55 protein-coding genes (2 of these 55 cut by a window edge) are annotated in these 56,941 nt (G+C 61.1%); 29 read left to right on the top strand and 26 right to left on the bottom strand.

Features of this window, described 5'->3' with window-relative positions:
- On the bottom strand, nt 1-1,475 hold the 5' portion of the coding sequence (locus AC3EA7_RS06475; protein WP_488613219.1) for a heavy metal translocating P-type ATPase. It extends 1,276 nt beyond the left edge of the window; only the first 1,475 of its 2,751 coding nucleotides appear in the window; it begins with the start codon at nt 1,473-1,475; its stop codon lies off the left edge, out of view.
- A gap of 774 nt (nt 1,476-2,249) precedes the next feature.
- On the opposite strand from AC3EA7_RS06475, the gene AC3EA7_RS06470 reads away from it, so the two are divergent.
- Nucleotides 2,250-3,416: an acyl-CoA dehydrogenase family protein gene (locus tag AC3EA7_RS06470; protein ID WP_488613218.1), complete on the top strand. Its 1,167-nt coding sequence runs from the start codon at nt 2,250-2,252 to the stop codon at nt 3,414-3,416.
- Nucleotides 3,417-3,521: 105 nt separating this feature from the next.
- On the opposite strand, the gene AC3EA7_RS06465 is transcribed toward AC3EA7_RS06470, so the two are convergent.
- Both AC3EA7_RS06465 and AC3EA7_RS06460 read right to left on the bottom strand, forming a co-directional pair.
- On the bottom strand, nt 3,522-3,875 hold the full coding sequence (locus AC3EA7_RS06465; protein WP_488613217.1) for a hypothetical protein: 354 nt from the start codon (nt 3,873-3,875) through the stop codon (nt 3,522-3,524).
- On the bottom strand, nt 3,872-4,204 hold the full coding sequence (locus tag AC3EA7_RS06460) for an AAA family ATPase (RefSeq protein WP_488613216.1): 333 nt from the start codon (nt 4,202-4,204) through the stop codon (nt 3,872-3,874). The genes AC3EA7_RS06465 and AC3EA7_RS06460 overlap by 4 nt, the downstream gene beginning before the upstream one ends.
- Before the next feature lie 97 nt (nt 4,205-4,301).
- Between AC3EA7_RS06460 and AC3EA7_RS06455 the strand changes: the two genes are divergently transcribed.
- From AC3EA7_RS06455 to AC3EA7_RS06445, 3 genes are read left to right on the top strand one after another with little or no spacing between them, the layout of a single operon-like run.
- Nucleotides 4,302-4,526, top strand: coding sequence for a hypothetical protein (locus AC3EA7_RS06455; protein ID WP_488613215.1), 225 nt, complete (start codon nt 4,302-4,304; stop codon nt 4,524-4,526).
- Nucleotides 4,527-4,584: 58 nt separating this feature from the next.
- Nucleotides 4,585-4,887, top strand: a complete 303-nt coding sequence (locus AC3EA7_RS06450) for a type II toxin-antitoxin system Phd/YefM family antitoxin (RefSeq protein ID WP_488613214.1) — start codon at nt 4,585-4,587, stop codon at nt 4,885-4,887.
- A gap of 3 nt (nt 4,888-4,890) precedes the next feature.
- Nucleotides 4,891-5,292 carry a putative toxin-antitoxin system toxin component, PIN family gene (locus tag AC3EA7_RS06445; RefSeq protein WP_488613213.1) on the top strand — a complete coding sequence of 134 codons (402 nt, stop codon included), beginning with the start codon at nt 4,891-4,893 and terminating at the stop codon, nt 5,290-5,292.
- A 21-nt stretch (nt 5,293-5,313) separates the two neighbouring features.
- On the opposite strand, the gene mntA is transcribed toward AC3EA7_RS06445, so the two are convergent.
- Entirely contained in the window at nt 5,314-5,802 is a 489-nt protein-coding gene (gene mntA, locus AC3EA7_RS06440; protein WP_488613212.1) for a type VII toxin-antitoxin system MntA family adenylyltransferase antitoxin, read from the bottom strand.
- Between the two features lie 389 nt (nt 5,803-6,191).
- A complete protein-coding gene (locus AC3EA7_RS06435; protein ID WP_488613211.1) occupies nt 6,192-7,862 on the bottom strand; it encodes a trypsin-like serine protease in 1,671 nt (556 codons plus the stop codon).
- A gap of 421 nt (nt 7,863-8,283) precedes the next feature.
- Between AC3EA7_RS06435 and mraZ the strand changes: the two genes are divergently transcribed.
- Nucleotides 8,284-8,715, top strand: a complete 432-nt coding sequence (mraZ, locus tag AC3EA7_RS06430) for a division/cell wall cluster transcriptional repressor MraZ (protein WP_488613210.1) — start codon at nt 8,284-8,286, stop codon at nt 8,713-8,715.
- A gap of 404 nt (nt 8,716-9,119) precedes the next feature.
- Here the strand turns inward: mraZ and AC3EA7_RS06425 are convergent, their stop codons facing one another.
- Both AC3EA7_RS06425 and AC3EA7_RS06420 read right to left on the bottom strand, forming a co-directional pair.
- Complete coding sequence (locus AC3EA7_RS06425; RefSeq protein WP_488613209.1) at nt 9,120-9,887, bottom strand: hypothetical protein; 768 nt, start codon at nt 9,885-9,887, stop codon at nt 9,120-9,122.
- Nucleotides 9,888-10,108: 221 nt separating this feature from the next.
- Entirely contained in the window at nt 10,109-12,043 is a 1,935-nt protein-coding gene (locus AC3EA7_RS06420) for a S9 family peptidase (RefSeq protein WP_488613208.1), read from the bottom strand.
- A gap of 51 nt (nt 12,044-12,094) precedes the next feature.
- On the opposite strand from AC3EA7_RS06420, the gene AC3EA7_RS06415 reads away from it, so the two are divergent.
- Both AC3EA7_RS06415 and AC3EA7_RS06410 read left to right on the top strand, forming a co-directional pair.
- Complete coding sequence (locus tag AC3EA7_RS06415; protein ID WP_488613207.1) at nt 12,095-12,331, top strand: hypothetical protein; 237 nt, start codon at nt 12,095-12,097, stop codon at nt 12,329-12,331.
- Nucleotides 12,331-12,669: a type II toxin-antitoxin system PemK/MazF family toxin gene (locus AC3EA7_RS06410; RefSeq protein WP_488613206.1), complete on the top strand. Its 339-nt coding sequence runs from the start codon at nt 12,331-12,333 to the stop codon at nt 12,667-12,669. Before AC3EA7_RS06415 ends, AC3EA7_RS06410 begins: the two co-directional genes overlap by 1 nt.
- 23 nt (nt 12,670-12,692) lie before the next feature.
- On the opposite strand, the gene AC3EA7_RS06405 is transcribed toward AC3EA7_RS06410, so the two are convergent.
- A complete protein-coding gene (locus tag AC3EA7_RS06405; RefSeq protein WP_488613205.1) occupies nt 12,693-13,940 on the bottom strand; it encodes a lactate racemase domain-containing protein in 1,248 nt (415 codons plus the stop codon).
- Between the two features lie 192 nt (nt 13,941-14,132).
- Between AC3EA7_RS06405 and AC3EA7_RS06400 the strand changes: the two genes are divergently transcribed.
- Together AC3EA7_RS06400 and AC3EA7_RS06395 are read left to right on the top strand one after the other, a co-directional pair.
- Complete coding sequence (locus AC3EA7_RS06400; RefSeq protein WP_488613204.1) at nt 14,133-15,644, top strand: sensor histidine kinase; 1,512 nt, start codon at nt 14,133-14,135, stop codon at nt 15,642-15,644.
- An 88-nt stretch (nt 15,645-15,732) separates the two neighbouring features.
- Nucleotides 15,733-16,218: an SLC13 family permease gene (locus AC3EA7_RS06395; RefSeq protein ID WP_488613203.1), complete on the top strand. Its 486-nt coding sequence runs from the start codon at nt 15,733-15,735 to the stop codon at nt 16,216-16,218.
- Here the strand turns inward: AC3EA7_RS06395 and AC3EA7_RS06390 are convergent.
- A complete protein-coding gene (locus tag AC3EA7_RS06390; protein WP_488613202.1) occupies nt 16,154-17,674 on the bottom strand; it encodes a recombinase family protein in 1,521 nt (506 codons plus the stop codon). The genes AC3EA7_RS06395 and AC3EA7_RS06390 overlap by 65 nt on opposite strands.
- Before the next feature lie 212 nt (nt 17,675-17,886).
- Here AC3EA7_RS06390 and AC3EA7_RS06385 point away from each other — a divergent pair, with 212 nt between their 5' ends.
- From AC3EA7_RS06385 to AC3EA7_RS06340, 10 genes are all read left to right on the top strand, one after another.
- A complete protein-coding gene (locus AC3EA7_RS06385; protein WP_488613201.1) occupies nt 17,887-18,144 on the top strand; it encodes a helix-turn-helix domain-containing protein in 258 nt (85 codons plus the stop codon).
- Nucleotides 18,145-18,158: 14 nt separating this feature from the next.
- Nucleotides 18,159-19,418, top strand: a complete 1,260-nt coding sequence (locus AC3EA7_RS06380) for an SLC13 family permease (RefSeq protein ID WP_488613200.1) — start codon at nt 18,159-18,161, stop codon at nt 19,416-19,418.
- A gap of 25 nt (nt 19,419-19,443) precedes the next feature.
- Nucleotides 19,444-20,529, top strand: coding sequence for an AOC03_06830 family ribosome hibernation factor (locus AC3EA7_RS06375; protein WP_488613199.1), 1,086 nt, complete (start codon nt 19,444-19,446; stop codon nt 20,527-20,529).
- Between the two features lie 3 nt (nt 20,530-20,532).
- Nucleotides 20,533-21,528 (top strand): hypothetical protein, encoded by a 996-nt coding sequence (locus AC3EA7_RS06370; protein ID WP_488613198.1) that lies wholly within the window; start codon nt 20,533-20,535, stop codon nt 21,526-21,528.
- Between the two features lie 98 nt (nt 21,529-21,626).
- Nucleotides 21,627-22,040 carry an SAM-dependent methyltransferase gene (locus AC3EA7_RS06365; RefSeq protein ID WP_488613197.1) on the top strand — a complete coding sequence of 138 codons (414 nt, stop codon included), beginning with the start codon at nt 21,627-21,629 and terminating at the stop codon, nt 22,038-22,040.
- On the top strand, nt 22,037-23,341 hold the full coding sequence (locus AC3EA7_RS06360) for a ParA family protein (RefSeq protein ID WP_488613196.1): 1,305 nt from the start codon (nt 22,037-22,039) through the stop codon (nt 23,339-23,341). The genes AC3EA7_RS06365 and AC3EA7_RS06360 overlap by 4 nt, the downstream gene beginning before the upstream one ends.
- A complete protein-coding gene (locus tag AC3EA7_RS06355; protein WP_488613195.1) occupies nt 23,338-24,774 on the top strand; it encodes a hypothetical protein in 1,437 nt (478 codons plus the stop codon). The genes AC3EA7_RS06360 and AC3EA7_RS06355 overlap by 4 nt, the downstream gene beginning before the upstream one ends.
- A 298-nt stretch (nt 24,775-25,072) precedes the next feature.
- On the top strand, nt 25,073-25,303 hold the full coding sequence (locus AC3EA7_RS06350; protein ID WP_488613194.1) for a hypothetical protein: 231 nt from the start codon (nt 25,073-25,075) through the stop codon (nt 25,301-25,303).
- Nucleotides 25,297-25,557: a type II toxin-antitoxin system PemK/MazF family toxin gene (locus AC3EA7_RS06345; protein WP_488613193.1), complete on the top strand. Its 261-nt coding sequence runs from the start codon at nt 25,297-25,299 to the stop codon at nt 25,555-25,557. Before AC3EA7_RS06350 ends, AC3EA7_RS06345 begins: the two co-directional genes overlap by 7 nt.
- 486 nt (nt 25,558-26,043) lie before the next feature.
- A complete protein-coding gene (locus tag AC3EA7_RS06340; RefSeq protein WP_488613192.1) occupies nt 26,044-26,241 on the top strand; it encodes a DNA-binding protein in 198 nt (65 codons plus the stop codon).
- A 449-nt stretch (nt 26,242-26,690) separates the two neighbouring features.
- Here the strand turns inward: AC3EA7_RS06340 and AC3EA7_RS06335 are convergent, their stop codons facing one another.
- The 3 genes from AC3EA7_RS06335 to AC3EA7_RS06325 all read right to left on the bottom strand — a co-directional run bounded on the left by AC3EA7_RS06335 (nt 26,691) and on the right by AC3EA7_RS06325 (nt 31,567).
- Entirely contained in the window at nt 26,691-29,099 is a 2,409-nt protein-coding gene (locus AC3EA7_RS06335) for a beta-galactosidase (RefSeq protein ID WP_488613191.1), read from the bottom strand.
- A 176-nt stretch (nt 29,100-29,275) separates the two neighbouring features.
- The gene (pknB, locus tag AC3EA7_RS06330) at nt 29,276-31,054 is read right to left on the bottom strand and encodes a Stk1 family PASTA domain-containing Ser/Thr kinase (RefSeq protein ID WP_488613190.1); all 1,779 of its coding nucleotides are present in this window, start codon (nt 31,052-31,054) and stop codon (nt 29,276-29,278) included.
- A gap of 6 nt (nt 31,055-31,060) precedes the next feature.
- A complete protein-coding gene (locus AC3EA7_RS06325; protein ID WP_488613189.1) occupies nt 31,061-31,567 on the bottom strand; it encodes a ribonuclease H-like domain-containing protein in 507 nt (168 codons plus the stop codon).
- Nucleotides 31,568-32,280: 713 nt separating this feature from the next.
- On the opposite strand from AC3EA7_RS06325, the gene AC3EA7_RS06320 reads away from it, so the two are divergent.
- Nucleotides 32,281-33,327, top strand: coding sequence for a nucleoside hydrolase (locus AC3EA7_RS06320; protein WP_488613188.1), 1,047 nt, complete (start codon nt 32,281-32,283; stop codon nt 33,325-33,327).
- Between the two features lie 186 nt (nt 33,328-33,513).
- Nucleotides 33,514-36,309 carry a hypothetical protein gene (locus AC3EA7_RS06315; protein ID WP_488613228.1) on the top strand — a complete coding sequence of 932 codons (2,796 nt, stop codon included), beginning with the start codon at nt 33,514-33,516 and terminating at the stop codon, nt 36,307-36,309.
- A gap of 69 nt (nt 36,310-36,378) precedes the next feature.
- Here the strand turns inward: AC3EA7_RS06315 and AC3EA7_RS06310 are convergent, their stop codons facing one another.
- From AC3EA7_RS06310 to AC3EA7_RS06290, 5 genes are all read right to left on the bottom strand, one after another.
- On the bottom strand, nt 36,379-36,588 hold the full coding sequence (locus tag AC3EA7_RS06310; RefSeq protein WP_488613187.1) for a hypothetical protein: 210 nt from the start codon (nt 36,586-36,588) through the stop codon (nt 36,379-36,381).
- Entirely contained in the window at nt 36,572-37,291 is a 720-nt protein-coding gene (locus tag AC3EA7_RS06305; protein WP_488613186.1) for an ABC transporter ATP-binding protein, read from the bottom strand. The genes AC3EA7_RS06310 and AC3EA7_RS06305 overlap by 17 nt, the downstream gene beginning before the upstream one ends.
- Nucleotides 37,292-37,656: 365 nt before the next feature.
- Nucleotides 37,657-38,265, bottom strand: coding sequence for a Yip1 family protein (locus AC3EA7_RS06300; protein WP_488613185.1), 609 nt, complete (start codon nt 38,263-38,265; stop codon nt 37,657-37,659).
- Nucleotides 38,266-38,532: 267 nt separating this feature from the next.
- Nucleotides 38,533-40,038: a DnaJ domain-containing protein gene (locus tag AC3EA7_RS06295; RefSeq protein WP_488613184.1), complete on the bottom strand. Its 1,506-nt coding sequence runs from the start codon at nt 40,036-40,038 to the stop codon at nt 38,533-38,535.
- Between the two features lie 2 nt (nt 40,039-40,040).
- On the bottom strand, nt 40,041-40,841 hold the full coding sequence (locus AC3EA7_RS06290) for a double zinc ribbon and FHA domain-containing protein (RefSeq protein WP_488613183.1): 801 nt from the start codon (nt 40,839-40,841) through the stop codon (nt 40,041-40,043).
- 172 nt (nt 40,842-41,013) lie between these two features.
- On the opposite strand from AC3EA7_RS06290, the gene AC3EA7_RS06285 reads away from it, so the two are divergent.
- Nucleotides 41,014-41,502: a hypothetical protein gene (locus AC3EA7_RS06285; protein WP_488613182.1), complete on the top strand. Its 489-nt coding sequence runs from the start codon at nt 41,014-41,016 to the stop codon at nt 41,500-41,502.
- Nucleotides 41,503-41,712: 210 nt separating this feature from the next.
- On the opposite strand, the gene AC3EA7_RS06280 is transcribed toward AC3EA7_RS06285, so the two are convergent.
- Nucleotides 41,713-42,261 carry an NUDIX domain-containing protein gene (locus AC3EA7_RS06280; RefSeq protein ID WP_488613181.1) on the bottom strand — a complete coding sequence of 183 codons (549 nt, stop codon included), beginning with the start codon at nt 42,259-42,261 and terminating at the stop codon, nt 41,713-41,715.
- Nucleotides 42,262-42,345: 84 nt separating this feature from the next.
- On the opposite strand from AC3EA7_RS06280, the gene AC3EA7_RS06275 reads away from it, so the two are divergent.
- Nucleotides 42,346-43,098, top strand: coding sequence for a gamma-glutamyl-gamma-aminobutyrate hydrolase family protein (locus tag AC3EA7_RS06275; protein ID WP_488613180.1), 753 nt, complete (start codon nt 42,346-42,348; stop codon nt 43,096-43,098).
- Here AC3EA7_RS06275 and AC3EA7_RS06270 read toward each other — a convergent pair.
- Nucleotides 43,076-43,954, bottom strand: a complete 879-nt coding sequence (locus AC3EA7_RS06270; RefSeq protein WP_488613179.1) for a GNAT family N-acetyltransferase — start codon at nt 43,952-43,954, stop codon at nt 43,076-43,078. The genes AC3EA7_RS06275 and AC3EA7_RS06270 overlap by 23 nt on opposite strands.
- Before the next feature lie 18 nt (nt 43,955-43,972).
- The gene (locus AC3EA7_RS06265; RefSeq protein ID WP_488613178.1) at nt 43,973-45,613 is read right to left on the bottom strand and encodes an amidohydrolase; all 1,641 of its coding nucleotides are present in this window, start codon (nt 45,611-45,613) and stop codon (nt 43,973-43,975) included.
- A 111-nt stretch (nt 45,614-45,724) separates the two neighbouring features.
- Here AC3EA7_RS06265 and ruvB point away from each other — a divergent pair, with 111 nt between their 5' ends.
- Nucleotides 45,725-46,768 (top strand): Holliday junction branch migration DNA helicase RuvB, encoded by a 1,044-nt coding sequence (gene ruvB / locus AC3EA7_RS06260; protein ID WP_488613177.1) that lies wholly within the window; start codon nt 45,725-45,727, stop codon nt 46,766-46,768.
- Here ruvB and msrB read toward each other — a convergent pair whose 3' ends face one another.
- Entirely contained in the window at nt 46,769-47,236 is a 468-nt protein-coding gene (gene msrB, locus AC3EA7_RS06255) for a peptide-methionine (R)-S-oxide reductase MsrB (protein WP_488613176.1), read from the bottom strand. It lies immediately after the preceding gene.
- Between the two features lie 47 nt (nt 47,237-47,283).
- Between msrB and AC3EA7_RS06250 the strand changes: the two genes are divergently transcribed.
- From AC3EA7_RS06250 to AC3EA7_RS06240, 3 genes are all read left to right on the top strand, one after another.
- Complete coding sequence (locus AC3EA7_RS06250) at nt 47,284-48,135, top strand: class I SAM-dependent methyltransferase (RefSeq protein WP_488613175.1); 852 nt, start codon at nt 47,284-47,286, stop codon at nt 48,133-48,135.
- Between the two features lie 539 nt (nt 48,136-48,674).
- Complete coding sequence (locus tag AC3EA7_RS06245; RefSeq protein ID WP_488613174.1) at nt 48,675-49,346, top strand: class I SAM-dependent methyltransferase; 672 nt, start codon at nt 48,675-48,677, stop codon at nt 49,344-49,346.
- Nucleotide 49,347: 1 nt separating this feature from the next.
- Nucleotides 49,348-50,025 (top strand): TVP38/TMEM64 family protein, encoded by a 678-nt coding sequence (locus tag AC3EA7_RS06240; protein WP_488613173.1) that lies wholly within the window; start codon nt 49,348-49,350, stop codon nt 50,023-50,025.
- Here AC3EA7_RS06240 and AC3EA7_RS06235 read toward each other — a convergent pair.
- Entirely contained in the window at nt 49,933-51,006 is a 1,074-nt protein-coding gene (locus AC3EA7_RS06235) for a hypothetical protein (protein ID WP_488613172.1), read from the bottom strand. The genes AC3EA7_RS06240 and AC3EA7_RS06235 overlap by 93 nt on opposite strands.
- A gap of 75 nt (nt 51,007-51,081) precedes the next feature.
- Here AC3EA7_RS06235 and AC3EA7_RS06230 point away from each other — a divergent pair, with 75 nt between their 5' ends.
- Nucleotides 51,082-52,068, top strand: coding sequence for an ABC transporter ATP-binding protein (locus tag AC3EA7_RS06230; RefSeq protein WP_488613171.1), 987 nt, complete (start codon nt 51,082-51,084; stop codon nt 52,066-52,068).
- Nucleotides 52,069-52,078: 10 nt separating this feature from the next.
- On the top strand, nt 52,079-52,984 hold the full coding sequence (locus AC3EA7_RS06225; RefSeq protein WP_488613170.1) for an ABC transporter permease: 906 nt from the start codon (nt 52,079-52,081) through the stop codon (nt 52,982-52,984).
- Between the two features lie 4 nt (nt 52,985-52,988).
- On the opposite strand, the gene AC3EA7_RS06220 is transcribed toward AC3EA7_RS06225, so the two are convergent.
- The 4 genes from AC3EA7_RS06220 to AC3EA7_RS06205 form a co-directional block, all read right to left on the bottom strand.
- Entirely contained in the window at nt 52,989-53,966 is a 978-nt protein-coding gene (locus AC3EA7_RS06220) for a lysylphosphatidylglycerol synthase transmembrane domain-containing protein (protein WP_488613227.1), read from the bottom strand.
- Nucleotides 53,967-54,035: 69 nt separating this feature from the next.
- Entirely contained in the window at nt 54,036-55,019 is a 984-nt protein-coding gene (locus AC3EA7_RS06215; protein WP_488613169.1) for an alpha-ketoacid dehydrogenase subunit beta, read from the bottom strand.
- 85 nt (nt 55,020-55,104) lie between these two features.
- Nucleotides 55,105-56,106 (bottom strand): thiamine pyrophosphate-dependent dehydrogenase E1 component subunit alpha, encoded by a 1,002-nt coding sequence (locus AC3EA7_RS06210; protein ID WP_488613168.1) that lies wholly within the window; start codon nt 56,104-56,106, stop codon nt 55,105-55,107.
- A gap of 28 nt (nt 56,107-56,134) precedes the next feature.
- Nucleotides 56,135-56,941: the end of a GAF domain-containing sensor histidine kinase gene (locus tag AC3EA7_RS06205; RefSeq protein ID WP_488613167.1), read on the bottom strand. The gene runs 828 nt beyond the window's last position; 807 of the gene's 1,635 nt are visible here — the last part of the coding sequence; its start codon lies off the right edge, out of view; the stop codon is at nt 56,135-56,137.

Genomic DNA, 56,941 nt, shown 5'->3' with positions numbered 1-56,941 from the left:
CCGACCATAATGGCAGTCGGGGTTGCCAGCCCAAGCGCGCAGGGGCAGGCAATAACCAGCACCGCCACGGCAAAGATCATCGCCTGGGTAAAGCCCGTTCCACCGATGAAGAACCAACCGAGAAATGTCACGAGCGCAATGACGAGCACAATCGGCACGAACACCGCGGCCACGTGATCGACGAGGCGCTGAACCGGTGCGCGGCTGCCCTGCGCCTGCTGCACCAGCGCAATGATCTGCGCCAGCGCCGTCTCCCTGCCGACCCGCGTTGCGCGCATCTGGAAACTGCCACTGCGGTTCAGCGTCGCGCCAATGACAGTATCTCCCTCGTGTTTTTCCACCGGCATGCTTTCGCCGGTGATCATGCTTTCGTCGATAGCCGAGGCGCCGGCGATAATGACGCCATCGACCGGTATCTTCTCGCCGGGGCGCACAATGACGATCTCTCCGCGCCGCACGTCGGCAGCGGGAATGTCCGTCTCGCGTCCGCCGCGCACCACCCGCGCCGTCTTTGGTTGCAACCCGATCAACGCCCGGATCGCTGCGCCCGTCTGGCTCTTTGCCCGCGCCTCCAGGTATTTTCCGACCAGAATGAGCGTAATGATGACCGCTGCTGTCTCGAAATAGACATGCCCCGCCATGCCGGTGATCATCAGCGCGACGCTGTAGAAGTACGCCGCCGACGACCCGACTGCAATAAGCGTGTCCATGGTTGCTGTGCGGTGGTTCTTCAGCGCCTTCCAGGCGTGGATGTAGAAATCGCGCCCGGCATAGAATTGCACCGGCGTTGCCAGGATCAGGAACAGCCAGTTGAGCAGATCATCACGCGCTGCGATATGGTTCATCATCTCGTGGAGCGGACCGCTCATCGAGCGCGCCATCTCCACGCCTGCGCCGATCAGCCAGGGTGTCACCAGCCCGAAGTCGCGCCCCATCGAGAGCAGGAAGAGCGGCGCAGTCAGCACAGCGGCAACGATCAGCGTGCGGCGACGGTTTGCCAGTTCGTGCGCACGCGCCGCCGCCTCACTGTCCTCGCCGGCGCCCGTTGCACCGCGCTGGTCGATCACGCCATACCCGGCGTTTTCAATCGCGGCAACCAGATCGTTCCAGGTGACATCCGTCGGAGTGAACGTCACCGTGGTGTGTTCGCTTGCCAGGTTGACGGTCGCATTGATGACACCGGGAACGTTGCGCAGCGCCTTCTCGACCCGCGCCGAGCATGAGGCACAGGTCATCCCGGTAATTGGAATATCAACGCAATCGGTGATCACACCGTACCCGGCTTCTTCAATCGCCGTAACCAGGCGATCCGGCGCCGCCAGCGTCGGGTCGAACTGCACCTCCGCCTGTTCGCTTGCCAGGTTGACGGTCGCATCGGTCACTCCTGGCGTCTTCTTGAGCGCCTTTGCGACGCGCGCCGAACAGGAGGCGCAGGTCATGCCGGTGACGGCGAGATGTATCTGCTGTTCGGGCATCCACGTCCCCCATCTTGCAACGATAAGCGTCAAGTCTTACATTATACTGCACAGATCAGGTTTCGACCAACTTGACCTTCCAGCCGCAGAGGACCGTTGCGAGTTGATCGCAGAGTTGCGTTTGCATCGGTCTGAACGGTTATTATGGCATCAGCCAGCAAGGGCAGGTCTGAGACCTGCCCTTACGCGCCTGCTCGTCTGGTCGCGGTGTCATCGTGCTCCGGAGTGGCGGCGCCCTTTGTACGATCCGCCCAACGTTTCCGCGCCGGGTGGTGCGGCGGGCTGCCGCCAGACCATGCGTGCCTGCACCTGAGTTGGACACGAGTTACGCGGTGGCGCGTTTTCTGGCTCCGCCGAAGCCTGCGGCAGCGTGGCGCTCCTGATTTAGGTGGTGGGGGGGGGGCGGGGGGTGGGCCGCCCCCCCGCACCACAAAAGAAGACAAGTACCGCTCTGCCGAAGGCAAAAAGAACCATCACGCGGCTCGTCCGTAAGGTGACCGCGTAACTCGTGAGTTGGACAGCTATTCACAGTCGAGGGGACGATCCCGGCGGTTGCCCACATGGAGGTTCGGAGGAAGCCTCCGAGAAGAAGGATCGGTGGCGGAATGATATTGGCAAGCGCCAGTATATGGCGTTCCGCCGACCCAAGGGGTCTCGCATAGGGACGGGACGCCCGCGCTCCCGTGAGAAGCGGGAACGGGCGCCATCTGGCGGGAGAACCATGCCGCAACGTGTTATAATGGTCAAAAGGCGTAGTAGAAGGGAGAACAGACAATGGAGTACGACCTTCCCGAAGATCTTCGGCTCTTACGGCAAACTGTCCGTGACTTCGCCAACAAGGAGATCGCCCCGATTGCCCGCGAGATCGACGAAGAGGAGCGGGTTCCGTTCGAGATGCTGCGGAAAGCCGCCGATCTTGGCCTGCTCGGCGTCCCCTTTCCCGAAGAGCTTGGCGGTTCCGACGCCGGCATTACCGGCTACTGCGTGTTGCTGGAAGAGATCAACCGGAAGTGCGCCTCTACTGGCACCATCATCGGTGCGCACGTCCAACTTTGCTCGATGTCTATCCACCTCGCCGGGACGCCTGACCAGAAGGAACGCTACCTGCGTCCGCTGATCGAGGGACGCATGTGGGGCGCGTGGGCGCTAACCGAACCGAATGCGGGCAGCGACGCCGCCCACATCCGTACGACTGCCGTGCGTGATGGCAATGACTGGGTGCTCAACGGCGGCAAGATGTGGATTACCAATGGCTCTTTTGCCGATGTGATCGTGGTGTTTGCCACCACCGATCCGAGCGCCGGACCGCGCGGCATTACCGCCTTTATTGTCGAGAAGGACTTCCCTGGCTTCAAGGTAGGGAAAGTTGAGCCGAAGATGGGGTTGCGCGCATCACACACAGCGTCGATCTTCTTCGAGGATTGTCGCGTGCCGGCTGCGAATGTGCTCGGCGAAGTCGGGCGCGGGTATGCGCTGGCGCTGCAAACGCTCGACATTGGGCGGTGCGGGTTGGGAGCGGCGTGTCTGGGGGCGGCGAAGGAAGCCTACGAACTGTCGCTCAAATATGCTGTGGAGCGCCAGCAGTTCGGTCGCCCGATCGCCGATTTCCAGGCGATCCAGTTCAAACTGGCCGACATGGCGGTGAAAATCTACACCATGGAGCAGATCGTGTACGATTGCGCCAAGAAGGTCGATCGCGGCGAAACCGCGCGGCTGGAGTCGAGCATTGTCAAACTCTACTGCACCGATGCGCTGGCGTGGATTCTCGATGAAGCCATTCAGGTTCACGGCGGTATGGGCTTCTCGCGTGAACTGCCGCTCGAACGCATGTACCGCGATGCGCGTGTCTTCCGCATCTACGAGGGAACCAACGAGATTCAGCGGTATGTCATCGCCAGCGAATTGCTGAAGACCGTGAGGTACAAGGTGCGCCTGTACTGAGGGGGATTGGGGAGTAGGGAGTGGGGAGTGGCAGCGCCTCCCACCGGCGCCCGTTACCCCCTCCCCTGTCTGACGCGCACCGCGATCCAGACCGCCTGCGCCTCATCAGTCACCTCTACACAGCCCACGCCGGAATAGAGGCAGAAACGCGAGTTCATCGCCGACGCGCGCCAGATCGCGCACGTCGCGCTGGAGGTAGGTCTGCACATAAGAGCTGTAGAACAGGTCACGATCCATCGCTTCGTTGAGCGCAATGGCAGGCAGCGATCCACACCAGATCAGCCAGTACAGTTCTTTGAGCGTCAGTTGCTTCATACCCGCAGTACGATAGACGATCTCCTCCGGCGTCGGCGTGAAGGGGCGCGCATCCAGTCCCCCGCCAATCAACTCCCATCTGGAAAGCCCCAACAGGTTCAGCACTGCGACACGACCAGCCAGTGACTCGGAGATGCCTTTCAAAGGTGAAACTGCTGCAAACTGGTAAGCCAGAACATCCCCGGCTCACTGGCGCGATCCACGGTCATTTTGATGTATGGGAGCAGACCGGGGGCGTACTGGATTTCGTCGATCAGAAGAGGAGGCGAAAACCGCTGCATAAACAGCGCCGGATCGGTTCTGGCCAGTTCCAGAATGAGCGAATCGTCCAGTGTCACGTAAGTGCGTTGACTTTCCCGGAGATGTCGCAGGAGTGTTGTCTTGCCCACCTGACGGGCGCCTGTCACCAGCACAACGGGAAAGTGCCGGGCGGCGTCGAGGATCGGCGCTTCGAGCGTTCTGGGAACGTACATCCTGCACCTCCACGCATCGGCTGATCTGCATTGCGATTGCATGATAGCCGATCACCGTCAGGCTGGCAGAGGCGCCGGGTGCTAAACGATCGGCTGGGTGCTCTATCTGGAAGGCGCCACCGATCTGGCGATGCTGCGCGCTTTTGCAGAACGGATCGACCATCCAGCCCGTTCATTTCTGGAACGCCCCTTTGTATATTACGTCGCCAATCAACCGCGCAGAGCGCAAGAACATTTTTACGCTCTCAGGCGCTCGACGCCATTGGCGACGTGGCGCAGCTGGCGCGGCCCCGCGTCGATTCGTGATCAGACCGCAACTTGACACAGGTTTACAGACAATGTAGACTGATCGTAGTCCAATCAGACTACAGGAGGTTGACATGGAATTCGTAACCATCCGTGATCTGCGTCTGAAACCTGGCGAAGTGTGGGAAAAGCTTCGTCAGCAGGGTGAACTGGTTCTGACCTCCAATGGCCGACCAGTGGCGATTATCGCCGGAGTGGAAGAGTACGATGTCGAAGAGGTGCTGACTGCACTGCGCCGGGCGCGCGCTCAGACGTCCGTCTCCCGTATGCGCCGGTCAGCAGCGGCGCAGGGCGCCGACCAATTATCCGATGCTGAGATCAACGCTGAGATTGTTCAAAGCCGCCAGGAGCGCCGTTCATTCCAGGCAGGGCAGTAGTCGATGCTAATCGTGCTCGACACGAACATCCTGGTCTCGGCGCTCCTCTCACCGTTTGGTCCGCCGGCGCGCATTCTTGATATGGTGTTGCGCGGCGATTTCCGTGTGGCTTACGATGATCGTCTGCTGGCTGAATATCGTGCAGTGCTGGCTCGACCGAAATTCGGCTTTGCCGCTGATGATGTAACTGTGCTCTTGGAGTATCTGGAGATGAGCGGCGAGTCTGTTGCAGCAACGCCACTCCTCTGTCCCCTCCCTGACCCCGATGATCTGCCGTTTCTGGAGGTGGCGATTTATGCGCACGCAGTTCTTATCACTGGCAATATTGCGCATTATCCGCCGCATGCGCGCGGCAACGCGCAGGTAATGACGCCTGGTGAGTTCTTACGGACATGGTGCGATTGAACGAAATCGGATCGCGGACGCTCACGCAACGGGGTCAGACGCGCCAGGCGTTCGCTGAGTTCGTCCAAACGCCGCTCGATACCGCTGAACTCGACGCTCATCACCGACTCCATGCACAATGTTCCGGCGTTGCGCCCGCAGCACGGGCAGATAGTCGCCGTAACGGCTCATCACGTCCGCCTCATACTCGACGCGCTCAACCAGGGAACGCTGATAGAGCGCCCTCCCCGCGGCAATGACAGCGTATACCAGTTCGATCGACGCCTGGTTCAGGATGATGAGATCGACCGGTTCGTCATCGAGCGCCTCCGCGAAGCGCTGCGCCAGTTCGTCGCGCAGGTGCGGAAGAGACGCCTCCCGATCCAGCACTGCCGCCAGATCGATGTCGCTCATCGGACAAACCTCGCCGCCAGCATGCGATCCGAAGAGGTACACCAGCCGCACCTGTGGATGCGTGGCTGCAATCGCCGCAATGCGTTGCTGAAGCGTCTGGAGATCGATCTCGGACATCAGCGCCTCGCTGGAACGGAACAGGTTCTCTGTGATTGTACCATGACCATCAGGAAAACGCGCCCCGGTACGATCTCCAGGGCGCAGTCAGATGTGTCAGGCAACATCGCGCTATGCCTGTCGCTGGCGCTGCGTCGTCCCTGGCAGGCGCGCCCGCGCAGGCGTAATTGATTTTTGAGCAAATAATCCGGTATCGCCAAGTCCAGCCCACGCAGGCGGGCTTTGCAGCCGTAGCCCGCGGCTTATGAGTATCGCCCGGTCGAGCCCGCGCAGGTGGGCTTCGCTTCCCGGAGCCCGCGACTTCAGTCGCCGGGCTCCAAGGCTCCATTAGTCGCCGGGCGGGGAGGCTGAGCGAACGCAGCCCCGTCACCGGTTGCGTCGGGAAGAGTCTATCTCGCGATAAGCGGCAGATGCCGCCGCACGACTGTTGCGACGGTCTGGCTTCCGGTGGCGCCCAACACCGGCGTCGCGCTTCCGATCTGCGCATGATAGCTGGTGATGCGAAAGACGCTGCCAGGGTTGCTGGCGCGTACATCCATTCTCAGGACGGCGAACGCTCCCCCCCTCAACGCTGGAACCTGCCAGCGCAGTTCATCGCCGACAATCTCCGCGTCATCGCCAGGAGCCGCAATGTCTGCATCAGCGGGGAGTGCGGCGCGCACCTCTACGGCTGTGGCATCTGCTCCGGCGCCCTTCCCGAAATTGATGAGCAGAAAGATCTGCTGGAAGACGGAACCAGCTTCCGTGCGCGGGTTGGCAAATGTGCGCAGATGCAGGCGTGGCTCGTTGATCAACGTCGTGATCGGTGAATGCCCGGATGAAGCGACCGTTGTCGAACCGCTGGTCGCCGTAGCGCCATAAGGACCGGTGGTAACGCTGGTCGTTGCGGAAACGACGTATGAGCGCTCAATCACCTCGCCGGGCGGCAGGTTCGATGCAGTCCAGGTGATGATGTTCCCGGAGATGCTGCCGCCGTCGTTAATAGCAATCAGGCTGGTATTCGCAGGCAAGGTGGCGGTGATGGTCACACTGTCGAGCGCCTGCATACCGCTGTTGGCGACGCGCAGCGTATAGGTGAACGGCTCGCCGGGTGCGGCTGTTGAAACGTGGAACAGTTCAGGAAACGGTTCCTCTGCATCCGGCGGAAGCACGGCATACGGTCCTGTCTGGATGACATCGACGTGCGGTTCGTCATTGATAATCGCCACGATCCAGTCCGCAAAGGTTGCCGTGCGGGCATACACGCCAGGGAAATCGGGCCAGGCGCATCCCTGACCAAAACTGACGATACCAGCGTGGAGCAGACCGCCGAGACCATCCGAAACCATCAGCGGACCGCCGCTATCGCCCTGACAGGTGTCAACTCCGCCGCTCGGCAGAATGCCAGCACAGAGGTGCTCGATGCCCAGCGCACGGTCATAGCGGGCATTGCACACAGCGTCGTCCACAATCCGAACGACCGCCTTGTGGGCAATATCCGGCTGTTGAACGCCGGTCTGCGGCAACAAATTTCCCCAACCGGCGATCTGCGCTTCAACGCCAGAGGCGAAGCGTTCCGCATCGGCGGGTGTGGCAATCCGCAGGGTGGCGCCCACGTCCACCGAAGCGTTCAGGCGCAGCAGCGCGACGTCATTGACCAGTGCATAGCCTGAGATGTACAGGGGATGGACAATGACCTCCGCCACCGAATGCCGCTGGTCCGGCTGAACCTGGGTCAGATTCTGCTGACCCGCGAGCACCTCGATCGCCCCAGGCGGAGCGACATTGCCGTCGTCAACCAGGCAGTGCGCAGCCGTGAGCACCCACTGCGAACTGGACGCCGGCGCGCCATCGTCGATCAACGCACCGCCGCAGAACACAACAGCCTCGTCCTGAATGCTGGCCAGAAGCAACCCGACCAGCCACGGATAGTCGCCGGGGTCGACGGGAACGCCGCCGACCACGTTCGGCGGCACGACGGGCGTTGGTTCTGTCCGCTGCGCTCCTGCCCCCGCCAGGGTAGCGCCGATCAATGCCAGCAGAGCGCTGAGGAGAGCGAAGAAACGGAGATGTGTGTGCATTGATGCCTCCTGGTATGTTTAAGGATGCTATTGTTGTCAATATTGACAATATTCAAAACGAGTGCGGTTGTCAAGCCGGAACCAAAGCCTGCCTGTGCCGGCTCTACTGGATGGGTTGCTTGATGTTCCACAGGCGCCGCCTCACGACACGTCCTCGTATGCTGCGAATTCTGCGAAAATTCGCAGATTCTGCTTGATATGTGGGAACAAGTGGTATATAATCACCCTCAAGTGGGAGAAAGTGGGGTAAAGTGGGGGAACAATACACAAGTTCTCAATCCCGGATAGAAGAATAAAAACATATGTTCTAATTTTGTTCGATTGTTCACGTGTGCATCCAGGGTTGTTTCATTCGCTGATAGCGTAGTGCGTCCCAACCGGTGCATTGTTGCAATCGGACGGCTAGTTCAGGCGAATCATCGTGTTTCTGGGTGAATACGAACATACGATCGATGACAAGGGTCGCCTGGCGATACCGGCTCGTTTTCGTGATGCACTCAGCGAAGGGGTAGTCATCACGCGCGGTTTCGATAAGTGTCTGGTAGGGTTTCCGCGCAGCGTCTGGGAGGAACTGGCGCGACAGGTGAGCAGCCTGCCGATCGGCAGCGAGGAAACGCGGCAATTGCAGCGTATGCTCTTTTCGGGCGCCGCCGACATGACGCTCGACCGACAGGGGCGCATTCTCATTCCGCAGAACCTGCGTGAATTTGCCGAACTTGGCGATCAGGCGATTATTGCCGGGCTGAATCGCCACTTCGAGATCTGGTCGCCGCGTCGCTGGCAGAATGTGCTGAGCGCAATGGACGCCAACGCGAGTATGTTTGCGCAAAAACTGGCAGAGTTGAGGTTCTAGGGTTGAAGGCGAGAGGCGAGAGGTGAGAGGTGAGAGGCGAGAGGTGAGAGGCGAGAGGTGAGAGGTGAGAGGCGAGAGGTGAGAGGTGCGAGGCGAGAGACGAGAGGCGAGAGGTGCGAGGTGCGAGGCGAGAGACGAGAGGCGAGAGGTGCGAGGTGCGAGGTGCGAGGTGCGAGGCGAGAGGCGAGAGGCGAGAGGTGCGAGGCGAGAGGTGCGAGGTGCGAGGCGAGAGGCGAGAGACGAGAGGCGTGAGGGGTGAAGGTTGCAGGTGGGAAGGTTACGGTTGAGAAGAGGGAAGGTTAACCCCTAACCCTAACCCCCTGGTTCTCAGTTCTCAGTTCTCAGTTCTCGGTTCTTGGTTCTCAGTTCTCAGTTCTTGGTTCTCAGTTCTCAGTTCTCGATTCTCACCCCTCAATCCTCACCCTTGCCACGTCCATCCACTGCGCTCCCGGCACGGCGTGCAGCCCCCAGCCGAACCTGCCGCGCGGCGTGGCGATCAGCCACTGGTTATCGACCCAAGCAACGAAGCCGAGCGGTCCGCGCGGTGTATAGTCGGTTTCGTGGACGACCTGATCGTCAATCAAAAAACGCGCGCCGCTAGTGAGCCATTCGAGGGTGTAGGCGCGGAATGTGTCGTCCGGCGGCGGGATGAGCGCCTCGCTGACCGCAAGTGCGCGTTGGACGCGCTGCCAGAGGCGGTCGTACACGCCAGGCAGTCGATTTGCCAGCAGCACCAACGGCGCTGCCGGCGCCCATACCAGTGCGCGACGGGTCGTAGCATCGATCGTGGCGACTTTCCAGCCAAAACCGGGGACGCTGTGCGCGAGCGGCATATCGGCAGGCGGCGAGGCGTAGAAGAACCAGATTGCAGCGGGCAACACCGGCAACACCTTGCCGATCGGCGAAATCGGTGCATTCCAAAAGCCGAAGCCCGCCGTTCCCTGAACCGGCGTCCCTACCCGCGCCACAACGCTCATGCGTAGCGGCGCGCGCCAGGGAAAGCGCTCACGCGGCAGACCGGTGTAGTCGTCGATTTGTGCATTGGCGTAGCGCCGATTTGTCGCACCGGCCACGATCAAACGCAGACCATCCGGCGTCACGACCAGGCGCCCGCCGCCGGTCTGGGTGCGTCGCCAACAGGGCTGCGGTCTTGGACGAAATGTCTCATTCATACCCATTTCCTGAAACAACCACGCCCCCGGATCGCTCCAGGGGCGCAGCCGCGCCACGGTCACGGGGGCGCGTGCAGGGCATGCAACCTGGGCATGGACAACCAGCCTAGGCGCAGCCACGCCACGGTCGCGGGGGCGCGTGCAGGCCTGCACCTTCATTATTACCGACAGTCGTAACCATTCAGTAACCATTCCACACGGTTATGGGCTTGTATATGGTATTACAGGTTGTCGATGATTATCGGCTCGACCGGATCGGCGAGTTCAAATCCCAGGATGCGCGAGTAGAAGAAGAGTTCGGCTTCCAGCGCGCGAATGATCGTCTCCGCCTTGCGGAAACCGTGCTGCTCACCCTCGAATGCCAGATACGTCACCGGAATGCCCTTTGCGCGCAGCGCCGCCGCCATCCGTTCGGATTGATCCGGCGGCACGACTTTATCTTCCAACCCTTGCAGGAAGATCACCGGGCAGTTAAGCTGTTCGATATGGTGGATCGGCGAGCGTGCGTGGTAAATATCGACGCGCTCAGGGTACGGTCCTACCAGCCGGTCGAGGTAGCGCGACTCGAACTTGTGCGTGTCGCGCGCCAGCGCCTCCAGATCGCTGACGCCATAGTAACTGGCGCCGACTTTGAACACGGCACGGAAGGTGAGCGCTGCCAGGGTGGTATACCCGCCTGCGCTGCCGCCGGCGATGATCAGGCGATCCGGGTCTGCCAGCCCCTGCGCTGCCAGGTACATCGCCGCATTGCAGCAGTCATCGACATCGACAATGCCCCACCGGCCGTCGAGGCGCTGCCGGTAGGCGCGCCCGAAGCCGGTGCTGCCGCCATAGTTCACATCCATCACCGCAATGCCGCGACTCGTCCAGAACTGAATGCCGGGATCGAACGAGGCCGAGGTTGCGCCGGTCGGTCCGCCATGGCTCAGGACGAGCAACGGCGGCTTTTCGCCTTCCGGTGCGCGAAAGTCGCAATTGTGCGGCGGGTAGTAAAAGCCGAACGCCGTCACGCCGCCTTCGGTCGGAAACTCGATCACCTGCGGCGTCGAAATATAGCCGGGGTCGATCTGCGTCTCCATCGAACGGCGGACGGTCGTCAGCGCGCCATTCGCCAGATCGAGCATCACCAGTGCGGCCGGCGCGGCGGGTGATGCGCCAATGAAGACAACCCTGCCGTCGGCAGCGCGTGGACCGGTGAACCCGAAATCGCTGAACGGCAGGTCGAGCGGCGTTAACGTTCCGCGCTGCACGTCGAGCGTTGCCATCTTTTGCTCACCGCGCTCGATATATGTGCAGACCAGGCGATCTGCCGACTCGACGGCATAGGTGCGTGCGCCGAAGACCCAGAGTGGCAGACCGAACTCGGCTTCCATCGGGCAGATCGCTTCGACAGCGCCGTTGCGCCAGCGGTAGAGGTTCCACCAGCCGGTGCGCTCGGCGACGAAGTAGAGCGCACCGTCAGGTCCCCACGCTGGCTGAAATGCCGCGTCATCAGGACCGCCAGCGATCCGTTCCCCCGGTCCTGGCGATCCATCCTCACGCGCTGGCGCGACCCACAGTTCAGCGGCATCCCACGGCATGTTCGGATGGTTCCAGGAAAGCCACGCCAGCCATCGCCCATCCGGGCTGAGCCGCGGATTGGCGTAAAAATCCGCGCCTTCGACCAGCACCTGTTGTTCTGCGGTTCCGTCGAGCGGAATGGCGACAATCGTGTTGACCGCCTCACCGCCGCTGGAGTGGTCCTCACGAACGCCAATCAGCCGGTTGCGCTGGCGGTCAACCTCAAAGTCGGCGTAGCGCAGCGGCGCTTCGGGCGTGATCGGCTCCGGCGCTGCGCCGAGTTGCTGGCGGTAGAGGCGCTGATCGGCAAAGTTGCTGAAATAGACGATCCCCCGATCAACCGTGTATGGCGCTCCCCCGTATTCGTGGACGCGAGTGCGGACATTGAAGCCGGGCGGCGTCACATCGGCGATCGCGCTGTCGGCGGTGCGCCGCACCACGACTACGCGCCCTCCCTCGGCGGGACGACCTTCGAGCCAGTAGATGTCGTCGCCGTCGAGGACAACGGTGTTGAGCGAGACCCCCGATGTTGCGACCAGTGCAGCGGTGATCGGCGAGCGCCACGAGCCGTAGGGTGCGGTCTGCGGATTGGTCATCGCGTTTTCCTTTGTTGACATGCGGGTATAACTTCGGTTATACTCAGAACCATGAAAACAGCCATTTCTCTTCCCGATGCCCTCTTTCACGAGGCAGAACAATTTGCTCAGGCGCATGGTCTCTCGCGGAGCGAACTGTATGCGCGTGCGCTGGCGTTCTATCTCCAGGTTCACCGGCGGCAAAGCATTACCGATGCGCTCAACCAGGTGTACGCCGATGAGCCGGGCGTCCTCGATCCCGCACTGCACGCTGCACAGGCGGCCATTCTGGTAAATGAGGACTGGTGATGCACCGTGGTGAGATCTGGTGGGCCAACCTCCCTGATCCGCAGGGTTCTGGCGCTGGCTATCGCCGTCCCGTGTTGATTATTCAGTCTGATGCGTTCACTGCCAGCCGCCTGAACACCGTCATTGCTATCGCCATCACTGGAAATCTTCGTCTGGCTGCGGCGCCCGGCAATGTCTTCCTCTCCGCCTCAGAGTCTGGATTGCCTCGTGACGCGGTTATCAACGTTGCGCAAATCGTCACACTCGACAAAGGCGCGCTCGATCAAAGAGTTGGCTGGCTGACAGCGCGCACGATGCACAACGTTGAACAGGGAATCCGACTGGCGCTCGAATTATAACGGATGTTTTGCGGCTGCCTGGTCTATTCCTGCGCACGAGAATCGCGCAACCGGTAGAGCATCTCTCCCGCTTTCGGAACGAGGAGCACGCCTTCCGCCTCGCGCCCTGCCCAGGTTGCGGGGTCAATCGTCGCCGGGTCGCGGTAGCCGACATTGTGCGCCGCACAGCGTTCCGCCGAAATGCCGGTCGCCAGCGTCACCCGGATGCGCGGTCGTTCGCCGTGGAGCGGGTCGTACTCGCCTACGCCAGCCAGGTGCGTGCTGTGCGCCAGGACGCCCCACGGATAGTGCTGGAAGCGGTCCCACTGTTTGACGAAATAATCGCGCATGTGGTATCCGATGACTGCCAGGGTTGCGCCGTGGGTGACGCTGAACTCGGTGATGTGCGGCGCGTAGATGATCACCTCGCCGCCGTCCGCCACCACCGGCTCGACTTTGTACATCCCCTTGGCGGCGGTCCACATGTCCTGGTACATCGACGGCACAACTGACAAGACCTGCTGGAAGGGGCGATCAACGTAGCGAATGTGCACCTGCGCTGAGAGTTGTGCCGCTGCCTGCCACGCCTCTTCCGGCGGACCGGTGAAGATGCCGCATATCTGCCCGTTTTCTGGCGCAACGACGACCGCCACGCAGTACTTTGGCGTCGGCACGAGCGCCGCCGCGCGGTCAATCAGGCGGCGCACCGGTGTAACGCCCGGTACGCCGATGATTGCGTAACTAGTGATCAGTGCGCCAAGCCAGTGCGAGACGTCAATCACCTCGCGCCCGCTGATGCCGGGGAACAGATATTTGTTGCCGCCGGAAAACCCGACCACCTCGTGGGGGAAGACCGGCCCGCAGATCAGCAGACAGTCGTACTCCAGCGCCATGCGGTTGATCCGCACCTCGACCGGCACAGCCAGCCGCCCATTGCTCAGGGTTTCGATCTCGGATGCGGGAATGACGCCGACCGATGCAAAGGTTGCAGGGTCGTCCCAGCGATGGTTGAACACGCGCACGCCGCGAAAGGTCGTTTCCCATTCGCCTGGGCGCACCCCCAGATGGCGGTCGATCTGCGCATCGGTCATTGGTTGGTGGGTGCCGAGGGCGATCAGCACATCGAGCGCAGCAACGCGCGACGCAAGCGCGGTGTGGATGCAGCGGAACAGCAACGGTAGCGGCACGGTGCGCGTGCTGTCCGGGACAATCAACAAGACCCGCTTGCCATCGACATCGAACGACGCCATTCCCTGATGCACGATTGCGGCAATCTCATCGTCCATCTTCATGCCTTTTCCCTTCGCACCTGCAATCTTATTGGAACCACGGAGGGCACAGAGAAGGGGATCATCTCCCATTTCACATTCAACGTTCAAAGTGCAATGTGCAACGATAACCCTCAAACCTTTCCCCCCTCCTCCGCCTGCCGTTGTCGTCCACGAAGAACACGAAGGCGCACGAAGGATGCTATAATCAAACGTATGTCAATACGCACGCGCCTGACACTTTCATACGTTGGTTTTTTTGCGATTGCGCTGCTCACGCTGCATGTCGGATTGTACCTCATTGTGCGCAGCGTGTTGTTGAACAGCGTCGATAACGAGTTGCGCCTGGGCGTCGAGGTATTGCGCCGCGGATTTGCCGAGAGCAATCAGACGGCCTACGGCTACTTCCGCGACGACCAACTACGCGCCATTCTGCTACGCCAGCCGCCGGTGCGCGATTTCGAGGCGACCAGTCTGTATGTTCAGTTCTTCGATGCCGACGGCGATCTCGTCGGTCGCTCGCCGAATATCGGCGATGGGGACCTGGCGGCGGCGCTCACGCTCGACGAACAGCGTCTGGCGCTGGCGCTCGACGGCACGGAACAGATCACGACCGTTGAATATGGCAACGTTCACATACGCGAGTTGGTGGCGCCGCTTCGGTATTTCAATCCGGTCACACGTCGCGAGGAGATCGTCGGGGTCTTGCAGGTCGCGCGGTCGATGGCGGAAATTCGCTATGCGCTGCAACTCCTCTTCTATGCGCTGACAGTCGGCGGCGTGGTGGTGCTGCTTGCGGCGGCGCGCGGCGGCGCATGGCTGACGCGCGCCGCATTTCGCCCGATTGATGAAATTGCACAGACGGCGCAGAGCATTGTGCGCGCCGAGGACCTGAGTCGTCGCATTCCTGTGCCGCCGGCTGCCGATGAATTGCAGCGCCTGACGATTACGGTCAACGATCTGCTGGCGCGGCTGGAGGAACTGTTCAACCATCAGCGCCGTTTTATTGCCGATGTGTCGCACGAACTGCGCACACCGCTGACGGCGATGCAGGGCAATCTGGAAGTGCTGGCGCGCGGTGCAGCGCGCGACCCGCAGTTGCTGAACGAGTCGCTCGATGATATGCGGCGTGAAGTTGCCCGCTTGATCCGTATGGTCAACGACCTGCTCTTGCTGGCGCGCAGCGACGCCGGGATTCAGATTCGGCGCGAGCCGGTGGAACTCGATACGCTTTTACTCGAAACCCTCCGTGAATTGCGTCCGCTGGCAGGGCAGGTGCAGTTGCGCATCGGCGAGGAGGATCAGGTCATCGTCATTGGTGACCGTGACCGTATCAAGCAGGCGCTCCTGAACCTCGGCGTCAACGCGATCCAACACACGCCGCCGGGCGGCGCCGTTACGCTGAGCCTCGCCAGGCGCGACGGATACGCCGCGCTCAGCGTCGTTGATACGGGGTACGGCATTGCGCCGCAGGACCTGCCGCACATCTTCGAGCGCTTCTACCGCGCCGACCGGTCGCGTTGCCACAACGGCGGCGGTGCGGGGTTGGGGTTGTCTATCGTTCGCTCGGTGGTCGAAGTGCATGGCGGGCAGGTGTTGGTTTCCAGCGAACCGGGTAAAGGGAGCATTTTTACGATGCTCTTGCCCCTCGCGCCTCAGCCGGAAGGCGCCATGTTGCCGACGCCCAATATACCGGACGGTGTTCCCCAGACCGCAGAGACCCTGTGATGCAGACTGCTGCACATACCCTATCAACAATGTCGTGACGCGGAATCTTTGCGCCTTTGTGTGAACCTAACTGGCAGAGTAGTGAAACATGCTGATTGTTTTTGGGGTGCTGACGCTGACGGTCATTCTGTTCGCCAGTGATCGGCTCCGTCTCGATGTGGTTGCGCTGCTAGCGTTACTGGCGCTGCTTTTGAGCGGCATCCTCACGCCAGCCGAGGCGCTTGCAGGGTTCTCGGACCCGATTGTGCTGATCATCGCCGCGTTGTTCATCGTGGGCGCCGGATTATTCCAGACCGGCGTCGCCGATGCGTTGGGGCAGCAACTCATGCGTTTCGCCGGCGTCGGCGAAGCGCGCCTGATTGCTGCGATCATGCTGATTGTTGCGTTGCTCTCGGCATTCCTCAGCTCGACCGGAACCGTAGCGGTTTTTTTGCCGGTGGCGGTCAGTCTGGCACGACGCGCCGGCGTCAGCCCGGCGAAACTGCTGCTGCCGCTGGCTTACGGTTCGCTCATCGGCGGCATGCTGACAGCCTTCGACGTTCCACCATCGGCAACACACCCTCATCGCCGGTGAGCCGCGCGCTCACCGGCGCAGTTTCCCCGTCAACGACCACGCGCAGATCAAGCGCGTCGTACATTGCCGCCTGCTCTTCCGGCGTCGGCGGCGACGCCGGCGCCGCCTTAAGGTTCCGCACCGTCTCCAGCAGCGCGTCGCGGTTGACCCGCCGCGCCGCATCATCCGCCAGCAGCGTATCGATCCGCGCCAATTCCGCGTGCGCCGCGCTTTTCATGGCGTCGTACTGACGCTTCGCCCCGATGAAGGCGTCGAGGTCAAGCGCGCCCGCCGTGTACGCGTCAATCAGGCGGGCAATGCGTCGGTCTGCATCCCCGATGTGCGCAGCGTAGGCGGCGCGTTCGCGTTCCAGTTCCCTGCGCCGATCCGCTTCCGTCGCCGTTGCTTGTTCGATGGCGTCCATCAAACGCGCCTCATCAAGCACGACGGTTGAGACCCATTGCCACACGACGGCTTCAAGGCGTTCAGCGCGGACGTAGGCGGGCTTGGCGCAGCGCCGGACTGCTTCTTTGTCCTTCCCTATGCACGTGTAGTAGCGGTAGACCACGCCGCGCATGTGAACCGGATTGCCGCCGCACGCATTGCCGCAGGCGCAGCGCACGCGGGTGCGAAGTGCGTAGAACCGCTTGGCGACGCGGCAGGCGTTTTGTTTGTTCCGGTCGAGTTGTTCGTTTGCGCGTTGCCAGAGACCGGCGTCAACCAGCGCCGGAACCGCGACGCCTGTGTTGTAGGCGTCGTACACCTGTTCGCCGCGATACACGGGGTTGCGGATAATACCCTGCACTGTGCCGTGATACCAGTGCGCCGCCGCTTTGTGGCGCGTATTGCCCGGCGGCGCGACGCCCGCTTCTTCGAGACGCGCTGCAATGGCGCGGGATGAAACCCCATCGGCTGTCCACGCGAAGATGCGGCGCACCCATTCCGCTTCTGTCGCGTCAGGTTCCAGCGCCTTTGTGCGCTTGTTTCCGGTGTAGCGATACCCATAAGGCGGGGTGACGCCTTGACCGAGAATGCGCCCTTCGGCGACTTTCTGGCGTTTGCCGTGCATCGAGCGTTCCCGGATTTTGAGTCGCTCGAACTCGGCGAATGCGCTTTCGATGGTATCGAACAAGCGCCCCTCTGCGGTTTCCGCCGACTGCCCGCGCGTCACGGCGTGGAGTTGCACGCCCGCGCCGGACATCTCATCGCGCAGCAGAAGCATATGCGCAACGTTGCGGGAGAGCCGATCTAGCGCGTAGACGATGACGACATCGACCGCGCGGGCTGCAAGCAAGTCGCGCATCCGGCGCAGCGCCGGACGCTCCAGCACGGCGCCCGACATCGTGTCCGATAGTTCCGCAACGACGCGCCAGCCTCGCTCTTCGGCGTAGCGGCGCGCTGCCGCGAGCTGGCTGGGGATCGAGAAGTTGTCGCCCTGGTCTTCGGTGCTCACTCTGGCGTAGATCACTGCGTTCATCACGCATCTCCTTGAGGTCAACGAGGCGACTGGGGAAGCCCCGTTACCCGCGTCGCCAACACGTCGCGCGGACATTAGTAGTCTTACTTGAAACGCAGTATATCACACGACACACGATTAGTCAAGTTTTGCTTGATATGTCTAGTGATACGCGATACAATGGCAGCGACACTGCGCCGGTTGCGGTATGCTATCATAAGGAGGTGATTACCGTGCGAAGCAACATCTATCTTCTCATGGCTCAGAAGGCGCAGCGTGAACGGCGTCATATGACGCTGCGCACCGTCGCCGAGGAAACGGGCATCTCGTACTACACGCTCAACGCAATTGCCAAAGAGACCATCAAGGAGTACCCCCGCGACGTGCTGGCGCGGTTGTGCGTGTACTTCGGATGCGGCATCGGCGATCTGCTGACGCTTGTTGAGGTTCCCGACCCTCCATCCCCCGCCACTGTCGCCTCACGCACGTAGTCGAGGAGACGACCATGCGTCTGCATTACATCACAACCGACAGCGCTGACGATCCAAATCCAGCGCCGCGCCTGCCGGACTGGGACGCGCCCGCGGCGCTGCTGGCGTTGTACGACCTCCCCGGCAAACTGGCACGCGTGCAGATCGAACCCTCGTCGCCGCTCGTTGGCCAGACGCTGGCACAGGCGAGCCTGCGCACTCGTTACCGCGTGAATGTGGTCGATATCGAACCGCATACGCTCCAGGGTGTGACGGTTGCGCCGCGTATGGCCAGTTCGGATGTGACGCTGCAACCGATGGATGTGCTGCTGCTCAAAGGTTCGGCGGAGGATGTTGCGCGGCTGGCGAAAGAACAGCACATGCGCGTGCTGGCGACCAGCGTCAGCCCCGGCGACCTGATCACCGAGGAAACCGGGATTGTGGAACTGGTGCTGACGCCGCGTTCCCGCTTGATCGGGCAGTCGTTGCGCGAAGCGCGCTTCCAGGATACGTATCAGGTGCTGGCGCTGGCAATCCTGCGGTTGGGCGCCCCGCTCGACGCGCCAACATCGCGGGTGGAACTGCGCTTTGGCGATACGCTGCTGGTACAGGGAACCTGGGAACGGATCGCCTCACTGCTCGATGAACGCAACGATTTTGTGGTGGTTGGCGACGTGCGCCGTCCGCCAACCACCCGCGCGCTGACCCGACGCGCGCCGATTGCGCTGGCAATCATGCTGGGCATGCTGACCCTCATCTCATTCGATCTGCTGCCTATGGTGACCGCCGTGCTGCTGGCTGCCGTCGCCATGGTGCTGACCGGCTGCGTGTCGATGGAAGAGGGGTATCGGGCGATCAACTGGGAGAGCGTTGTGCTGATCGCCGGAATGTTACCGATGGCCACCGCGCTCGACAAGACCGGCGGGTTGCAACTGATGGCAAGCGGTCTGACGGCAACGCTTGGCGCGCTGGGTCCACTGGCGCTCATGGCAGGGCTGTTTGTGCTGACGGCGCTCTTCAGTCAGTTCATTTCCAATACCGCAACAACCGTGCTGATGGCGCCAATTGCGTTGCAGGCAGCGGCGGAACTCAGTGTATCGCCCTACCCGCTGCTGATGACCGTCGCCATTGCAGCATCAACCGCGTTTGCCACCCCGATTGCCTCACCGGTCAACACACTGGTGCTGGGACCAGGGGATTACCGCTTCAACGATTTTGTGCGGATTGGAACGCCGCTGCTCGTCCTGGTGCTGATCACGTCGCTCCTGGTCATGCCGGTTGTGTTTCCGCTGTGATACTGAAATAAAAGGAGAAAAGATTATGAATCGCCACGACATCCGTCTGCTCCAGGCAGTGCGGCACTATCCGTCGGTGACGATCACGCTGCCAACGCATCGCACATCACCCGACAACAAGCAAGACCCGATCCGGGTGAAGAACCTGGTGACCGAAGCGACGAACCGGTTGCTGGGCGAATTCCAGCGGCGCGAGGTCGAGCCGCTCCTCTCCCGGCTCGATGCGCTGGTCAATGATATCGACTACCGCTACACGCTCGACGGGCTGGCGTTATTCGTCAACCGCGACATCGGGCGCAGGTTCATCCTGCCGTTTACCCTGCCGGAGCGGGTGGTCGTCGACGAGACGTTCTGGACGCGCGGGCTGGTCTTTGCGCTCAACCGCACCCCGCGGTATTGGGTGCTGGCGCTCAGTGAGCAACCGACGCGCCTGTTTGAGGGGGTGCGCGAGCATCTCCAGGAAATTACCGACGAAGGCTTCCCGATGACCCATACCGGTCCAGGCGGCGAGCGCGGCCTGCCCAACGACCCGGCGATCAACCGGTCGGCATACCGCGATGAACGCCACCGTCAGTTCTTCCGCCAGGTCAGCGCTGCGCTGACGCCGTTCATGAGCGATGACCCGCTGCCGCTTGCGCTGGTCGGCGTGGATCGCTATCTCGCCTTCTTCCGCGAGGTATCACCGCATGCCGGTGCAGTGGTCACCACGCTGACCGGCAACCACGACAAAACGCCCGCCCACGACCTCGGAAAACTGGTGTGGCCCCTGGTCGAACAGAACCTTGCCATTCGCCGCGCCGAGGCGCTGAAAGAACTGAATGCCGCAGTTGGCGCGCAAAAATATGCCTCGACGCTTGGCGAAGCGTGGCGCTTCGCCCACGAAGGTCGCGTGGATGTGCTCCTCGTTGAAGAGGACTACCATCAGGCAGTGCGGGTTGCCGACGATGGCATGACGCTGACGCCGGTCGATGATCCAACCCTGCCGGGAGTCATTGAGGATGCCGTGGACGAGATTATTGCCATGGCGCTGGACAAAGGCGGGCGCGTGGTGTTTGTCGACAACGGCGCGCTGCCGCAGCATCAGCGCATCGCAACCATTTTGCGCTATTGATCGATGAACCGTGATGACACGCTTGCAACCATGCGCGCGGCCGGTCGTCCGCTCGCTGAGATGGTCGGTCTGCCGCAGCGTGGCGTCGGACCGTTGCCAACTGCGCGCCTGATTGTGGATAAGGCGACGCGCGATCGCATCGTCATCTTCGATCCGTCGCTGGCGCCACACCTGCGACGGGTGGTGCGAAGCGCAGATGTGCGACCGTGGTCCTGCGACGCGCCGTGCTATGTGATCTTCCTACCATCAGGATGGACGGCAGCAACGTTCGGCGCGGGCATAGATGCCGCACAGGCATGGGAACGCATGGCAGAGCGCTGCCCGCCCCTCCAGCAGCATCTCGCCCCCGCCGCTGCGTCCCATCCGCCTGATGAGACGTGGTGGGAACGTTCCACTCCCGATGCGACCATCTTCGCCCAACCGCGCATCATCTGGTCCGTTGCCAGCGTTGCGCAGCGCTTCGCGCTGACCGAACCCGGCTGGCTGGCAGGACCGGGCACGTGCCACGCGCCCGGTTCCTTCTTCCTGCTCGGCATACTGATGAGCCGCCTGGCATGGCGGGCGCTGGCGGTTGAATGTCAGGCGGGCAAGGTCTACCGGCTTACGCCGGAGCGCATCGGGCGGCTGCCGATCCCCGACGCGCCGGAAACCGAGCGCGCAGTAGTGGAGTCCCTGGCGCACCGCATCGTCACCCTGACACGCGAACGGGCGCTGCTGGAGCGGCAGTTCACGCAGCGGCTGGTGAAGGACTTCGGTCCGCCAGGCGCGACGCCAGGGGCGCGGCTGGAGCGCTGGTGGGAACTGGAGTTCGACGCGCTGCGCGCAGAGATCGCCAAACGCTTCGGCGGCGACATCCCGGCGCGCTTTCGCGAGCCGTGGGCGGCTCAGCACGCCGACGCCGTCGCGCGCCGCGTCGCGTTGAGCGACGCCATCGCATTCGCGAAAGATGCACTGAACGCGCAGGTGGAAAGGGTGTATGGGGTGGGGCCGGGGAGGTGACGGTGGAACAGGTTTGGCGGGAGATTATTATCTTCGCGCTAGATCGTATAATATACGCGCCACGATGTGCCGAAGGAGCAGGATGGAGATTGTCATCGATGAATCCCGACTTTCTCGATGCTCATGACCGCCACTGGAACGACGCCGAGTATCTCTTTGCGGCATTGCGTTGGGCGAATGCTGATCACCTGTATGGATTGTCGGTGGAGTGTGGCCTGAAGCGTCTCATGATCGCTTTCGGAATGCCGGTAACGACAAGCGGCAATCCACAAAGAAGCAGTGATCGGGTTCATGCAGATCAGGCGTGGACACGGTACGAAACCTATCGTTCAGGTCATCCTAGCGGCAGAGGCTATACCTTACCGCTGACCAACCCGTTCAATAACTGGCGCATTTCCCAACGCTATGCTCACCAGAGCAACTTCAACCAGGCGCATGCTCAAACTCATCGTAATGGGGCTGAAATTGTGCGAAATCTGGTGGAAGAAGCGAAGAGGAGCGGATTAATATGACCACCTTTGATCACATTATCCCTGCTATAACCAATATTCTGGAAAGCCATCGCGAGGATCTGGCTCGAATGGGAGACATGATTATCAATCGTGATCTCAACGGTCGAGTACGATTAATAGTAAGCGAGACTGTACAGGAAGACGACACCTCACGGCAATTTCTGACAAAGATTGCCGGTCTCATGTATGAACGCCTCGGGTCTCATGCCTTTCCTCCTGAACATGCGGTGATTTATGAAGCGCATATTGAGGCGCTACTAAAAGACAAGCCGGGGATGAAACTGGAGGGTTTTCCCGCCATTCGATTTGTTGATCGTCTGGCAACAGAGAGCGACTGGACAACGATCTCGACGATTACTCCCGGAGTGCCTCGTATTGTCTTCTATTCGCTCAAAGGCGGAGTCGGGCGCTCAACCGCGCTTGCAGCGTCAGCCTGGACGCTCGCACAACGAGGAAAGCGCGTTTTGGCGCTCGATCTCGATCTTGAGTCGCCAGGACTATCATCCGCGCTCCTCGCTGATGATCGTCAGTCGACCTATGGCATTACAGATTGGCTGGTTGAAGATCTGGTAGATAACGGAGATGCTGTGTTTGATGAGATGGTTGTCATCAGCACACTGTCTCGCGAGGGCGAAATCTATATTGTTCCTGCGCATGGCCGTGAGCCAGGAGAGTATATCTCCAAACTCGGACGTGTCTGGATGCCTAAAATCTCCAGAACAGGCGATCGTGAGATCTGGTCACAGCGCCTTCGACGACTTATCGAGGCTTTGGAGAAACGCTGGCGTCCAGACGTTCTGTTGATCGACGCGCGCGCTGGCATTGATGAGATGGCATCAGCCTGCATTACCGATCTAGGGGCGAACCTTGTGCTCCTGTTCGCGGTTGATAGTGAACAAACGTGGACGGGCTATCGTATTCTTTTTCGTCACTGGCGTATATCAGGTGTCGCACGCGACATTCGCGAGCGCCTGCAACTGGTTGGAGCGCTAGTCCCTGAACGTGATCGTGAACGCTACCTTGACGGGTTGCGTGATCGCGCCTGGGATTTGTTTGTTGACGAACTCTACGATCCTGTCCCCCCTGAGGAAGATGCAGCAGACCTCTGGAGTTTTGATAGAGCAGATGAAAACGCCCCACATACCCCATGGGCGATTCGCTGGCATCCTGACTGGACGGCACTCCGTTCACTTTACCACCATATGTCGAGTGTCGATACAACAGGCATTGGACTTATCTTCGGTCCTCTTATCGACGGCTTGATCGCAATGATTGATAACCGGAAGAGCGTTCAACGATGAGTAATGTTCAGTCTATTCGCCAGGCAATTGTAGAAGCTCTTCCCATTACGACATCAAACTACGGGGAAGAACCTGATCGGCGTGTGATGTATGTTCCGCCAGCACACATCAAAGCGCTTCGGTTGGAATGTAACATCGTTATTGGCGCTCGCGGCGTTGGGAAGTCTTTCTGGACTGCAGCGTTGGGGTCTTCAAAGTTACGCACTCTGCTTGGCGCTTCGGTAAAGGAATTGGAGAGCGCTGATGTGCGAATTGGCTTTGCTGTAACGCCCAGGATCAACGCATACCCCGACAGCGCCGTGTTCGGACAATTGCTGGAAGCGAACATTGCGGCATACGACATCTGGCAGGCTATCATCGTTCGCTGGCTGGCAGAGAAGCTCGGCGAAATCCTTCCTGTGGAAGACTGGTCCGCAACCGTCGCGTGGGTTAAGAACAATCCTGAACCGCTGGCGCGTCTGGCAGAGCGTGCCAATCGGAAGTTCGAGGATGATCGACGCTACGGTTTGGTGGTCTTTGATGCACTTGATCGGACCAGCAACGACTGGCAAACCATGGATCTGGTTGTGCGTGACCTGCTTCGGGTTGCGTTGTGGCTCAAATCCTTTCCGCGCCTGACCGCCAAAATCTTTCTGCGGGAGGATCAATCCGACCGGACTGTAACCAATTTTCCTGACGCATCGAAGTTGCTGGCAACCAGTGCTGAGTTGACCTGGGCACGTCACGATCTGCATGGCCTCCTCTGGCAAATCCTGTGCAATGCCGCTGGAAGCCGCGGACAGGCGCTGCGATCCATTTATGGCGAGGTGGTGAAGACCCCACTTCATGAGAACGACGGGGTCTGGCAACTCGCTGAAGAAGTCAAACGTGAAAGCGAAGCGCAGCGGGCGCTGTTCGAAAAACTGGCCGGAAAGTGGATGGGAAACGATCCCCGTCGTGGAGTTCCCTACGTCTGGTCGGTCAGCCACCTGGCGGATGGACGTCAGCGCACATCACCGCGTTCATTTCTCGCTGCTATCCGGGTGGCAGCCGAAGACTCGCGCGAACGTTATCCAGAGCATCCATTTTCTCTTCATTACGAAAGCATCAGGCGCGGTGTTCAGCGCGCATCACAGATCCGTGTCGACGAGATGGTTGAGGACTATCCATGGGTCACAGAACTGATGAAACCCCTGCGGGGGTTAACCGTGCCCTGTCCATTTGAAATGATTAAGGAACGCTGGAATGAACATTTCCCTTCAGGGTTGCGCAATACTGCAATAGTTAGCCAACGTCTCCCTCCACAACATATAGCGCAAGGATGGGACGGAGTGTGCAACGATCTGGAGCGAATTGGGATTTTTGAGAAAATGCGCGATAAGCGAATCAATATGCCTGATCTCTATCGCATTGGCTTTGGACTCGGTCGCCGCGGCGGGGTGAAGCCAATATGACAATTCCGGGATGACACGAGATCATCTGTAGATGCACCGATGATGCAACATTGGGAGACGCCCGCAATCGGCAGGATATGGTGGCAGACCAGAACATTCGTATCCACCAGCACTCTAGAGGATGTTATAGACTGTTTTCGCCCTTCGACCCGCTCAGCGCATCGCTCAGCGCGCCGCACATAACGCAACGTTGCGGGGAGTCAGGCGGAAGCCGTCTCAGCGCGCCAGGCAGGGTATCAGGCGGAAGCCGTCTCATTGGTAGTTAGTCCCATCACCCACGCAAGAATGGAGCAAGGAAATGAATATTTATGACACGACTGCGACCAAGATTCGTCAACTGCCTGAATCGCTCGTTCAAGAAGTGAGCGCTTTCATAGACTTTCTGTTGCTGAGACAAGATAGCACTCGCTGGCAACTGTGGAATCAGTTCACCGAGGCGCTGGAACTTTCTGAGATGGGTTTCTCCGATTATTTGTCTAATCTGGAAGACTATGAAAGCCGTCTGGCACATGGAGAAATCCAATGGTAACCATCACACGTGGGGATGTAGTGTTATGCGACCTCAATCCGGTGGTGGGCACAGAACAAGCAGGCGTTCGTCCTGCCATTGTGTTACAAATTGATCGCGCGAATGCTGTCAGCCCCCACACAATCATCGCACTGTTTACCACGAAAATTCGTCGCGCCCTCTTACCCTCTCACGTGGTGGTTCCTGCTGGTGTTGGTGGCTTGACCCAAGACTCAGTCGTGCTTTGCGAGCAGATTCGGGTTATTGATAAATAGCGGATTGTCAAGGTTCTTGGTCATCTGGACGAACCATACCTGCAACAAATAGCAAAAGCATTATGCACCATTCTTGGTTTGTGAGAAAGCAGGTTGCGCCTGACCAGCGCTTGCAGCCAACTGCTGCGCTCGCTGCGCTCGCTTGCGTCAGATAAAGCACGAGCCGTTATACGGCGCGCCGTTGCGAGGGACATTCGCGCGTTGTGCGCGTGTTCCGTGTCGCGCGGAGGCGCAGTGCGTTGTCATCGGCAAACACGCGCAGCATTGTACCGGAAGACACGTCGTGGTACAATGCACATTGCGCATTGGTGAGGACATGAGTGCGGGTGCGTTGACTTTGCCCCATCCGCAAGCCGTATAACACGCGCTTCCATCCGCCGCGAGCGAGCGCAGCGAGCGAAGCGGTCGACTGCAAGCGCAAGCCGTTAGCCAGCGCGTCGTAGACTGGTGAATGACCACAAGCCTCGCAACAGGAGTAAAGACAGTATGAATGCCGTCACCATTCTCTTATCTGATGAACGACTGGAGAAATTACAACAGATAGCCGCCTGTCTTCATGTTACTCCTGAAGAGCTAGTGCGTGTCAGCATCGAAGAATTGCTCTCTCGTCCTGAAGAAGAATTCCGCAGAGCGCTAGAGTACGTGTTACAGAAGAATACTGAACTCTATCAGCGGTTGGCTTGATGCGCTACCTGTCCCTTCGCGAGACGTTGGAAATTTATCAGTGTGTGATGCAACAGTCAGGCGGACTCATCAGCATTCGTGATCTGGGTGCATTGGAGTCGGCGGTAGCACAGCCACGGATGACGTTTGACAGAGAAGATAAGAGATGATACAAGTAGCAGTCAATCAGACAAGATGTTCGCGCGCCCGGTTCGCAAGGCGTAACGATCCCCAACGTGCGTTGGCAGTCGTGGACACATAACTGCGCCCTGGCATCAGCAGCCCCAACGGGGCTTCCACTTGCGGTGAGCGCTGTCGAACCGCGTCCTCAGCGCGGGCGTTCGCCCGCAGCACCCCGGCGTCCCGCCATGCGCGCCGGCAGCAGTGGACAAATGACCGCGCATTGAGTATGAGATTGTTCGGATTGGCGCATAAGCCGCATCTATTTCACCATAACAGACACGGGCGCCCTACTTCCTCCCCGTCGTCTCGCGCCCGAGCAACCCCAGCAGCACCACATACGGCGTCCCCCGGTTCTCCGGGTGGTACTCGAAACGCGCGCGCTCGAAGTGCTGCGTCAGGTACACGTTGCCGTCAGTCGGGTTGACTTCCATCAGCGGCGGCGAAAGCGGCAGACCGAAGAGCGCCAGGCTTTCTTCCAGGGTATACCCCGGTCGCCCATCCAGGTTCAATCCGTGGGACGACCAGTACCGGCGGAACTCTGGCGCAATCGCCTGCCCGGTTTGCGGGAAGTAGAACGGTGCGCGCGGATCACTCTTCGGGAAGTCGAACCAGTTGCGCCCGCTCGTCTCCAGCCGTTCGGCGCCCAATCGTCCGAGCAGCACGTCGTAGGGCGGCGCATTCTGCGGGTGCAGTTCGAGCCGGTTGCGCTCGAACCATTGCGCCCGCACTGTCTTCCCCTCGATCACCATGTCTTCTTCGGGACCGATGGGAAATCCGAACACGGGCAACCCGCCGTTCCGCTCCCAGTACTCGAGCAGCCGGCCACACACTGCAAAACCAGTCTCCGGGAACTGGCGGCACGGTCCCGTCGCCGGTTGCGGCGCCGATCGTTCCGGCGGCGCAGGCGCCGGTTGCGGCGCCGGGGCCTGCGTGGCACGATGGATCAGGAAGATCGGTGATGGACCCAGGCTCAACCCGAAGGCGCCGTTCGCGGCATCGATCTGCGAGGCGTTGCCCCACCGGTCAACCAGTGCGCCCAGCGGCGCCGCCGTCGGCAGATTCACAAATGCGCCTCCTGGCGACCAGAGCGCGTCAATCGTATCGCTGCCGCGCACAAAGCGCACGCCATACGCTTCGGGACCGCTGATCGCCGTCAGATCGTCGAGCCAGATCGTGCCAGACCCGCTGCGACTGTCCGGTTCGTCGTCGAGCACGATAGCAACCAGCGTCGCCGGAAAGTCGAGGCGCAGGTTGCCGCCGCCGCTGATGCGGTTGTACGCCTCGACCTGCCCATTGATCGGCGTGGCGAGGAACGACCACCCCGCGCCGCCGACAAAACCCAGGCGGAACTGGAGCGTTTCTCCTTCTGCATCGCGGAGCCAGACCTTGAGCGCGTGGCCGCTGCCGTCGCCGTAGACCCAGATGCCCAGTTGTCCTGGTGAACCGGGGATCGCGATTGCCGGACGCGGCGTGAAGACCACAAAATCATTGCCGCCGCCGGGGAAGGAGTAGTCGAGACGACCGGCGACGTTGCCGCTGTAGCGTTGGGAACCATCGGCGGAGAACGAGCCGTTCGGTTGATCGCCGCGTCGCCATGTGCCGAACTGCTCGAAATCGACCACTACCTGCCGCGTCCCCAGATCGATCAACCCGACGGGGGATGCGCCCGCGAGTTGCTGGTTCAGCGTGCGGAACGCCGCCAGCGACGGCTTTGGCTGACTCAGATCGGCGGGACCGCCTGCTTTGCGCAGCAAACCGTACAGATTGCGCGGCTCGGTATCCTTCAGGCTGTACCAGATAATCTTTTCGATCCCTGCTGCGCGCAGCAATGTCGAAGCGCGCACCAGAAAGTTTGCCTGCGTCTCCTCGTCCACGCCGCGCGGATCGCGATCGGCGGGACCGGTGGACCAGCCGAACTCGGTCGCCCAGATCGGCTTGCGCCCCAGGCTCTCGACCAGCGTTTTCACCGCGCTGACGTCGCCGGCGCCGATCTGGCCGTTCTCCGGGCTGAACGGATCGACGTAGGGATGGACGGCAAGCGCATCGAACGAACCCCACGCGCCATTCTCAGCAATAGCGCGGATGAAGTCGATGTGCGTTGGAACGATCCCCCCGCTCAACACAACGGCATTTGGATCGGCGGCTTTAATGGCGGGATAGGCGGCGCGCAGCAGCGCAGCGTAGGCGGTAGGATCGGGCTGCGGTTGCCAATAGCGCACATTCTCCGGTTCATTCCAGACCTGCCAGAAGCGCACCCGGTCGCGGTAGCGCGTCACGACCGCCGACGCAAAACGGGCGAAGGCCGCAGGATCGGGCGCATAATAGGACGGCCGGCCAGGCGCATCGCCGGGAAACGGCGTTGCCCAGGCCGGCGCCGTGTTGAGCACGCCGATGATATTGACGCCGCTCCCTGCCAGACGCGAAATGGCGCGGTCGTAGATCGCCCAGTCGAAGCGTCCCTGCTCCGGTTCGAGCCAGTACCAGTGAAAATCCTCGCGCACCCAACCGGCGGAGGTTCCGGCAACCAGATCGACCGGACCATCGAATCCGGCCTGCACCGGATAGCGCGACGCAATATGGGTATTGACGCCGAAATCGGATCGTCCCGGCGGCGCCTGCGCCCCCGCCGGCGCGGGAGACAGCCAGGCAACCAGGAGAGCCAGCGCCAGAAACGGAGAAAGCAGACGATGATGCATACGATGGCTCCTCATCTCGTCCAACAAAAATCGCCATGTGGAATACAACCGGGCAGACGAAGGGAATATCTTCGCCCGCCCATTTCCCAGACAGGCGCTGAGGAGTCTAGCAACGTTTGCGCGGACGCGCAATCTGCTTTGGTGTGCAATATGATGACGATTTGATCACAATCGAGTCATGGAGCGCGCACCCCCAACGTCACCGGCGACCCGCGATCAACCAGTTCACCGCCGCGCGGGATGGAGCTGACGACCACGCCAGGAGCGTACCGGTCGCACAGATCGCCGAGTTTGTCGCACCCCTGGTAATCCGAATACGACCAGGTCAGCCCGGCGGCGACAATCCGGCGAATCGCTTCCTCCTCTGGCAACCCGGTGATATCCGGCATGCGCACCTTGTCGCCAATGCTGACGAAGATCGTCACCGGGTCGCCGCGGCGCAATGGCGTACCTGCTGCCGGTTCGGTGCGGAAGACGAACCCGGCGCTGAGGCGATCCGGCGCGCTGACGACCTGCACCTGGAACCCCAGGCTGTGCAACTGAAACTCGGCATCGACGCCGCGCATGGTGACAACATCAGGTAACGGGATCGTCTCAGGACCGGTGCTGACCACATAGGTGACAACGGTTGAGGCGGTCACGACCGTCGTCGCCGGGGGAAACTGGTCGAACACCAATCCGGCTGAGACGACATCGGAGGCGCGGGGCAGTTCCGCATACGGCAGCAGACCAGCGCCTTCGATGGCCGCAATCGCTGAGCGCTCATCCAGGCCGACGACATTCGGAACAGCCGCCATCTGCGGCTCAGGGGTCGCTGTCGGCTCAACGGTCGGTTCGGGAAGAACGACCGGCGGCGGGCGGGTTCCGCCGCTGAAATGGAACAGGTTATCGAATGTGCCAGTGGCAGCCAGATAGACCACGCCAAGGATCAGGCCGATGAACATCATGCCGAGCAGAAAGACGCCAAGATCGCGACCGCCGCTTGTCGGCGGCGCCTGTGTCACCACCGGCGAGCGCGGCAGCGGCAACGACGTGCGACCGGAAACATTCCCGGCCGGCACAGCCGCCACAGGACCCGGCGCCGATCGCGGTTGCAGCGGACGGGGCATTGCCGGGCGCACAATCGTCGCTTCCTGGCTTGCCGTGCGGTAGGCGCGCAGCATCTGGGCGAACTCGCGCGCCGACGCGGGGCGTTCGTCAGGGTTCTTGCTCAGCGCGGCAAGCACCAATTCCTCCAGGCGCGGCGGAATCTGTGCATTGAACATGCGTGGCGGCGGCGGTTCGGCGCTGACGTGCTGCATCGCCACAGCAACCGCATTTTCGCCGGTGAACGGCAGGCGACCGGTCAGCATTTCGTACAGCGTCACCCCGAGCGCATAGATGTCGGAGCGCGGCGTTGCAGAAAACCCGCGCGCCTGTTCCGGCGAAAGGTAATCCGCCGTTCCAAACGTCACACCGGTTTCGGTCAACGCCGTCGAGAGCGAACTTTTGGCAATGCCAAAATCGGTAATTTTCACTTCACCGGAAGGGCTGACCAGAATATTCTGCGGCTTGACATCGCGGTGGACCATGCCCATCCGGTGCGCCGCTTCCAATCCCTCGGCGACATCTTCGGCAATTGCAACAGCATGATCGATCGGTAGCGGACCGTTGCGCAGGATCAGACTCTTCAGGTCGCTGCCCTCGACGTACTCCATCACAATATAGTGGATGTCGCCGTCCTGCCCGACGTCGTACACATTGACGATGCACGGATGGCGGAGACCGGCGGCAGCCTGCGCTTCGTGATGGAACCGCTGAAGAAACGTGACATCGGCAGCATGGTGTTCGTGCAGCGTCTTGATGGCCACCCGCCGATTGAGGCGCAGATCACGACCGAGGTAGACGCGCGCCATGCCGCCTTCACCGATCTTCTGCTCGAGTTCGTAACGATGATTCAGGATTTTCTTCTGCATAACGCATCAGACGAAGACATGGCGCACAACCCGGCACAGATCGCCAGGCGGCGCCAGACCAAGACGTTCATCGAGAATCGCCAGATTGATGACATCCTCATAGTTATAAGTCAGCAGGGTGCGCAGCGCTGATCGATCGCCCTGCTTTTCGTAGCGATCCCACAGGTACAGCGCATCCCGTCCATTGAGACCATGAGTGATACGGCAGATGCCCAGGCGTTCCTCCACAATCTTGAGACCGCCGCGCAAGCCGCGCCTGCGGCAGATATGCATCAGATCGCAGTGATCGAAATCACGCCTGAGATCGACAAAGAGGCGCTTGTGGATCACCGGCAGATCAAAGGAAGAGCCGTTGAAGGTTACAAGCGTGTTCACACCTTCCAGCGCATCGTACAACGCAGTATCTCGCACGCCGCCGCCGATCAACTGAATAGCGCCGAAATCCGCGCGGTAGATGCCGATCACGCTGATCGCGCCATCAAATGCGGTTTCGATATCGAGATAGGCGCGCACACTGCAATCCTTAAGATCGACACATGTCTCTCGCGCCATTATAGCACGCCAGGTCCGGGCATGAACGGTGCGAACGAGCATCCTCGCCGCGATGCGCCTGGGCTGGCGATGCCCCCCATCCCCCGCGCACTATGCATTACCGGCATATCACGTTGCAGAGGATGCGCCGGGCAGGCGTTCCGCCGGGCGTCCACCTGCGCGGTTCGGCACGCTCACCGCGAGTGGACGCCTCCGTCCCCGTCCACGCAGGCGGACGGTCGGCCGCAGGTCCTTCAGGGACGATTTCAATCGCTGGCAGCCGTAGCGTCGTTTCCTGACCCATCATGCCTGCACCCCATTCACAAGGGTCCGAGCATGCATGGTCAGATAGCAGCCCGCCGCGCCGCCCGACGCGGCGCCCTGAGCCCTGAGCTTGTCGAAGGGTCGAAGGGCTGAACCGTCGGGCTGAGCGCACGAAGGGCGCCGCCGCGCCCGCGCCCCGGTGGGGACGCATGCCCTGACCCAGCCCTGCTGACGCGGGGCTTCGTGCGCGCAGCGCGGGCGTTCACGTCCGCGCGCGCGTCTGCCAGGGACGACGCAGCGCCAAGCGGCAGGCGCAGTGCGGTGGTTCCTGACCCATCAAGACTGCCCCAGCAGCGCTGGCGCGCCTCGCAATGACGGCAGCGCATGGTATAATAGATTTCCCGATCCAGCCTTGAACGAAAGACGATAGTATGACCACGCGCGTCATTCTCGACACCGATCCCGGCATCGATGACTCCCTGGCCATTCTGCTGGCGGTTGCTTCCCCCGAAATCGAACTCGCAGGCGTGACAGTAACCAGCGGCAACTGCCCGCTCGCCGACGGTGTGCGCAATGCGCGCAACGTCCTGGCGCTCGCCGGTCGCTCTGACATCCCGGCATCCGGCGGCATCGCGTTGCCACTCATTCGTCCACTCTACACTGCTCCCGAAACCCACGGCGAAACCGGCATCGGCTTTGCCCGCCTGCCTGAGTCATCTGCACCTGTGAGCCACGAGCACGGCGTTGATCTGATCATCCGCGAAATCCTGGAACATCCTGGCGAGGTGACTCTGGCGGCGGTTGCGCCGCTGACGAATATTGCCGTTGCACTGCGCAAAGAGCCGCGCATCATCAACGCTGTGCGCGAGGTCATCATTATGGGAGGCGCGCTACGCGCCGATGGCAACACCACCTCGCTGGCGGAGTTCAATTTTTATGTCGACCCGCACGCAGCGCATATCGTCCTCGAAAGCGGCATGCCGATTACGCTGCTGCCATGGGACATCTCTCAGCATATCATTCTCACGCAGGCGGATATTGACCGTCTGAGTCGCATTCCATCGCCGATCACGCGCTTCATTGCCGACGCTACCCGTTTTTATATCGAGTTTCACCTGGCGACATTCGGGTTCGCCGGGTGCTCGATCAACGATCCGGCGGTGCTGGCGCTGGCGTTCATGCCCGATCTGGCGCGTACCGAGCCAATGCACGTGGCGGTCGAGTACACGAGCGAATTGACCGCCGGCAAGAGCGTCATCAGTTATATCGGTCCGGCAACCCGCGAGCCGGATGCGCACGACCTGACCGGATACGACACTGCCCGATGGCCCCCGCAGTGGCGACGCGCATTCCGTCCTGCGCCGAATGTGCGTGCAGTCGTCGACTTTGACACACAACGGTTTGTCAACCTCTTCGTCGAACGAATGGAGGCGCTGGCGCGCACCGTGAACGAGACGCCTCAACACCGGAACTCATAGCAGGGAGGCAAAGGATTAAAGTCAGCGTTGTCCGAAAAGTCGCCACGTGACGTGCGTCTGGGGAGGCGAAGGCAATGCCTTCGCCTGTCCCGCGATCTGTTCTGGATAGGCTGTAAGTCCGTCTCAATCCGCGTATATCTATTTTCCATCACACACCACGCAGTGTTCAGGTTCACGTTGGACATCGTGATGTGGAAGAATCGCCGCATCTCACCCCTGCTTCCACCGCTAGCGTATCTGCTGCTTGCGGTTGTATTCACCTGGCCTCTGGCTTCCCAGATGACGACTGCGCTCGGCGGCGGTCTTGATCCCATGCTGCAAACCTGGGTGCTTGCCTGGAACGTGCATGCGATGACCACCGATCCGTTTGCGGTCTGGCAGGCGCCGATCTTCTTCCCCTACCCGGAAACGCTGGCGTACAGTGATCATCACCTGTTGCTGGCGATCCTGACGCTGCCGATTGTTGCGACTGGCGGTCCGGTGCTGGCATACAACCTGCTGCTGCTGGCAAGTTATGCGCTGACCGGGTGGGCCGTCTATCTGCTGGCGTATGAAATGTCCACCGGCGCACACGACGCGTGGATACGCACAGCTGGTGCATTCGCGGCGGGTGCAGTGTTTGCATTCGGCACATACCGCATGACGCATTTCGTGCACCTGCAACTGTTGCAGACAGCGTGGCTGCCGCTGGCATTGCTGTTTCTTCGGCGGCTGTTGCGCGCCCCTGAAGACGGCGGCGGACGCTGGCGCGATGCAGCGCTCTTCGGATTGTTCGCGGGCATGCAATGCGTGACGGCGCTCTACTACGCCTCTTTTACAGCGCTGGCGATCGGATTGTATACCGCGATCTGGTTGTGGGGAGCGATCCGTTCACCGGTGCGCACCGGTCTCTGGCAGCGGATTGGCGGCCTGGCATTCGGCGGCGGTCTGGCGGCGCTCATCACCGTACCGCTCACCCCCCCGTATCTGCGCATTTACGAGTATCTGGGGGTCGTGCGCTCGCCCCGCGAACTCGACAACTGGTCGGCGCCGCTCCAGGCATATTCCGCCGTCATCCCGACCAACTGGCTGTACGGCGGTCGCGGCGGCTGGTTTGCCGCCAGCGGCGGCGAATTTGCGCTCTTCCCCGGCTTCGTGACGATCGGGTTGGCGGCAGTGGGAGCGACTCTTGCCATCTGGCGGCGAACCGGTAACAGCAACACCGTACCGGATAGCATTCCTCTTGCACGAGATATCGTTTTTCTCGTCCTGCTGGGAATCAGCGCATTCGTGTTGTCGCTTGGAACCGGCATCCGCCTGGAACGCGGCGATGAACCGTTTCCGATCCCGTTGCCATACACGTTGCTCTACGAACGCATTCCTGGCTTTGGCGCATTGCGCGTCCCGGCGCGCTGGGCTATGCTGGCACATCTGGCGCTGGCGCTGCTCGCTGGCATTGCGCTCGTTCGATTGGGACACCGGATCGCACCGGTCCGGCAACGCAGATGGCTGACATCCGCGGCTCTGGCTGTCATCGGGGGCGCGGCGCTGATCGAGCACGCAGCCATTCCCATACCGCTGGCGACGCCTCCTGCTCCGCCGCCGGTCTATACCTGGCTCGGCGCACAATCGGATATCCAGGCAGTCCTGGAGTTGCCGGTCGGTCCGACGCCGCGCGGCGCTGAACTCGAACGCATCACCATCCGGCAGTTCCACCAGATGCAGCACTGGAAGCCGCTTGCGACCGGGTACAGCGGCATCATCCCGTTCGGCACAACCGATCTGCTGCGCCGGGTGCAGCGCCTGCCTGACGATGACACCCTGCGCTACCTGGCGCTGGCAGGCATCGATACGCTGGTCATCCATCGCAACGAGTACGATGCCGGGAAACTGGCGCCGTTGCTGGCGTGGGCTGACACGACTCCGCTGCTGCGTCGCCGCGCTGAAATTGGGGATGCCCTGATTTACACTATCACGCCAGAAGCAGACATGCCATCCTCGGTGACAGCGGGCGCGTCGGTGTTTGTATCGGCGGACGAGCGCGCGCCGGGGGTGCTGGCGCTTGGACTGATCCGGCGCTGGGAAGAGGCGGGCGCGGTTCTGTACGGCGGCGGTCGCATGCGCTACTACCCGAACCTGAAGCCGCTCCGTCCGGGTCAGGTCTGCGAGTACGGGTTGCTGGCCGCCGATGAGGATCCGGTGGCTGCCGGGTTCAGCGCCGGCGAGTTGCGCTGGCGTTCGAACGGTCTGGCGCTGTATACCCGCGATCCACACCTGATCGCTGCGCTCGACCTGGCGCAACCGGTCGCCGGACAGTTCCACCCGGCGTATCCTTCGACGCTCACCGTCACGCTCGAAGAGCGGCGCATTCGCATCGCCGGCGTGCTCATCCCGCTGGAAACGTCGTTGACCGAAGCGTCCATCGAACTGGACGTCGCCAGTCTGTCGGATCAGACGCTCGTCATCGGCAATGCGACCTACACCATTTCGCCCGGCGCTGCCACTGTCGCTGCACCGCTAGCGATCAATCAATCCGTGCCAATCGCTGGCGCGCCAGGCGATACTGCCATTCAGCGCATTCGCATATTTTCTGCGCCGCGCGCGCCCGCGCCGCCGCCGGAAGGCGCGCTTGCGCTGAGCGCTGATAGTCGCTTTGACGGATCACGATTATCGGTCACCGTGCGCATCGGCGGCGCGGGCGCGCTGGTACTTGATGTACGCGGCGCCGCCGCGCGCGACGACCGGCCGATCCACTTGCTCGAAGGCATGCTGCCAGTTCCGTCAGAGAGCAATGAATTGGTTTTCAGCGTCGATCTGTTATCCCCACATGAACCCTGGATGACCCATCGTGGAGAAGCAGAAGATGGTCGCTACATTGTTTATGTAAAATCAGCCGCGCGCCCTGGCGCTCCTGGAGTGCCCGTTGCAACCTTCTTCATCCGCAACGGCGCCATCAGCGACCCCCGACCGGCGCCGCTGCCGTTGCGAGTAGTCGGGGGGTAGGGATTAGGGGTTAGGGGTTAGAGGTTAGGGGTTAGAGGTTAGGGGTTAGAGGTTAGCATCTTTGCACGTTCAACATGCAACCTTCCCACGTTCAACGTGCAATGCTTTGCTGTGGTGGTGCAACACTGCGCCGGTGCGATGCAACACTGCACCGGTGCCGTGCACCGCTGCGCCGGTGCCGTGCACCGTTGCGCCGGTGCGGGCAACGTAGCGCCGGTGCGGTGCAACGGCGCTACATTGCGCTATTGCAATGTTCAGCCACTCAACGTACTGGTACATCCTCCTCCACCAGGCGCCCTTCAACAATGCGAAAGAGGCGATCCGCCAGACCGACGACTTCGGGGCTGTGCGTGACCATGAGAAGGTTTTTGCCAGCGCGACGGGTAAGGGTGTCGAGCAGATCGAGCACTTGCTGGCTGGTGTCGCTGTCGAGGTTGCCGGTTGGCTCATCAGCCAGCACCAGTAACGGGTCGTGCACCAACGCGCGCGCCACCGCAACCCGCTGCTGCTCACCGCCGGAAAGCCGGTCGGGATAGGCATTCCGGCGGTCAGCGAGACCCACCTGCGCCAGCAGGTCGAGCGCGGCATTGTGGTCACGCGCCGTTGCCCGCCCATTCAGTTCGAGCGGCAACAGCAGATTTTCAAGCACCGTGAGCGTTGGCACGAGATTGTAGAACTGAAAGATGAAGCCGACCGACCTGCGCCGGAACAGGGTGCGCTCACTTTCCGACAGACGAGTCAGCGATTGGCCCGCAACAACGATTTCCCCCGATGTCGGCAGGTCAATGCCGCTCACCAGGTTCAGCAACGTGCTCTTGCCCGATCCGCTTTTGCCGACGAGCACCACGAATTCGCCGCGCGCAAACGAAGCGCTGACGTCGTGCAACACGACGCGCTCGCGCCCGGCTTCCTCGAAACTCTTCGACACGCGATCAAGGATAATCAGCGGTTCGTCGCCATGTGCGGGAATATTCCAGGACATAGGGAATGAGCGAATGCGTCAGCGAATGATCGAACGGGTCAACGAATGAGCGAATGCGTCAACGAATGAACGAATGGGTCAGCCAATAAACGAATGGGTCAACGAATAAGAATGTTTATCTCTGCGATCTCTGCGCCTCTGTGGTGAAATCAGCAAGGATTCGAATGAGAAACGACTGGCAAGGTCGTGCGACGCTCCTTCCACTTTCCCACTTTCCACCTGCAACCTTACTTACCTCTCATCCCTTGCCTCTCGCCTCTTGCCTTGCCAATTATACGTCCCAGCCACGTCCACGGATGCGTTGCGGCATGCAAAAAGGAGCGCCTGATGCGCTCCTTTTTGCATGCCGTGCAAAACGTGTTTCGTTACTGACCGAAATTGACGCTGCCGCTTGCCACGCCCAGAGCGACGGCGATAGCCGCAAATATTGCGCTGATGATCGCAACGATGATGAACTGCGCAATGAACGCCAGCACCATTGTGATAATCGCCGGATTCTGTTGCAGGTTCATGCTCGAGCGCACACCCAGGTACCCCAGGTAAATCTGGTAAATGCCCAGCGCCAGCGTTAACGGCGCAGCCAAACAACCAATGATCGGAATCGCGCTTACAGCGCCGCTCACCGCCTGAATCGGCGCGACGAACAGCGCCATGGTATAGAACACCTCGTCCTGCGTGCCGGTTCCACCCTGCTGTTTCCCAATGAAGTAGACCAGGAAGACAAACAGGTAGAAACTTGCGATCGGCAGGATGAAACCCAAAACTCCAGCCAGCAGCGCCGCAACGATACCATTCAACAGGCCGAAGACCAGCGAAACTGCCGCGCTGATCGCGGCCGCTACCATAATGTAGATCGTCGCCTCGCGCTGGCCGCCATGCCGCTCGAAGCGCTCGAACGTTTCAACGCCCGGCTTCGTCAGCACTTGCATACTCTGATTGATCATTTCGCCGATTGAGACGCCTTGAACCATCATCGTCGGTTCCTCCTCATTGCTGTAAGATCGAACGATAGACCGACATGTAACGAACAAACCAGCGATGCTGCGAACGCTGCGGTGCGTTGCACATCGATAAAGCGTTCCTCAAATATGTTACGCCTCTCTGCGCGAAATGTTTCAAGCGGGCATTGTGCGCCGTGATGAGACGCGACACGGCGACAAGCGGAGATTGCGCCATACGCGACGGCAGAGACTGCCGCAGTCCGCTATCGAGTATATCACAGGATGAGGTTTGCGCAACTGTCAGATTGCGATCTCCGCCAGAATATCGTCGGCGCTCACGCCATTGCCTCGTAGCGTGGCAACCTGCTCCGCCGCCGCACGGGCTTCGGCGCGACGGCGGGTGCGCAGGCAGGCGCCCGCCAGCATCAACCACGCGCGTTCGTCGCGCGGGTCGATTGCTAGCGCCCGCCGGCAATGGTCAATCGCTTCGCCGTTCGCCCCGCGCCCCAATACCAGCGCCGCCAGTCCGCGCCATGCATGCGCCAGCGCCGGGTTCTGCTGCGCCGCAAGCGATAACTCGATCTCCGCCTGCCGCACATTGCCCGCGTCGCGCGCCAGCAACCCGCGACACAGAGCAAGCAGCGCGTCACTATCGGGAAGCGGAGCGCCGAGGCGAGCTGCGGTTTCAATGGCTGCCAGCGCCTGGCGCAGCGCGTGTCCGCCGAGATCGAGCGGGTCGGCAGACGCGAGGATTGCGCGGGCATACAGCGCGTGCGCCTCCGCCGACTGCGGCTGCGCCGCACAGACCCGGCGCAGCGGTTCGAGCGCCTCGCGCGGCAACCCGGCTGTGAGCAGCCCCTGACTCTGATGGAGGAGCGCGTCTGCTTCATCCGCTGAGAGCGTTGCCCCGGAGGTCGTCGTTTCTTCAGCGTGCACTTCGTCAATCAATGCACGCAACCCTTCGAGATGGCCATGGTCGAACCGGCCCTGACGCAACGCCTGCCAGAAGGCGTCGTAGCGGCTGCGGAGCCGCTCATCGCGCAGGATGCGCCGGGCAATTTCCAGTTCTTCCATCCGTGCATCGCGTTCGCCGGGAGACAATCCGGGACGAAGCAGCGTCTGCCGCTGGAGGGCGTAGGAAGCGGCATCGACCTCTTCCGGCGTCGGCGGTTGCGATCCGCGCACCATCTCTGTCGCATCCAGCGTCGAAGGCGACGAACGAACCGCGCGCGCTGGCGACGATGGGTCGATCATCAGATGCACTGGCGAGAGTCCCAGCAGGGCGTACAAATCAACCGGCTCTGCAACAGGTGGTCCGGCATCAGGCGGCGTTGCAGGCGGCGCCGGTTCCACCGGGCGCGGTGAACCGCAGTACTGGCAGCGCGGCTCATCGACCCGCAGCGGGGCGCCGCACGACTCGCAGCGCGCAACGCTTTTCTGAATGCCAGCGGCAGCGGATGCGCGCAGATCGTTGTAGATCGACCGGAGTGTCGGGTCGGTCAGGATGCGCCCGGCAACCTGAAACAGTTCGAACTTGCGCCGTGGTTCTGGCGCCAGCGCCGACGGATCATCAGGAAAGAGCGCGCGCAACCGGCGATACTGGCGCGCAATCGTGATTGCTTCGGTATGCTGGTCAACGCCGAGCAGACGGTAGAGATCAAGACCGCGCGCCACTGCGGCGGCCACCTGCGGCGCGCCCAGGTCGAGACCCTGAAAAAAGCCGCGCGCCAGCGAGCCGCACGCAGGGCAGATGCCGTCGCTTCCCAGCGGCGCGCTGCACGATGGACATGTCGGGTCGAGCGGCATGGTTATGCCTGAAAGCGCAGCAGCATGCGCCCCAGCGTAATCTGATCACCGTCGGACAGGGCACGCGACTGGTGCGGGAGCACTTTTTGCCCATTCACCAGCGTGCCGTTCACACTATCGAGGTCTTCGATCATCACCTGCCCGCCCTGCACGAAGATGCGCGCGTGCCGCCGCCCGACACCCTGATCGAGCGCGCCATGGGGACCGAGATCAACATCGGGATAAAACTTGCTTACCGGATCGCTGCGCCCGACGAGCGCCTGCGATGCGGCAGGCAACGGCAGCACGGCGCCGGTTCCCACAACGACCAGAGCGCACGATGCCAGTGAGGTGCGCCCGCCGACCGGCGCCGGTGTGATCGGTGAAGCAGGCGGCGCAGACGGCACTGCGACCGGGGGCGGCGCCGGCGCCTGATAGGATGGCGGCACCGCCGGCGCTGCCGGCACGGTTGGTGGCGCAGTGACCGGCGGAACAACGGGCATCGTTGGCGGCGCTGTCACCGGCGTCGGCGATGGATAGACCGGTTGCGGCGGCGCGGCGCTCTGCGATGGAGAGGGAACCGGAGCAACCGGGCGCGCCGGCGCGCTCAACGGCGCGCCACAATTGTCACAGAACGCTTCTCCGGGAATTGCAGCGTGACCACACTGCGGGCACACGGTAGGACCAATAGCAGGAACAGCCGACGCAGGAGCAGCAGTTGGCGGCGCCGGCCGGGCAGGCGCCGGTATCAACATCGCGCCGCACTGATCGCAATAGCGCGCACCTGCGGGATTATCGACGCCACACTGAGGACAGAACGGCATAACTATGCTCCTCTGAGGGTTATAACCCGTTCATTTGCGGTAAGTATACCATCTCAAGCGAACATTGCGTAACTGTGAGCAATCTTCGCGCGTGTATACTGATGGTGCACTCGAACGGATCGTATCATACCGAAGCGTACCAGCATACAGGCTGACACAAAAGGAGAAGTTCATGGCAAACAACGACTGGCTCACCCAGACCCAGGAACTGCTGCAGACCTGGACAAAGGCGCAGCAATCGCTTTGGGAGAACTGGCGTTCGCTGATGCCGGCAATGAGCGCACAGCCCGCCAGTGAGGAATGGAAGCAGGCGGTATCGGCGTGGAAAGACGTCATGCAGCGCTCACTCAATGCTCAGGCCGATTTCGTCAAGTTCTGGTCGGAAAGTATGACCGCCATGCCGCTGATGGGCAAGCAGATGGAGGAGATGTCGTCGCTGATCGTCGACACCACCCAGCGCTGGACGCACGTGCAGAGTGAGATCTGGAGCAACTGGCTCGACGCGGTTGCGAAGGCTGACGCCGCTGCGATGACCCAGAACTGGGACGAAGGCACGCGCAAAGCGTTCGACGCCTGGCGCGAGACGGTCAACAGCGCCATCGAGGCGCAGCGCAAGATGATGGATAGCTGGATGTCCGGCGCTGGCGAAAAGAAGGAGTAATTCCTTCAAGACACGCTCTCCTCACGCTCACCGCCGTGGCAGCGTCTCCGCGTGCGCCGACCCAAGCGGTGAAAAGCACGATGCAATGCCGCAACAATGCCACTCGAACCCTGGCGTCGTGACGTGAGGGAGCAGGGAGGTGTGTGCGCTTCACACCCTTATGGACGTGCGGGACGTACTCGCATATCCATAAGGGTGTGCTCTTGAGCGCTACAGTCCCAGATGGCGCGCGGCGAGCAGCACCGCCGTCACCGTCATACTGTCGCGAATCTCGCTGCGCAGCACCATGTCGAGGACGCGATCAAAGCGCATGGGTTCGATTTCGAGAAATTCGGTATCATCCGGCGGCAGGCTCGATGGCGTCAGATCGAAGCCAAGAAACAGGTGCGCAGTTTCTTCCACCACGCTCTTAGAGGTGTAGTACGTGCTGATCCATTCGAAGCGTCCGGCACGGTAACCGATCTCCTCCTGCAATTCGCGCTGTGCAGCCTCTTCGGGCGTTTCACCTTCGTACATCCCGCCAGTCGGCATTTCCCAGCGATGCCCTTCACCGTAGATGTAGCGGTATTGGCGAATCATCACGACCCGTCCATCGGCCAGAAATGGCAGGATGCCGACGCACTGACCAATGCCCGGCGTCACGACCCCATAGATGGTTGTGCGACCATCAGGCAATTCCGCAATGTCTTCGCGCAGGCGCATCCATTTGTTGCGGTAGATTTCGCGGCTTGCGCGCGTGCGCCATGGGTGAGGCGACATAGATGCTCCTTATTTGTTGTACGAACATGGTATAATGCCGTCCACGTTTTTTGTGGCGATGGGTGGCATGAGCAAGGTCATCATATGAATCGGGTGTGTGTTGGCATTACGTGTGGAACCTTCTACGACCACGACTGGTGCCCGCCCTCGATCGGGCATCGGAAAACCTATATCGATGCTGTGGTCGCCGCTGGCGGCGCGCCATTCCTGCTCCCTTCCATCGATGATGACGCCGCGTTGCGTGCATTGTACGAACGGATCGACGGCATGTTGCTGGCCGGCGGCGGTGACATCGAACCGCGACACTATGGCGAGCAGCCGCTGCCTGCACTCGGCGTCGTCGACGTGCTGCGCGACCGCACCGAACTTCCGCTGGTGCGCTGGGCGGCCGCCGATGGGAAACCGGTTCTCGGCATCTGCCGCGGTGCGCAGATGGTCAACGTGGCGCTCGGCGGGACGCTCTACCAGGATATTCCCTCACAACTTGAGACGAAACTCAATCATTCCGACTCCTACGCCCGCCAGGACTGGACGTATCTCGCGCACACGCTGCGCCTGGCGCCCGATTCACGGTTACACCGGATGCTGGGGAGTGATGAGCTGTCGATCAACTCGCTGCACCACCAGTCGATCAAAACCGTTGCCCCAGGACTGATGGCTGTCGGTTGGGCGCCGGATGGCGTGATTGAAGCCATCGAGAGCGCGAATGGTCATTTTCTGATCGGGGTGCAGTGCCATCCCGAGGCGCTGCAGAGCACGACCGATCCGCGCTGGCAGACGCTGTTTCGCCGCTTCGTCGAGGCATGCGTGCGCTTTAGAGATCGCACCGCAGAATAGTCTGTCGATCGCCGGTGCGCCGGAAGCCAAACCATTCGTACAAACGCCGCGCAGCCCGGTTGTATGCCTGTGTGTTCAGGGTGATTGTCTCAGCGCCAATCGCCGTGGCATAGGCAATGACCTCGTACAGCAACCGTGCCCCAATGCCCTGCCGTTGACGATCAGGCAGGACGGCGATGCGCACCAGATGCGCCAGTCGCCTATCGAAGTGCGTGGTCACGAAGGCATATCCAATAACGCCGGCATCATCCTCAACAACCAGAAAGCAGGGCGTTTCGCGCAGCGCCATCCCGATCTGAACGTCGTCCTTGCGCCACTCGGCGCTGAAACACTGCGCATCCACCCCCAGGATTGCCGGTATGTCGCCCATCGTCGCTGTACGCACCCGCACCGCCGGGTTGCCCTGCGTCGGGACGCTCATCCGCGTCTTTTCGTAGACGATGACATCGGTATCGTGGGCATATCCCGCACGACGCAGCGCCAGGGTCAACCATGCATCGGCAGGTTCGTGACAGGCGACATAGACTCGTGCAGCGCCTCTGGCACGCAGTATATCGTGGAATGGCGGCAGCAACGTATTGAGCGCCGGCGCCGTTGACACTCCGCCGCTCAACACCAGCAGACGCACCCACGTCACGGCATCGCCCACCCAATCGGCGATCAGCATGCCGCACGGTCTGCTGTTGGCGAGCAGCAGCAGCGCTGGCGCACCGGCAAGCAATCCTATCGCCTCATCGACGCTGACAGTCATAAACCAGCGATCGGCGTCGTCCATCAGACGCAGGACGGTCTGCTGATCGTCGAGCGACGCCGGGCGCGTCGTCAGCACCACGGAAGACGAGGATGGTCGCAACACTGCCGTCTCCCGACGCCATCAGGCGCGCTGGTAGGCCACACGTCCGTCAATGACCGTCATCTCAACTTGAATCTCCTTGATCTCCTCCTCCGGGCAGGTGAAATAATCACGGTCGAGCACTGCCAGATCCGCCAGAAAACCAGGCGCCAGTCGCCCTTTGATCTGCTCCTCACGGGTCAGCCACGCGCCGGCTGCGGTGCAGGCGTACAGCGCTTCCTCACGGGTGATGGCTTCGTGCGGCGCGATCAGCGTTCCTTTCCAGGTTTTGCGCGTCACCAGGCTGTAAAGGCTGATCATCGGGTTGTAGTGCACCGTGCTGGGAATGTCGCTTGTGGCAATCAGCGGAATGCCGCGATTGAGGTAGGTGCGCGCCGGCTTGTACTGGTGCGCCAGGCGCTCACCGACATCGCGGAAGAGATCGTCGCCTTCGTAGTAAATGAAGGTCGGCTGGATGACCGCAGCAATCTGATGCGCTGCCATATGGCGCAGGCTTTCTTCGGTCGCAAAGTAGGCGTGGATCAGGTTGTGACGATGATCCTTGCGCGGCGAGGCTTCGATGACGTCAGCGAAGGCGCATGCCGCTTCATGATGTGCCCGGTCGCCAATCGCATGGATGCCGATGTCCCACCCCAGCGCGTGCCCGCGGGCAAAGAACTCACGCAGGTCTTCCGGGTCGAGCCGGTTGTAATCGTGCACCTTCTCTTCACCGACAAACGGCTGAAACATCCAGGCGGTGCGGCTGGTCGTGCCGCCATCGACCGCCATTTTCAACCCGCCCAGGCTGAGCCAGTGATCGCCCAATCCGCTGAACACGCCCAATTCCGCTGCGCGTGCGTCGAGTTGCGCAACGGTTTCGTCCTCGCGAAAGCCGTGCCACGACGGCATGAGATTGACACGCACCGGCAGCCGACCCGCACGCCGGGCATCGAGGTAGGCGCGCATCTCCCAGGGACGCAACCCCGGATCGAGAATGCTGGTGATGCCAACCGCCAGATAGGCGCGACCGGCAGCCTCCAACGCATCAACCGCCTGGTCGGGAGTCGGGTCGGCGATCAGGCGCCGGCAGAAGAGTTTGGCGGAAGCGCGCAGGATGCCGCTTGGCGAACCGTCGGCAAACCGCTCGATCCTGCCTCCCTGCGGATCGGGGGTTGCGGCATGGACGCCCGCCAGGTCGAGCGCCCGGCTGTTCACGACATCCATGTTGAAAAAGCGTTTCAACAGCACCGGATGATCGGTCGTCGCGCCATCGAGATCGAGGCGGTTGGGCAGACGTCCCTCGGCGAAGAGCGACTCATTCCACCCCTCGCCGATGATCCACTCGCCGCGCGGCGTTTGCGCCGCCGCCGCGCGCACCATCGCCGTCATTTCCGCGATCGAGGTGCAATGTTCGAGTTGCAGGCGAGAAAACTTGATCCCCAGTTCGAGCATATGGTTATGTGCGTCGTTGAAGCCGGGAACCACCGTGCGCCCGCCAAGGTCAATCTGCTGCGTGCGCGGACCGGCAAGCGCCCGCACATCGACGTCAGCGCCGATCGCCACAACCCTGCCATCCTTGCAGGCAATTGCAGAACAACGGGGCAATTCGTGATCGAACGTTGTGATAGCGCCATTGAACAGGATCAGATCGGGCGCAAGATCGCGCGCACGCAGGGTGGGCATCGTTGTCCTCCAGATCAACGCGGGTGCAAGACAGGCGCGGGATATTATAGCACACCCCTTCCGGCAAAAAGTGATATGGTATAATGACCGCACACGTGTGCGGAGGCGCCTATGAGCGACGAGCGGGTGATCACCCCCAGGGCAGGCGAAGAAGATCAGCAGATCGAAAAGAGTCTGCGTCCACGTCGTCTCGCCGAATTCATCGGTCAGGAGAAGGTTGTCGAGCAGTTGCGCATTGCGATTGCCGCCGCCAAAGGGCGCGGCGAACCGCTCGATCATACGCTGCTCTATGGTCCGCCAGGTCTGGGAAAGACGAGTCTGGCCGGCGTGCTCGCCAATGAGATGGGGGTCAACATCAAACTGACGTCGGGTCCCGCCATTGAGCGTGCTGGCGATCTTGCCGCGCTGCTGACCAATCTTCAGAAAGATGACATCCTGTTCATCGACGAGATCCACCGCCTGAACCGGGCTATCGAAGAAGTGCTCTACCCGGCGATGGAAGATTTTGCGCTCGACCTCATGGTCGGCAAGGGACCGGGGGCGCGCAGCCTGCGCCTGAAACTGCCGCATTTCACGGTTGTCGGCGCCACCACACGCCTGGCGTTGCTGACGTCGCCGCTGCGCGACCGTTTTGGGTCGGTGCACCGACTCGAGTTTTACTCGATTGACGCACTCTACGAGATTGTAATGCGTTCGGCGCGCATTCTGGGAGTGGAATGCACGCCGGAAGGAGCGCGCGAAATCGCGGCGCGGGCGCGTGGCACGCCGCGCATCGTCAACCGGCTGCTGCGCCGCGTGCGCGACTATGCCCAGGTCATCGGCGATGGGGTGATTACGCTCGAGGTGGCGCGCGACGCGCTGGCGAAACTGGAAGTTGACCATCTCGGGCTTGACGAGAATGACCGCCGATTATTGCGCGCCATTATCGATCTGTTCGGCGGAGGACCGGTCGGGCTTTCGACGCTGGCTGCGTCGCTTGCGGAAGAAGTCGATGCCATTGAGGACGTGTACGAGCCGTTCCTGCTGCAACTCGGGTTTCTGCAGCGCACGCCGCGCGGCCGGATCGCCACACGGCGCGCCTACGAACATCTCGACGTTCCCTACATCGAGCGCATCGTCGATAACGGCGCCGAGCAGGGACGCCTGTGGACGTGACTACCTGCTGTTCTTGTTGATGATCCCCTCGAAGAGCGGCAGATACTCGCCATACCCTTCTTCTTCCAGTTTTTCGACCGGAATAAACCGTAGCGCGGCTGAGTTCATACAGTAGCGCAGACCGGTTGGTGCGGGACCGTCGTCGAACACATGCCCAAGGTGCGAGTTGCCATGTCTCGAACGAACCTCGGTGCGCACCATCCAGAGTTTCCGATCTTCGCGGGTGACAATATTGCCTGGCTCGAGCGGCTTCGTAAAACTGGGCCAGCCGGTGCCCGAGTCGTATTTGTCGAGCGAACTGAACAACGGCTCCCCCGAAACGACATCCACATAAATGCCATGCGCCTTATTGTTCCAGTAGGCATTCTGGAACGGCGGCTCGGTGCCTTCGTGCTGGGTCACTTCATACTGCTCAGGCGTCAACCGCCGCCGCAGTTCATCGTCCGATGGTTTCGTGTATTGCTTCACAGACGCCTCCTATGTGCGATCAACAAACGTTTCATATTCAGTGTACCATGAAGCTGGCGCCTGTCGCCGAAGCCTCACTTCTGATCGCACTACTTGCACGCATACGGCGCTTCTGGTACACTGTTCCGGCGTTGCTCGACAGGCGAGCGAGAGGCATGGAGCGCACAGAATACGAGGTAATGGCGGCAGTCGAGAGCCGCCACTGGTGGTACGGCGGCATGCGCGCGATCGCGGCGGCGCTGCTCGATGAGGTCTATGCCGGAAGACGCGATTTGCGCATTCTCGACGCTGGATGCGGCACCGGCGGGAACGTGGTCTTTTTGCGGCGGTACGGCTCAGTCGCCGCCGTCGATCTGGCGCCGGAGGCGGCGCTCTTCGGCGCTGAACGGCTGCGCGGCGCCCTGGCGCGGGCAAGTGTGCTGGCATTGCCGTTTGTTGATGAGTGTTTCGATCTGGTGACATCATTCGAGGTGCTGTACCACCGTGGCGTCCCCGACGAAGCCGCTGCGCTGCGCGAAACATGGCGCGTCCTTCGTCCTGGCGGTCGCGTGGCGCTCCGGCTCCCGGCGTTCGAGTGGCTGCGCGGCAGACACGATTGCGCTGTCCATGGACGACGGCGCTACACAGCGAGTGAGGTGCGTGCATTGCTTCAGGAGCAGGGGTTTGAGATTGAGCGCATGTCGTATGTCAACACGCTCCTGCTGCCGCTGCCGTTGACGCAACGGTTTATCGAGCGCGTGCTGCCCGCCGTTGATCGCCACGGCTCGGATCTCCAATTGCCGCCGGCGATTCTGAACGAGGCGCTGCGCTGGCCGCTCGCTGCCGAAGCCGCCTGGATCGCGCGCGGCGGTTCGTTTCCGGTGGGGCTGTCGGTGATCTGTCGGGCGCGGAAGGTGTGAGAACCGAGAACCGAGAACCGAGAACCGAGAACCGAGAACCAAGAACCAAGAACCAAGAACCAAGAACCAAGAACTGAGAACTGAGAACTGAGAACCGAGAACTGAGAACTGAGAACCGAGAACTGATACTCATACGCGGTCATTTGAACAAGAATGGTTTTTGAGAATATCATCTGGTATCGCCCGATGCAGCCCGCGCAGGCGGGCTTGACAGCCGTAGCCCGCGGCTTCAGTCGCCAGGCAGACTGACCGAGAACTGAGAACGAGAGCATCACCTAGCGCCCGATCCCTATTGCCTATTGCCTATTGCCTATTGCCTATTGCCTATTGCCCGATCCCTATTGCCTATTGCCTATTGCCTATTGCCTATTGCCCGATCCCTATTGCCTATTGCCTATTGCCTATTGCCTGATCCCTATTGCCTATTGCCCGATCCCTATTGCCTATTGCCTGATCCCTATTGCCTATTGCCTATTGCCTATTGCCTATTGCCTGATCCCTATTGCCTATTGCCCGATCCCTATTCCTCACCGCCTGCTATGCTCCAGACATTGCTCAACAAACTTTCCACCCACCCAGGACTCTGGGGTTTTCTGCGTCGTGTTGTCGAAGATGGGTTCGATGCCGAAAAAGACGTGATTGCCCGCGAACTCCAGCCCTGGCGCGACGCGGGGCAGCGCCGATTCATCGATTTTGGCTGCGGCACTGGTGAATTCTCGACCTGTTTTCCGCCAGAATCGTATGTCGGCGTCGATATTGCCCGGCGCTACATCCACTATGCCGGTCGTCGCCGTCCGGGCCGCTATGCCGTGATGAGCGGCGCCGGGCTTGGCTTCGCATCCGGCAGTTTCGATGGAGGTCTCGTCCTTGGCGTGTTCCACCACCTTCCCGATGACCTGGTACATACCGCCATCGCCGACCTGCACCACGTGCTTCGCCCTGGAGCGACGCTGCTCGTGATGGAGGACATTCCTTCGCCGCGTCCGTGGAATGTGTTGGGACATCTCATGCACTGGCTGGATCGCGGCGATTATATCCGCCAGGACGAAGCCTACCGCGTGTTGCTGCAACCATACTTTTTCCTGCGCCGCCACTATCATATCAAGAGCGGCATCTGTGATCTGGCGGTCTACGTGCTGCGTCGCACAGATGATTCGCAGATGATAAGCCAGGAAGAACTCGCAGCCAATCAACTCAACGCCGGAGCATAGCGTGGAACGTTTCCCGGCCCGCTTTCAGATGTTCCTGAGTCCCCGCCGCCTGATGACCGGTGTGCTGCTGCTGCTCGCTGCTGGCGCGGCATTCTGGCTGTTCCGCACGTCCAGCGCGTTGCTGAGTCCTGCTCTTATCCGTGATACAGTCCTCTCCCTGGGTCTCTTCGGTCCGCTGACATTGATCGGTGCGCTGGCGTTCCTCCTGGTGGCGCCGATCGCGCCAGCCGCCGTGCTGCAGATTGGCGCCGGGCTGGCATTCGGACCGATCGCAGGTTTCCTGTATGCTCTGATAGCCGATCTGATCGGCGCCAGCGCCGGTTTCTGGCTTGCCAGGCGCTGGGGGCGATCACTGATCGAGCCGCGACTGTCGCCCGCGATGCGTGAGCAGGTCGAACGCCTGGCGCAGCGGGTAACCTGGCGCAGTGTCCTGCTGTTACGCCTGCTGCCAGGACCTGCCTATCCGCTGGTATCCTTTGCTGCGGGTTACTCGCGCCTGGGGTTTGGCGCCTATACGCTGGCGTCCCTTGCCGGGGTCGCTCCGGCGCTGGCATTGCTGGCATGTGCTGGCGATCTGGTGACTTCCTCACCACTGCTCGCGTTTGGCCTGGTGGCGCTGCTCGTTGGCGCCATGGCAATTGCCGGACGCTGGCTGAGCCGTCGTCCGCCTGCTGCGTAACCAGAGGATCAGCGCAACAAGCCACCCTAGCCAAGCGAATACTGTTTTTCCATACCGGGCGATGATCAGCCCTATGAGCACCAGCAGACGCATGCTCCAGAGCACAGCATAGGGCAATACAGCAATCCGAACCGGCGTTTCCCAATCGAGCGCGGCAATTCGCGCAAGATGCCCGTTGGCGACGCACTGTTCCAATGTGGCAACATAAATGATGTCGGTGTACGTAGCAGCCAGGAGCAGATCACGCCGCAGATCCTCCCAGTGCAGGATTGCGCCGCTGCCGTCCGAACTCCCAACCGCCAGCGCATCGGCGGACGGTCCGTAGACGGCGATCAGCGCGCTGCCGAACCATTCAGGCGCGGTTTCGCTCAGACACATCAAGACCTCGACATCAGCGGGCAGATCGACGATGTCGAGCGCGCGCTGGAGAAGGGTCGTCCCGATACGGCGATCATCGGCGATCAGAGGGATCTGATAGGCGTGCACCTCGTAGCCATCACGCCGCGCCGCCGCCATCAATTCGAGGTACGCCGCGCGCGCCGCCGGGAAGAGCGCATTATCCCGCGCCAGCCAGAGACGCCGTGTAATCTCGCGCGCGCTGCTCCATCCGACAAAGAGCGCATCGCTCAATGGCGGCTCCATATCGAAACCGACCCCGGCAAACCGCAGAGCGTTCGCCTGCGCCCATGCATGGAACGCCTGATAGCACGCCGCAGCACGCGGATAGTTCTGAAGATTGAACGCCAACCCTTCGTCGGCAGGCAAGGCCAGCCAGGCGACCACCGGAATGCCATGTGTGTTGAGCACACGCGTTGCTGCTGCATACCCATCGTCGAAGACGGGCAAGGCGAGGGCGATGCCATACGCGCGCGTCGCCAGCAGGTTCAGCACATCCGGGTAATCCAGCAAACGCAGGAGATCCGTTCCGCTCAATTCACAGAAGAAAAAGAGTTGCGGCTCTTCGTGCGGCGTCGAAATCATAGGCGGATCATTGTAGCATGGCTTGCAAAACTGGTATCATAGTGATAGGCGGTTTTTATCTCTGAAAGCAGTGGTATGACTTCTCTTGTCGAAACGCACAACCTTACACGCCGGTATGGCTCGAATCTTGCGCTGGATCATCTGAACCTCACCATTCCCGAAGGCGCCATCTTCGGCTTCATCGGGCCAAACGGCGCCGGCAAAACGACAACCATGCGCATCCTGACGACGCTGCTACCGCCAACGTCGGGTGAAGCGCACATCGCTGGCGTGTCCGTCACCCGTGAACCACGCGCCGTGCGGCGGCTTGTTGGCTTCATGCCCGACTTCTTCGGCGTCTACGACAATATGAAGTCGTGGGAGTACCTCGATTTTTTCGGGCGCTCCTACGGCATACCGGCGCAGCGGCGCCAGCAGTTGATCGGCGAACTGCTGGAACTCGTCGATCTGGCGCACAAGCGCGATGAGCCGGTGATGTCGCTGTCGCGCGGCATGAAACAGCGGCTGAGCCTGGCGCGTTCCATGATGCATGATCCCCGCCTGCTCATCCTGGACGAACCGGCGAGCGGCCTCGACCCGCGGGCGCGCATCGAATTGCGCGAGCTGCTCAAGGAACTGCGGGTGATGGGAAAGACGATCATGATCAGTTCGCACATCTTGAGCGAACTTGCAGAAATGTGCACACACATCGGCATTATCGAGCGGGGCAAATTGCTTGCTGCGGGCGAGGTGCAAGAGATTCTGCGCACCCTGCGGCCGCATCGCATTGTCGAAATTCGGGTTGTTGCGGGAGCAGCGCACGCAGAAGCGTTGCTGCGCGCGCACCCCGATGTGCTGGAACTCCGTCGGGAAGGCGCACGCGCCGAATCCGACGGTCAGGAAGCGCCGCTCAATGACGAGACCGGACCGCATACCCTTCTGGCTGATTTTGCCGGCGATGAGCATGCCCTGGGCGATCTGCTGGCGATGCTCATTGCGGAAGGGGTGCGCATCTCGCATTTTGCCGAACAGTCTGGCGACCTCGAAGATATTTTTCTGCACGTCACGAAGGGCATTGTCTGAAGGAATGCGTATGCTGGAACTCAACCCGATCCTGGTTAAGGATCTGCGCAGCCGCATGCGTGGCGCGCGCGCCTATATTTTGCTCACCATCTATTTGCTGATTTTGGCGGGTGTCGCACTCCTGCTGTATGCGGCAATCGCCCAGGATACCGGCAACGACCTCAACGCCGGACGGCGGATTGGCCAGGCGCTTTTTTTCACCATTTCAACGGTTGCGTTGATCGAAGTCTGTCTGATCACGCCGGTGCTGACCTCAGGGAGCATTGCTGGCGAGAAAGAGCGCCAGACATATGATCTGCTCGTGGCATCACTGCTCACGCCGTGGCAGATTGTGTGGGGCAAACTGGTGTCGGCGCTGGCATTCGCCCTGCTCTTGATCGTCGCCATTGTGCCGGTGATGAGCCTGGCATTCCTGTTTGGCGGCATCGGGTTGACCGAAGTGCTCATCGCTATCGCTGGATTGGTTGTCACGGCGCTCCTCTACGCAACGATCGGGCTGTTCTGGTCTGCCATGCTGCAAAGCTCCCTGGGGGCGACCAGTTTCGCCATCGGCACGGTCATTGCGCTCCTGTTGGGCATTCCTTTCCTCATTGTTATTTTCAGCCTGATCATAGGATCAAGCGCACCGTCGGCTCTGCTAGACTCGATCTGGTTCATCTATCTTAGCCGGTTTGTTATTGCACTGCATCCCTTTATTGCACTCGGAACCACGGCATCGCAGCTTTCGAGCGGAGGCGAGATTTTTTTCGAGGTGGTTCGGACGGGCGCTACACAGGTCGTTGTGCCGAGTCCGTGGGTGCTCTATAGCGCGTTATCGATCCTCTTCTCCGCTGCGCTGCTGGCGGCAAGCGTGCAACTCGTTCAGCCCACGCGAACAAGCGCTGATCGCAAAATACGCGCAGTGAAGAACCGTTGAAGACTCACGATGTGCCTGGAGACCGGGTGAGCACGCGGTAGCACAGCATTCCGATGGGGAGCATCATCCAGAAACTGATCAGGCGAAACAGAAGAGCGCCGCCAAGTGCAGCTTCGAGCGGCACACCCTGAGCATGGAGCGCGACGGTCAAGGCGGCTTCGACCGTCCCCCCGCCGCCAGGAAGCAGTGTGAAGATGCTGACGATCAGCGCCAGGCCATACGCGGCGAACATAGCCGCAATCGGCGGATCGGCGCCCAGGCTGTGGAGGATTGCCAGCAATGCCAGGCTGTGGCAGCAAAAGATCAGCAACTGCAACCCGACCAGCATCACAATCCGGCGCGGTTGTTCGAGAATCAGGCGGCGACTGGCAATGATTTCATCGACCACCTGCGTGACCTGAGCCGCCGTCAATACCGGTCCAAACAGGCGATTTACCAGGCGCTTCAGGCGAAGCGCCCACTCCTGGAGCGTGGCATCCGGGCGCGATGCGACGTAGATCGCGCCGCTCATGACCCCCAACGCAACCGCCAGCGCCCCGTAACTGACCGACGCACCGCTCAAACCGGTCGTGACCAGCAGATACATGAGACCATAACTGAACGCCACCAGCACCGCGCCATTCCAGCTGAACAGTTCCATCCCTGCAACCATGGCAACGCTGCCGACGGGAAAACCGCGTCGTCGCAGGCTGGCGACCAGAAACGCATAAGCGCCGACGCTTCCAGCCGGAATCGCCTGGTTGATCAGAATCGTCACCATTGCAGCAGCGGTCAACCACCAGAACTGCGCGCGATGCCCCAGAATCGCCAGCACCCGACCATAAATCTGCCCGGCGCACACAAATCCTGTCACGACGGCGCCAAACGCCAGCAGCAGATACTCCAGACGAGCGTTGCGCAGCAGGATAAAGGCTTTGATCACCTCTTCGCGGTTGAGGTACGCGACCGCAATGATGGCTGCAAGCAGGAGCAGCCCGATGATGGCGCCCCAGGGAGTGCGTCGAAGCTGCGCTGTCTTGGTACTGATATGCCACCTCCGAATGCGAAATGGTCAGTAGCGCGCCAGATCGCGCACTGCTGCCGCGATTTTTTGGGGATTGAGCATGAAATGCTCTTCGAGCGGATCGGCGAACGGCGTGGCAAACAGATCGGGCGATGCAAGGCGACGCACCGGCGCATCCAGATACTCGAACGCATACTCAGCGATCAGTGCCGCGATTTCCCCGCCAATCCCGCCGGTCAGCACATCCTCATGGACAATCAGCGCGCGACCGGTCTTCTTGACCGACGACAGAATCGCATCGCGGTCGAGCGGCGCCAGGGTGCGCAGATCGATGACTTCGGCGTCGATCCCCTCGGCAGCCAATTGCCCGGCGGCTGTCAGGGAATAATGCGCCATCAATCCATACGTGAACACGCTCATATCGCTGCCGCTGCGCCGTATCACGGCTTTCCCGATCGGCTCGTGGTAGACCCCTTCGGGAACGTCGCCGCGCACCGAGCGGTACAGTTGCTTGTGCTCGAAGAAAATCACCGGGTCCGGATCGTGAATCGCGGCGATCAGCAACCCCTTGGCGTCGAAGGGCGTTGACGGAATAACCACCTTAATGCCCGGCGTGCTGGTAAACAGGCGTTCGACGCTCTGCGAATGGTAGAGCGCGCCATGGATGCCGGCGCCGCATGGCGCACGCACGACAATCGGGCAGCTCCAATCGCCGTTCGAGCGATAGCGAAACCGCGCGGCTTCGTTGAGGATCTGATCAATCGCCGGATAGATGTAGTCGGCAAACTGAATCTCGGCGACCGGCAGGAGGCCGTGCAGCGACGCGCCGATGGCCGCGCCGACGATGCCACACTCAGCAATCGGCATATCGATCACGCGATGTTCGCCAAAGCGCGCCAGCAGCCCTTCGGTTGCCAGAAAGACGCCGCCCTTAACCGCGACATCTTCGCCGAGCACCATAATCCGATCATCAGCCGCCATGGAATCGTGCAACGCCGACCGGATCGCTTCGATAAAGGTCATAGCAGGCATAGGCGTTGGTATCTCTTCTCTCAGCCAGCACCCACAACGTTGTGGAGTCGTCTGACCGGTCGCCCGCAAAAGGCGTTCCGGCGCATCATCCATACAGATGATCGGCAATGCTTTCGACAGAGGGATAGGGCGCGGCAACGGCGGCATCGGTCGCCGCATCGACTTCGGCGCGCACCTCGCGTCGCAACGCTTCGATTTCCTCACTCGTGATGATTCCGTGCTCCACCAGGTAGTGCTCAAAGCGTTTGATCGGGTCGCGCGCCCGCCAGGATTCAACCTCCTCTGCGGAACGATACTTGCGGTCATCGTCGGCGCTTGAATGCGGACGCAGGCGGTATGTCTTACACTCGAGCAGTGTTGGTCCACCGCCGTTGCGTGCGCGCTCCATCGCCTGATGCGCCGCTTCGTAAACGGCAAAAACATCGTTGCCATCGACAACGACGCCCTGCATACCATATCCTGCCGCTTTCATGGCCACATCGGGCACCGGCACTTCCCGATGAACAGGGATCGAAATCGAGTACTGATTGTTCTGGCAGACGAAGACTACCGGCAGTTGATGGATGCCGGCGATGGTCATTCCCTCATGCCAGGCGCCCTCAGCCGTAGCCCCCTCGCCGAACAACCCCATCACGGCGATGTCCTGTTCGCCCCGCGCGCGAAATGCCAGCCCGAGACCGGCGGCATGCACCAGGTGGCTTCCCACCGAACTCGATCCGCTGACGATACGCAGACGGCGACTGCTATAGTGCCCGAACATCTGCCGCCCGCCGCTGGATGGATCATCACGCCGCGCCATGGCGTGCAGCAGGACATCGAGCACCGACTGACCGAGCGCCATGACCAGCGTCATATCGCGGTAATACGGTATCACATAATCGTGACCGACGCGGATCGCCCAGGCGCATCCGAGTTGCGTCGCTTCGTGACCGGCGGCGGTCACTACGAAATGAGCGCGCCCCTGGCGGTTCAGCAGCCAGAGCCGATCATCGGTCTCACGCGAGGCGATCATGGTGCGCAGACCGGCGACCAACCGCTGGCGACTCAGACCCAGACGAACATGCGGAGGAGTATCGTTCGTTTCCATACACCTGCCACCGAAATCTCCAACGACATCAGGCAAGCGGCACACGCAATTCGACCGTTGTGCCCTCGCCTTCCGCCGAGCGGATGCGGCACTCACCGCCGATCAAGCGCGCGCGCTCACGCATATTCAGCAAACCCAACGATCCACGGGTATTGTAACTCGATTCGACCGCTGCCAGGTTGAACCCGCGCCCGCGATCCCGCACACTGGCAACCAGATGACCTTCTTCCAGATACAGGTAGATAACCACTTCATCGGTGCGCGCGTGTTTGCGTGCATTATTGACCGCTTCCTGAATGATGATGAAAATAGCGGCTTCGACTTCAACCGGCAACCGTGGAATGCTGGACGGCGCCTCAAGGCGCAGTTTCATAACGCCGGCAGGATCGCGAAAGCGGGCCACATACTGCTGCAAGGTCGCCAGCAACCCCTGGGTTTCCAACCCAAGCGGCCGCAGTTCAAAAAGGAGTGTACGAATATCGTAAGCGGTTTTGTGGACCAGATCGGCAAGCACGTCCAATTCGCTTTCGACCCGCTCCGGCATGGCACGCAGCAGCTTCTTGATAAACTCGATATTCATTGCGATTGCCGCGATGCTCTGAGTCGGTCCGTCGTGCAGGTCACGCGCAATCGCTGCCCGCACCTCCGCCTCTTTGGCGAGCAACCGGTCGCGCTCCTCTTTCAGGCTGCGCACCAGACGCGCATTCTCGACCGCAATCGCCGCCTGCGTCGCCAGCGTTGTCAACAGACGCAGATCCTGATCATCAAACGGGGTTCCATCACGCTTGTTGAGCACCTGCATCACCCCAACCACGCGATCACCGATGCGCATCGG

It is taken from the genome of Roseiflexus sp., assembly GCF_057785375.1.
The sequence above is the reverse complement of the archived record's forward strand: the minus strand, read 5'-3'. Positions and strand labels throughout refer to the sequence as shown.

Coding starts and splice junctions, on each gene's coding strand:
- AC3EA7_RS06450 (WP_488613214.1), top strand. CDS start 4,585: ATGGAATTCGTAACCATCCGTGATCTGCGTCTGAAACCTGGCGAAGTG.
- AC3EA7_RS06225 (WP_488613170.1), top strand. CDS start 52,079: ATGCTGGAACTCAACCCGATCCTGGTTAAGGATCTGCGCAGCCGCATG.
- AC3EA7_RS06285 (WP_488613182.1), top strand. CDS start 41,014: ATGGCAAACAACGACTGGCTCACCCAGACCCAGGAACTGCTGCAGACC.
- AC3EA7_RS06300 (WP_488613185.1), bottom strand. CDS start 38,265: ATGATGGTTCAAGGCGTCTCAATCGGCGAAATGATCAATCAGAGTATG.
- AC3EA7_RS06415 (WP_488613207.1), top strand. CDS start 12,095: ATGAAAACAGCCATTTCTCTTCCCGATGCCCTCTTTCACGAGGCAGAA.
- AC3EA7_RS06290 (WP_488613183.1), bottom strand. CDS start 40,841: ATGCCGTTCTGTCCTCAGTGTGGCGTCGATAATCCCGCAGGTGCGCGC.
- AC3EA7_RS06435 (WP_488613211.1), bottom strand. CDS start 7,862: ATGCACACACATCTCCGTTTCTTCGCTCTCCTCAGCGCTCTGCTGGCA.
- AC3EA7_RS06350 (WP_488613194.1), top strand. CDS start 25,073: ATGAATATTTATGACACGACTGCGACCAAGATTCGTCAACTGCCTGAA.
- AC3EA7_RS06320 (WP_488613188.1), top strand. CDS start 32,281: ATGACCACGCGCGTCATTCTCGACACCGATCCCGGCATCGATGACTCC.
- AC3EA7_RS06210 (WP_488613168.1), bottom strand. CDS start 56,106: ATGGAAACGAACGATACTCCTCCGCATGTTCGTCTGGGTCTGAGTCGC.
- AC3EA7_RS06355 (WP_488613195.1), top strand. CDS start 23,338: ATGAGTAATGTTCAGTCTATTCGCCAGGCAATTGTAGAAGCTCTTCCC.
- AC3EA7_RS06405 (WP_488613205.1), bottom strand. CDS start 13,940: ATGAAGATGGACGATGAGATTGCCGCAATCGTGCATCAGGGAATGGCG.
- AC3EA7_RS06360 (WP_488613196.1), top strand. CDS start 22,037: ATGACCACCTTTGATCACATTATCCCTGCTATAACCAATATTCTGGAA.
- AC3EA7_RS06375 (WP_488613199.1), top strand. CDS start 19,444: ATGAATCGCCACGACATCCGTCTGCTCCAGGCAGTGCGGCACTATCCG.
- AC3EA7_RS06370 (WP_488613198.1), top strand. CDS start 20,533: ATGAACCGTGATGACACGCTTGCAACCATGCGCGCGGCCGGTCGTCCG.
- mntA (WP_488613212.1), bottom strand. CDS start 5,802: ATGTCCGAGATCGATCTCCAGACGCTTCAGCAACGCATTGCGGCGATT.
- AC3EA7_RS06305 (WP_488613186.1), bottom strand. CDS start 37,291: ATGTCCTGGAATATTCCCGCACATGGCGACGAACCGCTGATTATCCTT.
- AC3EA7_RS06425 (WP_488613209.1), bottom strand. CDS start 9,887: ATGAATGAGACATTTCGTCCAAGACCGCAGCCCTGTTGGCGACGCACC.
- AC3EA7_RS06310 (WP_488613187.1), bottom strand. CDS start 36,588: ATGTACCAGTACGTTGAGTGGCTGAACATTGCAATAGCGCAATGTAGC.
- AC3EA7_RS06420 (WP_488613208.1), bottom strand. CDS start 12,043: ATGACCAATCCGCAGACCGCACCCTACGGCTCGTGGCGCTCGCCGATC.
- AC3EA7_RS06445 (WP_488613213.1), top strand. CDS start 4,891: ATGCTAATCGTGCTCGACACGAACATCCTGGTCTCGGCGCTCCTCTCA.
- AC3EA7_RS06345 (WP_488613193.1), top strand. CDS start 25,297: ATGGTAACCATCACACGTGGGGATGTAGTGTTATGCGACCTCAATCCG.
- AC3EA7_RS06335 (WP_488613191.1), bottom strand. CDS start 29,099: ATGCATCATCGTCTGCTTTCTCCGTTTCTGGCGCTGGCTCTCCTGGTT.
- AC3EA7_RS06365 (WP_488613197.1), top strand. CDS start 21,627: ATGAATCCCGACTTTCTCGATGCTCATGACCGCCACTGGAACGACGCC.
- pknB (WP_488613190.1), bottom strand. CDS start 31,054: ATGCAGAAGAAAATCCTGAATCATCGTTACGAACTCGAGCAGAAGATC.
- AC3EA7_RS06390 (WP_488613202.1), bottom strand. CDS start 17,674: ATGAACGCAGTGATCTACGCCAGAGTGAGCACCGAAGACCAGGGCGAC.
- ruvB (WP_488613177.1), top strand. CDS start 45,725: ATGAGCGACGAGCGGGTGATCACCCCCAGGGCAGGCGAAGAAGATCAG.
- AC3EA7_RS06275 (WP_488613180.1), top strand. CDS start 42,346: ATGAATCGGGTGTGTGTTGGCATTACGTGTGGAACCTTCTACGACCAC.
- AC3EA7_RS06410 (WP_488613206.1), top strand. CDS start 12,331: ATGCACCGTGGTGAGATCTGGTGGGCCAACCTCCCTGATCCGCAGGGT.
- AC3EA7_RS06280 (WP_488613181.1), bottom strand. CDS start 42,261: ATGTCGCCTCACCCATGGCGCACGCGCGCAAGCCGCGAAATCTACCGC.
- AC3EA7_RS06380 (WP_488613200.1), top strand. CDS start 18,159: ATGCGTCTGCATTACATCACAACCGACAGCGCTGACGATCCAAATCCA.
- AC3EA7_RS06230 (WP_488613171.1), top strand. CDS start 51,082: ATGACTTCTCTTGTCGAAACGCACAACCTTACACGCCGGTATGGCTCG.
- AC3EA7_RS06215 (WP_488613169.1), bottom strand. CDS start 55,019: ATGCCTGCTATGACCTTTATCGAAGCGATCCGGTCGGCGTTGCACGAT.
- AC3EA7_RS06265 (WP_488613178.1), bottom strand. CDS start 45,613: ATGCCCACCCTGCGTGCGCGCGATCTTGCGCCCGATCTGATCCTGTTC.
- AC3EA7_RS06245 (WP_488613174.1), top strand. CDS start 48,675: ATGCTCCAGACATTGCTCAACAAACTTTCCACCCACCCAGGACTCTGG.
- AC3EA7_RS06235 (WP_488613172.1), bottom strand. CDS start 51,006: ATGATTTCGACGCCGCACGAAGAGCCGCAACTCTTTTTCTTCTGTGAA.
- AC3EA7_RS06295 (WP_488613184.1), bottom strand. CDS start 40,038: ATGCCGCTCGACCCGACATGTCCATCGTGCAGCGCGCCGCTGGGAAGC.
- AC3EA7_RS06250 (WP_488613175.1), top strand. CDS start 47,284: ATGAAGCTGGCGCCTGTCGCCGAAGCCTCACTTCTGATCGCACTACTT.
- AC3EA7_RS06400 (WP_488613204.1), top strand. CDS start 14,133: ATGTCAATACGCACGCGCCTGACACTTTCATACGTTGGTTTTTTTGCG.
- AC3EA7_RS06395 (WP_488613203.1), top strand. CDS start 15,733: ATGCTGATTGTTTTTGGGGTGCTGACGCTGACGGTCATTCTGTTCGCC.
- AC3EA7_RS06460 (WP_488613216.1), bottom strand. CDS start 4,204: ATGTACGTTCCCAGAACGCTCGAAGCGCCGATCCTCGACGCCGCCCGG.
- AC3EA7_RS06470 (WP_488613218.1), top strand. CDS start 2,250: ATGGAGTACGACCTTCCCGAAGATCTTCGGCTCTTACGGCAAACTGTC.
- AC3EA7_RS06340 (WP_488613192.1), top strand. CDS start 26,044: ATGAATGCCGTCACCATTCTCTTATCTGATGAACGACTGGAGAAATTA.